Consider the following 57,671-nt stretch of genomic DNA (forward strand, 5'->3'; position numbering starts at 1 on the left):
AATTTGCCTGGCGGCTTTAGCGCGGTGGTCCCACCTGACCCCATGCCGAACTCAGAAGTGAAACGCCGTAGCGCCGATGGTAGTGTGGGGTCTCCCCATGCGAGAGTAGGGAACTGCCAGGCATCAATTAAGTAAAAAGGCCATCCGCAAGGATGGCCTTTTTGCGTTGCGTATTTCATCAGTTCGATAACACGTTAACCAGGGCACTGCCTTCACGGATAAACACCGGAATGGTCTCCAGCGGAGCGTCTACCGTGATGCATTCGCCGCCGTGGTAGCGCTCGCCATTCAGATCGACCCAGTTAGCACCGGCCGGGAGCCAGACGTCGCGCTGGCGTTGCCCGGCATGGATAACCGGCGCGACCAGTAAATCCTCGCCGAACAGGTACTGATCTTCGATTTCCCAGCTCTGTTTTTCCTGAGGATAGTGCCAGAACAGCGGGCGCATCAGCGGATCCCCGTGTTGGTGGGCGTTGTCATACAATGCATCTATATAGGGCCGTAATTTTTCACGCACCGTCAACCAGTGCTGCATGATAGCGAAATTTGCCTCACCGTAGCTCCACAGCTCGTTGGGCGAACCGCTGTTACACTGTGGAATGCCCTCCCGATAGCGTTCCGGTGGCTGAATTTGCGGCTCACGATAACCATGCATGCGCAGTACCGGGCAGAAGACCGCCCACTGGAACCAGCGGATCAGCAGCTCATGGAACGCCGGGTCATTGACGTTGCCACCCTGGAAGCCACCGATGTCGGTGGTCCACCACGGAATACCTGCTAACCCCATATTCAGCCCGGCGGCAATCTGGTTACGCAACGCATGGAATGAGGAGTGTACATCGCCGGACCAGGCCAGCACGCCGTAACGCTGACTGCCAGCCCAGGAACAGCGTACCAGGTTAACGATATCCTGCTCGCCATTTGCCTTCAGACCATCATAAAAACCCTGAGCGAAATCGCGCGGATAACGGTTCCCCACTTCCAGAACCGGACCAGCATGGTAGCGATAATTATCAAAATCGTAGGCGCGGTATTCCGGCTCGGCTTCGTCCAGCCAGAATAATTTGATGCCCAGATCGTAGTAGTTCTCCTTCACCGTTTCCCAGACAAACTGCCGTGCCTGCGGATGCGTGGCATCGAAGAACGTCGTATTGCCCATAAAGTCGAGGTTGACCTGTACGCCGCGTTCGCTACTGACCAACCAGCCTTTAGCCTTCATTTTCGGGTACAGCGGGCTGCGCGCTTCCACCGTCGGCCAGACTGAAACCATCAACTCAATACCCATCGCGCTGAGTTCATCGACCATCGCTTTCGGGTCGGGCCAGTCAATCGGGTCAAAACACCAGGTGCCCTGATTCGGCCAGTGGAAGAAATCTATCACCATTACCGCCAGCGGCAGGTTGCGGCGGCGATACTCGCGGGCCACGTCGAGTACTTCCTGTTGGGTGCGGTAGCGCAATTTACACTGCCATAAACCGCTGATGAACTCAGGGGCGGGTGGTGGCGTACCGGTCGCTTTCGCGTACTGGCGTGTGATGTCGACGATACTGTCGGCGGCGGTTATCCAGTAGTCCATTTCACCGGTGACGCGCGAGCGCCATTCGGTCTGATTTTTGGCAAAGTTCACTTCGCCAATGGCCGGATTATTCCACAGCAGGCCGTAGCCGAGGCTCGACTGCATAAATGGCACGCTGGCTTGCGAGTTGCGCTGGGCGAGTTCCAGCGTGCAGCCTTTGAGATCCAGCCACGGCTGTTGATACTGGCCCATGCCATATAGCCGCTCTTCCGGGCGCGATTCAAAGCGCACGGTCAGCTGGTATTTACCGCCCGCCAGCGGCTTAAATTCACGACCATCAAGCTTCAGGGCGCTGACATATTTATCCTGGCCTTTTTCGCTGGAGCCAATCCCAACGGTAGAACGCTGACGCCACATCTCTTCGAGCAGAAGTTCGCCGCGCTGGTTATAGAATGCCAGCTGGCCCTTCAGATTAAGCGTGGCGGTAAGATTGCCGTTGCGCAGCATCAGGCTTTCTGCCCCGGCAGTAATCTCTGCGTCACACGGCTCGGCGGGAAGCAGCGCCTGTAGCTCGTCAATGAAATCTGGCGCGCAGGTGGCTCTGACGCGAAGACTGTTGCGTCCCCAGGTTTCGATGCGCAGGATTTGGCGTTCAAAGCGCCACTCGATGCTGTTGGAATGCGAAATGAGCTCACTCATGGATAACACGTCCTTTTACAAAATAGGCTGTCTGGCAAGGTTGATGGATTTCATGGTGCTGTCGTCGAGCTTATACCAGCGCAGCGTGGCAAATGCGGCCAGTGAAAGCAGGCCTGGCACTACGGTGAAGAGGGCGATAATGCAATACATGGCGGTGGAGGTTTGCGCAGCCGCGTTCGGGACGTAGCCGCTGAAACCCAGCGTCCAGCCCACAATAGCCCCGCTGATGGCCATCCCCAGTTTGAGCACCGCGAGGAAGGTGGAGAAAATCACGCCGTCCATGCGTTTGCCTTGTTTCCATTCGGCGTAATCCGCCACGTCAGCCATCATTACCCACATCAGCGTTGTTGTGGCCTGGTAAAGCGTGGAGATAACAAACGTCATTGGCACCAGGATGAGGACGGATTTCGGCGCAAAGAACAGCGCAATACTTAGCACGCCCGCCAGCACGGCACAGTAGCCAAACATCTGGACTTTGCTGTAGTTCAGGGTCAGGCGTTTTGCCAGCGCGCTGCCAGCAGCTTTGCCCAAAATATGTGCCCCGAGCATCCACATGAAATAGCTGGCGCTGCCGAGATAATAGGTGACGAAATACATCATCGCACCGAGGCGAATAACCCCAAAGCCAATGTTGGTTAATACCAGAATTGCGACAATGCGCCACTGATCGTTACGTAATAAATCACGTAGTTCAGACAGGTAATTATTATGCGTCGCTGGGGCGTTAATGCGCTCGCGGGTATTGGCGAAACACAGCCAGAACATAATTACCGCCACGCTTGCCATAATTCCCATCGCCCAACGATAGCCGAGGAGTTTATCTTCACCGCCTAAAAATTCGGCTAAAGGCATCATAAAGAAAGTGGATAATGCACCGCCGAGCGTGGCTAAAAAGAAACGATAGGATTGAAGGGAAATACGCGCATCATTATCCGGCGTAATCACGGCACCCATAGAGCAGTAGGGAATATTAATGGCGGTGTACATCAACATCATCAGGGTATAACTCACCGTGGCGAAGACCATTTTCCCGTGCAAATCCAGCGACTCGGGTACGGCATACGTCAGCAGACAACTGGCGCCGAACGGCAGCGCCAGCCACAGCATCCATGGGCGGAATTTACCCCAACGCGTCTTTGTACGGTCAGCAATATATCCCATTGCTGGATCGATAATGGCATCGGCAGTTCGCGCCAGCAGGAACATAGTCCCGACAAATGCGGCCGGAAGCCCCACCACATCGGTATAATAAAAGGTCAGAAAGATAATGACGTTATCCAGCCCAATATGGCTCGCCATATCACCTAATCCATAGCTGATTTTTTCTTTAAGGGTGATCTTCTCGGTCATTGTATTCACCTTGCCAGTGTAAGGTTTATTTTCGAAGATGTTCTGGCATTGATGGTTAACCATGAGATGAAACTTAACAATTACAATATTTGGCTATGGGATTATGGAAAGTCTTTTTCGTGATACCGGTAACAAGAATCTATGTTGAGATTGCATGCCGGTATACATGTTCTGTCTGACTAATATTTTCAGGTCGAATCGTTTCAGTGTTTGAAATATCGGTTTGCACGAATGCGCGGGCATACGATATTTTTCTGGAAAGGTGCGAATGATAAGAATGGCGGAGAGGGGGGGCAGAGAGAAATACCGGAACCCCAAAAGCAAAAAACCAGCCGTTAGGCTGGTTTCTTTAAATAGTGGTGCCCGGACTCGGAATCGAACCAAGGACACGGGGATTTTCAATCCCCTGCTCTACCGACTGAGCTATCCGGGCAACGGGCCGCATTAAACCGCAATCACGCTCGGGCGTCAACCTTATTTCGGGAAAAGCTGTTCAACTGCTTAAGATTGCGGCAACCTGTCGGTTTGCACGTCGATTTTGCACAAATCTTCCAGACACGCCGGTAAGCTCAGGCAATGCTGACAGCGACAAAGGGGGCGGTACAGTGAATGACTGGCTTGAGCTGCGACAGCATGCAGATACGGGGATTGAAACGATCAAGGCGCACTTTGAAGGGCATGCCTACGATCCACACTGGCACGATAGCTATCTGGTGGGCATTACCCTCAGCGGAACCCAGCAGTTCCACTGTCGTCGCGAGCGCCATCAGAGCCATCCGGGCGATGCTTTCCTGCTCGAGCCGGGTGAGATCCACGACGGTGACGCGCCAGTCGCCGGGGGCTTTACCTATCTGACGTTCTATCTCGATGAGCGCTGGCTCACCAATACCTTGCATGGCCTGTATGAGTCCACGCCCGGCAGTTACTCGCTGCATTTCGCCCAGACCCTGACGCGCGAACCGCAGCTGGTGCGTACCATTGGCGAAACCTTTGCCACCCTTCACAATGACGAGATGAAAATCGTGCAGCAAAGCACAATGGATACTCTGCTGGCCCAGTTGACGTCACATTGCCATTGGCGCAAAAGATTACCTTCGCAGCTGCAGAGCGCAGCGGTGGCCCACCGCGCACGTGATTATCTGTATGCTCATCTGGGCGACAATATTGGCCTGTCCGATCTCGCCCGGGAGACGGGCACCGATCGCTTCACGCTCACGCGCTGCTTCAAGCGCGAGTTTCATCTGGCCCCTCACGCCTGGCTTATCCAGCTACGACTGGCCAAAGCGCGGCAACTGCTGGCACGCGGGGAGCAGCCGGTTGATGTGGCGGCAACGCTGGGGTTCGCCGATCAAAGCCATCTCGGGCGCTGGTTCCAGCGAGCGTATCGCATTTCGCCCGCTCATTACCGGCGTTTGTGCACAAACCTTCCAGACGTTTCCAGAAAATAACGGCACTGTCAGGGCTCTGATAATAAGGAGTTACCTGTGAGTCTGATGCCGTTTCTGCTATTTGCTTTCGTTGCTTCTATCACACCGGGGCCAACCAACATCCTCATTCTGACCAACAGCCAGCATTACGGCGTGAGAGCAACCCTGCCTGCGCTGGTGAGTGCTTGTGTTGCGGCCAGCACCATTGTGTTGATTTCAGGGGCCGGGGCGGGGGAATTACTGCAGCAGTATCCACTCGTACGCCAGTTGATGAGTTGGGCAGGTGTGTTGTGGTTAAGCTGGATGAGCTGGCAGTTGTTTCGTGCGCCTGCGGCAAACTTATCCCGCGATGCGCATACCCGCTTTACCGCGCGTGCGGCAGCGCTGTTGCAGGTGATCAATCCCAAGACCTGGATGATGGCGCTGGCCGTCGTCAGTCTGTTTGCACCGGCGGAGGAGCATGCATTACGGGATATCGCCCTGATGGCGCTGTGGTTCCTGCTGATCTCGGTTGCGTGTCTGGTGTGTTGGGCATGGCTGGGGCAGGCGGTGAACAGGCTGTTTCGCACCCCAGCGGCGATGGTGCGTTTTCAGCGCCTGATGGCGCTGTGTCTGTTCACCTCAGCCTGGGCGGGGATGCTGGCTTAAGTGAGCGCGCCGCCTTTGCGGCACTGGGCGAAGTGCAGGATATCCTCTGCCAGCCGATGCGCGGTATCAACATCGGCCTGGCTGCGGTTTACCAGCAGCCGGCTGAGGCAACCCTCCAGCACCAGATCCATTTGCTTCGCGACCATGGCGGGATCGTCCACGTCCAGGGTGGTCAGCAGTTCATGAGTGAAGTCATGAGAGGCGCGCTTTTGCTGGTCGGCGAGCTGGTGAATCGGATGGTCTGGATCCGGGAAAAAGGTGCAGGCGGCAATAAACAGGCAGCCCGGGTAGCGGTGATTACGCACACATTCGGTCAGAGCCTTATAACGCTCCATCAGTTTTTGCTGTGCGGTGAACTCGCTGTTGAGCATCAGCTGCCTGCGCCATATATCGATCTGCTGGCTGAGATAGCGCAGGGCGTCGTACAGCAGCGCCTCTTTATCGGGCCAGAACAGACTGAGCTCCTCCACAGGATAATTCACGCGCTCGGCGACCATCTCCAGTGAGGTGTTGGCTATCCCTTGAATTTCAAGTAACTGCAGGGTGGCTCCCAGAATATCTTCACGTTGCACGGTTTTCTCCTCCGTATGCTTTTGCGCTTTCCCGCCTAAAGTGTCGTTTACGGTTGGCGATCGCGCAAATGCGCGCTGAACGCCGCCGCATCCATAAAGCCCGTTACGCGCTGCGCCGGTTGCTCTACACCCTGCTCGTTAAAAAACAGGATGGTGGGCAAGCCGAGCACCTTGAGCTGGGTAAGTAAGGCTTTGTCCTGGGCATTGTTCGCCGTGACGTTGGCCTGCAACAGTACCGTATTTTTCAGCGCCTGTTGCACCTGCGGATCGCTAAAGGTGTATTTCTCAAACTCTTTACAGGCTACGCACCAGTCGGCGTACAGATCGAGCATCACCGGTTTCCCCCTGGCCTGCGCCAGTGCGCGATTTAACGCTTCGACGCTCTCGACTGGCGTGAAGTTCAGGTGCGCCTGGCTTTGTGCTGCAGATGCGCCAAAGGCCCAGTCCTGCAGGGGACGCACGCTGACCAGCGCGGCGGCCAACAGTAAGATCTGGATTATGCGCATCCACGGCTTGCTGGCGCTTAAGCTACTGATAAATGCCCAGCCGAAGAACGCGACCCCCAGCATCGCCCACAGGCGCAGGCCCCAGACATCACCGATGATGCGTTCCAGCAAGAAGACCGGCAGGGCGAGGATCACAAAGCCAAACGCGGTTTTGACCTGCGCCATCCATGGACCGCTCTTTGGCAACAGCCGGTTGCCGAACACTGTCACCAGGATCAGCGGCAGGCCCATGCCCAGCGCGTAAAGGTAGAGCGTACCGCCGCCGAGCCAGACGTTTCCGCTCTGGGCGATATACAGCAGGATCGCACTGAGTGGCGCGGTGGTGCAGGGCGAGCAGATAAGCCCGGCGATGGCGCCCATCGCAAATACACCGCCAGCCGAGCCGCCCTGCTGGCGATTGCTCATCAGGGCTAAGCGCGTTTGCAGGGACGAGGGCAACTGCAGGCTGAACAGGCCAAACATCGACAGCGCCAGCAGGGTAAAGGCCGCTGACAGTCCGATAAGAACGTACGGATGCTGGAGCGCCGCCTGGAACTGCAGCCCGGCGGCTGCGACAACCAACCCGAGCGCGGTATAGGTAAGCGCCATCCCCTGAACGTAGATAAATGCCAGCAGCAGCGCGCGGGCTGTGGAGAGGCGCTGCTTGCCGCCAAGCACGATGCCGGAGATTAACGGGTACATCGGCAACACGCACGGCGTGAAGGCGATGCCGATCCCAATCAGCAGCGCCCAGAGCGGCGAGAACGGGCGCTCTGATGCGGTGTCGGGCTGTACGGCAGGGAGAGGCGCAGCGGCAGGCTCAGCAGCGGCTGTGACTTCGCTCAACGGGACGACTTTGGTTTCGGGCGGATAACACAGGCCGGCATCGGCGCAGCCCTGGTAAGTGACCGTTAGCGTAGCGCCTTTCGCGGCCTCTTGAAGCGTCACTGGTACCGTTAACTGGCCACGGTAGATTTCACTTTTGCCGTAGAATTCATCTTCGTGCCACTCCCCTTTGGGAAGCAGGAGTTCACCCACTTTGGCTTGCGCGGGCGTGATGCTGATCTGCTTGCGATAGAGGTAGTAACCCTCCTTCACCTGCCAGTTGAGGTTCAGTTCATGTTGGTTTTGCTGAAAATCGAAAACAAAGGCCTGGTCGGCAGGCGTGAAATTCGAGCGGCCGGGTGCGTCAAACAACCCGGCAAAGGCTGATGTGCTACACAGCAGCAGGATTAGCGTAAGGAAGCGTTGAGCCATGAGAGATAGTCGTTATCGCCGTGGAGCACTGGCAGTACCAGCAGTTCCGGGGTCTGGTAGGGATGATGGGATTTGAGACAGTCGAGAAGTGCCTGCTGATTTGCCACGCTGGATTTCAGCAGCATCTGCACCTCGTACTCCTGTTCCAGCTTACCTTCCCAGTAGTAAAGGGAGGTGGCGCCGGGAAGGAGGGTCACGCAGGCGGCGAGCTTTTCTGCCAGCACTTTGGCGGCAAGATCCTGGGCGGTGGCTTCATCGGGGGCGGTACAAAGTACAACAACAGCGTCATGCGTGTTCACAAGTCGACCTCGTCTCAGCGTAAAAAATCACTATATCACGGCGGACTGGCGCTCATTAATGAATCGGGCCGCTGAGCGGCCCGACTTTAACTGTTTTTACAACCAAAAGCGTTTTACAGCAGCACGCCGCCGATGATGAACCCGAGGATCACACATAGAGTGATAGCAATCACGCCAGGGATCAGGAAGGCGTGGTTAAACACGTACTTGCCAATGCGGGTCGAACCGGTGTCGTCCATTTCCACCGCGGCCAGCAGGGTTGGGTAGGTCGGCAGGACGAACAACGCAGAAACAGCCGCAAAAGAGGCAATGGCGGTCAGCGGGGTGACACCCAGCATCAGTGCCGCAGGCATCAGCGCTTTAGTGGTGGCGGCCTGGGAATAAAGCAAGGTCGCTGCAAAGAACAGCACTACCGCCAGCAGCCACGGGTAGTTGTGCAGCAGATCGCCCGCGACGGTCTGGATATCAGTGATGTGCGCTTTCACGAAGGTATCACCCAACCAGGCCACACCCAGCACACACACGCAGGCGCTCATACCGGATTTGAAGGTGCTGGCGTTGAGCACTTCGCTGGTGTCGATTTTACAGGTGATGCTAATCAGCGTAGCGATGGTCAGCATGAACACCACAATCGCTTCATTACGCGGCAGCACCGGATTCTGAATCAAACCAACGGTGTCGCTGATAGCCGTCGCGTAGAACATGACGGCGACGATACCGATCAGGAACAACAGCACCGAGCGTTTCGCATGCGGTTTCAGCTCAAACACCTGGCTACCGCGCAGTTTCACTTCGCCTTTAGCCAGACGTTCCTGATATACCGGATCGTCTTTCAACTCTGCGCCAAGGAAGTTACAGAACACGGCGGTGATCATCACCGCGATCAGCGTGACCGGAATACAGATCGACAGCAGCGTCAGGTAGCTCACGCCCATCGGCTCGAGGATACCGGCAAAGAACACCACGGCCGCAGAGATCGGTGAGGCGGTGATCGCAATCTGCGAGGCGACAACGGCGATAGAGAGTGGACGGGACGGACGAATGCCCTGCTCTTTTGCCACTTCGGTAATCACCGGCAGGGTGGAGAACGCGGTATGGCCTGTACCGGCAAGAATGGTCATAAACCAGGTGACCAAGGGTGCAAGGAAGGTAATGTATTTGGGATGGCGGCGCAGCATACGTTCCGCCAGGCTCACCAGATAGTCCATACCGCCCGCCACCTGCATGGCGGCGATAGCGGCGATAACCGCCATGATGATTTCAATAACGTCAAACGGGATGGCGCCGGGTTTAATTTGAAAAACGAGGGTAAGGATAAGTACGCCGAGACCACCGGCAAAACCGATACCGATTCCCCCGAGCCTTGCGCCTAAGTATATCGCCAACAGCACGACGACGAGTTCTGCTCCAAACATAAGTGCCTACCTTGCTTATTAACAAGTTGATATTGAATTGTTGTGTTTTGGTAACGCCTAAAAAGAAAAAAGGCACGTCACAAGTGACGTGCCTTCATGAATTTAACCTGAACTGTTATTGTTCACTTTCATCCGTATATCTTTTCGCTTTATAGGCCGGGTGCATCAAGTTTTGCGCCGAGAAGATATCATCCAGTTCGGCTTCTGTCAGCAGACCTCGCTCCAGAACCACTTCACGTACACTCTTACCGGTTTCAGCACAGATTTTACCGACGATATCACCGTTATGGTGTCCGATGAATGGGTTGAGATAGGTGACGATTCCGATGGAGTTGTAGACGTAGCTTTCACACACTGCTTTGTTGGCGGTAATGCCGTTGATGCATTTTTCCAGCAGGTTGTAGCAGGCGTTGGTCAGAATGTGAATGGACTCAAACATCGCCTGGCCGATTACCGGCTCCATGACGTTCAGCTGCAGTTGACCGGCTTCAGAGGCCATGGTGACCGTGATGTCGTTGCCGATCACTTTGAAGCACACCTGGTTAACCACTTCAGGTACCACCGGGTTCACCTTGGCAGGCATGATAGAAGAGCCTGCCTGCAGTTCCGGCAGGTTGATTTCGTTCAGGCCGGAGCGTGGTCCGGAAGAGAGCAGGCGCAGGTCATTACAGATTTTAGACAGTTTCACTGCCAGACGTTTCAGCGCGCTGTGTACCATGACGTAAGCGCCGCAGTCGGAGGTCGCTTCGATCAGGTCTTCTGCCGGCACGACGGCCAGGTTGGAGACTTCTGCCAGCTTCTGCACCGCCAACTGCTGATAGCCATCCGGCGTATTCAGACGTGTACCGATCGCCGTTGCCCCCAGGTTCACCTCCAGCAGCAGTTCGGAGGTGCGCATCAGGTTGCGCGTTTCTTCATTCAGCAACACGTTAAACGCGTGGAACTCCTGGCCGAGGGTCATCGGCACGGCGTCCTGCAGCTGGGTACGGCCCATTTTCAGGATATCCTGGAATTCGACGGCTTTATTCTGGAAGCCTTCGCCCAGTTGGTTAATCGCATCAACCAGTTTCACCACGGAAGCGTACACTGCGATACGGAAACCGGTCGGGTAGGCGTCGTTGGTGGACTGGCATTTATTGACGTGATCGTTCGGGTTCAGATACTGGTACTCACCTTTCTGGTGGCCCATCAGCTCCAGACCGATGTTTGCCAGTACCTCGTTGGTATTCATGTTCACCGATGTCCCCGCGCCGCCCTGATAGACGTCAACCGGGAATTGATCCATGCACTTGCCGTTATTCAGTACTTCATCGCAGGCGGCAATGATAGTGTTTGCGACGCTTTTCGGAATAGTTTGCAGCTCTTTGTTAGCCATCGCTGCGGCTTTCTTCACCATCACCATCCCGCGGACAAACTCCGGGATATCACTGATTTTGCTGTTGCTGATGTAGAAGTTTTCAATCGCTCTCAGAGTGTGAACACCATAGTAGGCATCCGCTGGAACTTCCCTGGTACCCAACAAATCTTCTTCGATACGAATGTTGTTTAACATGTGAACCTTCTTTTCAAGCTGCAGAGTGAATGTACTAAACACGCAGTACATCTGTGGTTATGTCTTTTTTCTGACCGACGATTATCCCCTGAATCGACCAGATACCCGGGATCATATGCTGATGATAGCGAAATGCCGTAATCTGGATCACTTATTATCGACCCGATTTCATGATAATTATTAATCTGTGAAATGAATCACCGCTTTAATATTTCCAAAAAAAATATCCGTGCAAACCGATTGAATTTTGGCTAACTGCCTCCATTTCTGACTAATGCGATTCGCAAAATTACACCCGACAGAGGCCACAGGGCGTCTGCCACAGAGGAGAAGCCAGTGCGCTGGATACCGTTAATTGCCGTATTCCTCTATGTTTACATAGAGATTTCTGTTTTTATCCAGGTCGCCCATGTGTTTGGCGTCCTGTTGACGCTGGTGCTGGTGATTTTCACGTCGGTTATTGGCATGTCGCTGGTGCGTAATCAGGGTTTCAAAAACTTCCTGTTAATGCAGCAGAAGATGGCCGCAGGCGAAAGCCCGGCAGCGGAGATGATCAAAAGCGTGTCGCTGATTATTGGCGGTATCCTGCTGATTATTCCAGGCTTTGTTACCGATTTCCTCGGACTTTTGCTGCTGTTGCCACCCGTGCAAAAACTGTTAACCCTGAAACTGATGCCGCATTTACGCTTTAACCGCATGCCGGGTGGTGGGTTTAGCGCCGGAACGGGTGGCGGGGAGACGTTTGACGGGGAGTATCAGCGTAAAGATGAGCAACGCGACCGCTTAGATCATAAAGACGACCGTTGATTACGTGCCCGGCGGCGCTGCGCTTATCAGGCCTACGAAACCGTAGGCCTGATAAGCGCAGCGCCATTCGGGGTTTACACCGCGCTACGCTTCGGCAGAAACAGCCATAGCCCCGCCAGCATTACAATGGCGTACAGACTCTTCCATCCCACCATCGCCAGCAGCAGTAAACAGAGTATCCCGCCGATAATCGCCAGCGTTTTGTACCGGCCTTTCAGCAGGCGACAACCCGCCAGCATACACAGCAGATAAATCATGATGAAGATGCCGTTGGCATACACGATCAGCGCGTCGAGATTGATCTCCAGCCAGTAGATCGCCAGCGTGCTGATCACGCAGCAACCCAGCACCAGATTCAGGGCGTTGAGTGGCAACTGACGTGATGACAGGCGTGCTAAGCGGCTCTCCGGCTTAAATTGAGCCTGGGACCACACCAGTCGGGCAAAGCTCTGAATATAAATATTGAGGCTGGCGAAGCAGGCGAGGTAGCCAATGACGCAGGCGACCCATAGCGCTTTCACCCCAAACAGTTGCACCACAATGCCTGGCAGCGAAGCGGCCGCCGCCCTATCCTCACCGTAAGCGGTAAAATGCAGCACAAGTACTGTACAGGCCCAGTAGACTGTACCTGCCAGCAGCAGGCCGATCATCAGCGCGCGGGGGAAATCCCGCTCCGGCTGTTTGAACTCCGAGGCCAGATGGGCAAAGGCTTCTAAACCGACAAAGCACCAGAACATGACCGAAAGGGCAGCAAAAAGCTGCGAACTATTGATATCAGTTATCGCCGGGAAGGGAATTGCCGCGACCTGAATATCTCCCGCCCACCAGATGGCGGCGATCAGTGCGACGATCAGCACCGCCACCAGGGTTTGCAGGTTGGCGCTGGAACTTGCCCCGCGCGAGGCCACCCACCAGACAATCGCCAGCGTGCCCAGTTCCGCAAACAGCAGCTGCGCATCGTGCCAGCCAAACAGCGCCTGACCGAAGCCGGTGGCAATATGCAGGGCTGCAGGTAAGCCCACGGGAATGACCGAGAGAAATAACCAGCCGGTAACGCGCTCCAGACGTGGACCAAACGCCATCCCGACAAAATGCGCCACGCCGCCCGCGCTGGGGAAATGCCGCCCGAGTATGGCAAAGACGACAGCGACCGGAAAGACCAGCAGAATGAGCACCGGCCAGGCCCAAAGACTGTTGTCTCCCGCAGCCAGTGCCGCCAGCGCCGGTACGGCAAACACCCCCGTACCCAACAGTGAGGTTGAAAGTAAGCCCACGCCCTGCGCTAGCCCCAGTTCCTGTTTCAGTCCACTCATTCCATCGTCCTGCCGCCATCAAAAGAGGGGCGATGGTAACACTTTCGCATATTTTTTTTCGACTGCCCCTTGAAGGGGCAAAATCCGACCCCCATCTCTCAGGGCACTAGCCGGAAAACCGCTTACGGCCCGGCGTCACCCATAACTGATAATGACTTTCTCAAAGGAGAGCTATCAATGAGTATTCGTCCGTTACATGATCGTGTGATCGTCAAACGTAAAGAAGTTGAAACCAAATCTGCTGGTGGCATCGTTCTGACCGGTTCTGCAGCAGCCAAATCAACGCGTGGCGAAATCATCGCTGTCGGTAAAGGCCGCATCCTGGAAAACGGTACTGTGCAGCCGCTGGACGTTAAAGTGGGCGACATCGTGATTTTCAACGATGGCTACGGTGTGAAGTCCGAGAAGATCGACAATGAAGAAGTGTTGATCATGTCCGAAAGCGACATTCTGGCAATTGTTGAAGCGTAATCCGCGAACGACACTGAACATACGAATTTAAGGGAAAGATTAAAATGGCAGCTAAAGACGTAAAATTCGGTAACGACGCTCGTGTGAAAATGCTGCGCGGCGTAAACGTACTGGCAGACGCAGTTAAAGTAACCCTGGGCCCGAAAGGCCGTAACGTGGTTCTGGACAAATCCTTCGGCGCGCCAACCATCACCAAAGATGGCGTATCTGTAGCGCGTGAAATCGAGCTGGAAGACAAGTTCGAAAACATGGGTGCCCAGATGGTGAAAGAAGTTGCCTCTAAAGCGAACGACGCGGCAGGCGACGGCACCACCACTGCAACTGTACTGGCGCAGGCGATCATCGCTGAAGGCCTGAAAGCCGTTGCTGCTGGCATGAACCCAATGGATCTGAAGCGCGGCATCGACAAAGCGGTTATCGCGGCTGTTGAAGAGCTGAAAGCGCTGTCCGTACCGTGCTCTGACTCTAAAGCCATTGCTCAGGTTGGTACCATTTCCGCTAACTCCGACGAAACCGTAGGTAAACTGATCGCAGAAGCGATGGATAAAGTCGGTAAAGAAGGCGTGATCACCGTTGAAGACGGTACTGGCCTGGAAGACGAGCTGGACGTAGTAGAAGGTATGCAGTTCGACCGTGGCTACCTGTCTCCGTACTTCATCAACAAGCCAGAAACTGGCGCAGTTGAGCTGGAAAGCCCGTTCATCCTGCTGGCTGATAAAAAAATCTCCAACATCCGTGAAATGCTGCCAGTTCTGGAAGCCGTTGCGAAAGCAGGCAAGCCACTGGTTATCATCGCTGAAGATGTTGAAGGCGAAGCGCTGGCGACCCTGGTGGTTAACACCATGCGCGGCATCGTGAAAGTGGCTGCGGTTAAAGCACCAGGCTTCGGCGACCGTCGTAAAGCTATGCTGCAGGATATCGCAACCCTGACCGGCGGTACCGTGATCTCTGAAGAGATCGGTATGGAGCTGGAAAAAGCGACTCTGGAAGATATGGGCCAGGCGAAGCGCGTTATCATCAACAAAGACACCACCACCATCATTGATGGCGTGGGTGAAGAAGCGACCATTCAGGGCCGTGTGACTCAGATCCGTAAGCAGATCGAAGAAGCGACCTCTGACTACGACCGTGAAAAACTGCAAGAGCGTGTAGCGAAACTGGCTGGCGGCGTTGCGGTAATCAAAGTTGGTGCGGCTACTGAAGTTGAAATGAAAGAGAAGAAAGCACGCGTTGACGATGCTCTGCACGCGACCCGTGCAGCGGTAGAAGAAGGTGTGGTTGCGGGTGGTGGTGTAGCGCTGATTCGCGTGGCATCTAAACTGAGCGAACTGCGTGGCCAAAACGAAGATCAGAACGTGGGTATCAAAGTTGCGCTGCGCGCAATGGAAGCTCCGCTGCGTCAAATCGTGCTGAACTGCGGCGAAGAGCCGTCTGTTGTCGCGAATAACGTGAAAGCGGGCGACGGTAACTACGGTTACAACGCAGCAACCGAAGAATACGGCAACATGATCGACATGGGTATCCTGGACCCAACTAAAGTGACCCGTTCTGCGTTGCAGTACGCGGCATCTGTAGCGGGCCTGATGATCACCACCGAATGCATGATCACCGACATGCCTAAAGGCGATGCACCTGACTTAGGCGCAGGCGGTATGGGCGGTATGGGTGGCATGGGCGGCATGATGTAATCATGTTGTTCTGCACCTCGCAGAAATGAACAAACCCCCAGGCAGAAATGTCTGGGGGTTTTTCTTTTGGTCATCTTTTTAGTATAAGGTTTACACACGGGCAGTTCCTGCCCAGCTTATTGAAAACGAGGAATAACATGCGCGTAAAAGTCTGTGCAGGGATTGTAGGGGCAGCATTGCTGCTGGCGGGTTGTAGCTCCAGTAATGAGCTGTCTGCTGGTGGGCAAAATGTTCGCTTTGTTGAAGATAAGCCGGGGAGCGAATGTCAGCTGGTTGGAACCGCCACCGGCAAACAAAGCAACTGGCTTTCCGGGCAGCATGGCGAAGAGGGTGGCTCTATGCGCGGTGCTGCGAACGGGTTACGTAACCAGGCGGCAGAGATGGGCGGGAACGTGATTTATGGCGTGAGCAGCCCGACGCAGGGAATGTTGTCGAGCTTTGTACCGACCGCCAGTGAAATGCAGGGCCAGGTTTATAAGTGTCCAAATTAAGCTGACCTCGGGTTATCCCTCTCCAACAGGAGAGGGGAACCCAGGTCAGCGGCAAAATACCGCCTTATCTACATCCATGTAGATTCCCACGTACGCTACTTAGTGAGATGCCCCTGCATCTCCAGGCAGAAACTATGGAGTGCTTTAAGGCAATGATCTTTGGACAGTGTTTTTAAAGGTTCTGATGGAATTATCCGGCTAAAAACCTGATAGGTTTTATATTTTTCATGAATCTCTTTGATTGTTTGGGTTAACATAGCCACGCGTTGGATAATATTTTCTGTTTCAGGTGTGTTTGCCGGCGTATTTGTCTTGATCACAGCGCCAGCAAGAACTTTCTTCCCTTCTTCAGTATCGTAACAGTACAGAACTGCCATATAGTTAGAGAACAGACTTTCTTTCCAGGGTTCATGTTTTACTTCACGATATCGTAAATTTTCATGATTTTCTAAGTCAACATTATAAAGCATCAGGAAATCAAGTACCGCTCCGATCGTTTGCTGGGCTTCTTTATCGTTTGACACTTCAATTGCTTTTATTATTGCCATAATAATAAATTCAACTTGTGAATCATCTATTTCCAGAGTGACAATATGTTGATTATTTAAAACTGTGATAAGGGTGAATCGCTCATCATCGAGTTTAGGGGCCATTGACATGATCAAATTACCCGGATCAGGTTGCATGACTTCTTCCTGAACAATTTCAGGAATATTTTTCGTCAGCGACTCGGCACTCGCCATTAATATTGCTTTGTAATCTTCCCCACGTTCTTGCAGGCGTTGCATGACCTGAGACATACGGTTGCGTAGCAGGATAAGGAAATCAACGAGAGTAGAAATTTGCATAAAAAGAATACGATCGTTATTGTTGCTATCCTTTACTTTTAAGGTCATGACGAACAGGCGTTCACCCTGTTTTATAGGGGCTGTATTAAGGCCTTTGATTTCCATTTTGTCGACTTCCTTTTCAGTTATTAAATGGGCTGGGGTGTATTGCGTAATTCGACAAATCGATAACCCGATCTGCAGATGCTATGGTTGATGGACGATGCGCAACAATCACACGCGTGATGCTTAAATTTGAAATAGCTTTGTTAATATATGATTCATTATTAAGATCAAGATGACTGGTCGCTTCGTCCATAAATAAGATGCTTGGCTTGCGGTATAGTGCACGTGCAATCAAGATACGTTGCTTTTGACCGCCTGAAATACCTAAACCCAGCTCGCCGATGAGTGTTTCATAACCCATTGGCATTTTCATGATTTCGTCATGGATATTGCTGTTACGGGCACATTGCTCAATGAACTCTTGATTAGCATTATCTTCAAAGCAGCTAATATTGTCTGCAATAGAACCGGAAAATAAACGATCTTCCTGCAGCACACACGAGGTACTAAGGCGATAATTATTCAGGCCTATTTTATTAATATCGAGATTGTTAGCTGTCACATCGCCGGTCGTGGGCGACAGGAGCCCGCACATGACCTTGAGTAATGTGGTTTTGCCAACGCCCGATGGGCCAACCAGAGCTACTGACTCTCCAGGGGAAACAACAAGATCCAGCTTTGAGAAAATTGGCTGCGAGAAGGGATCATACTGATAGCTCAGATTCTTAATCTCAAGCTTTACACCCGTATTTTCTTCAAATACACGCCGGGTTGGCATTTCTGCCTCGGGCTCACTGAAGGCAATTTCCGAGAGACGTTCATTGTGTAATGACAACATTCTCACCTGCATGAAGAGATCAATCAGGCTTGAAGCACGCTGAGAAAATTGTCCGCGGTAAGCATTAAATGCCATGAACATACCGAGCGTCATATTGTTATCAATAACCATCAATGCCCCTAGCCATAAAATTACGACTTGATCTATTGAGGAGATGAATGTATTTATGCCGCTAAACATCATGTCGAAACGCGTCTGCTTGATGCCTGCATTACAAGCATCAACATTTATATTAAGCCAGTATTTAGAACGTCGCTCTTTCAAGTTAAGCGCTTTAATCGTCGAAATGCCATACAGTGACTCCATAAAGTGCGAGCTGGAGCGTGCCCCTTTTATGACCTGTTCTTCGGATACCCGGCGATAAAAGCGATAAGTGCTTAAACGCATAATGGCATAACAAGCTGTAAAGCCAACGACCACCCATACCAGCCAGCCCCCATAAAGTGAGAGCATGATGAGCAGACCAATGGTCATGATGGAATCAATCACGCCCGTGACAATGCTATTTGTGAAGGTGGATCGGATGACATCCAACGATGAAAATCGTGACTGAATATCCCCCAGATGCCGCTTTTCAAAAAATGAAAGCGGTAAGCTGGTTAGATGATCAAACAGCGTCGTTTTCCATTGAATATTGGTAAGTGTGTTTAACGTCAACGATGTCCATGCACGCAACATACTGATGAATGTGCGGAATAAAGTAAAAGAAACCAGCCCAATACATATGACAGACAATAAGCTTTGGTCATGCGCCATAATTACATGGTCTGTGACGAGTTGTGTACCGACAGGTAAAAGCAGGCCAATTGCTTCAATAACAACAGAAAGTGCGAATATCTTCAGTAATGTGCTTTTTAAGCCGACGATATTTTTCATCAAATCCAATAAGCGCAAGCGTGATTTAGCTTTTTCTTGCTGGAATGATTGATCGGGCCAAAGCTCTAAGGCAATGCCAGTAAAGTAGTTTGACATCTCCTGCATACCGATAACACGTTTGCCCAGAGCAGGATCGTGTACGATAAAACTCGATTTTTTAACCTTAGTTAAAACGACATAGTGATTCATTCCCCAGTGAATCACACAGGGGAGTTTGAGCTGCCGAATCTCATCAAGATCAAGAGATAGCGCCCGGTTTTTGAGGCCGGCACGTTCTGCTATGTGACTTAAAGAGAGTAACGATACGCCTTGAGATGGGCTCCCGAAGCGTTGCCGGAAATTAAATAAATCAATGCTCAGACCGTAAAACCCAGCAATCATTGTTAAACATGCAATGCCGCACTCTGAAGCCTCTGACTGCAAAACAACAGGGGTTTTATTCCTTAAGGAAAAATTTAGTTTTTCCGTAATAGATTTAAACAGTTCTTTATTCATTGATAGGTCCACTTACGCTCTGGGTTATTTTATACAATGGAGTAAACATCCACATATAAAGTGGGCGCTCTTCAAGGAAAACAATAGCTTGTGCTTTTAATCCATTGGATAATTCAAGTGCTTTTCCATTGTAATTAAAGGTTTTATGTTTAATTTTTACTATTGCTTTATAAAGAGCTAACTCTTGTTGATTAGGCCCTGTTGCAACGTTAGTGTATTCAGCCATCTCCTGTCGAGAAGCGGGTACAGAGGAGATAGAAATAACTTCTCCAGGAAACTGGCCAAACTTGTCGGAAGGGAATGCGTCATAGCGGATATTAACCGTATCGCCAGGTTTGATGTAAGGTATGCTGTTGTTAGGCAGCCAAAGTATCAGGAAATATTCAATGTTCCCTATGGGTTTTATTTGTGCAAGGCTGCTACCTTTATCAACCATTTGACCGACCGTTACGGCGACGGATTCAATCTTGCCTTCTGCAGTCGCTTTGATGACTGCATTGCCGTTCGCATTCGATTCAACAGCTTGATTTTTAAAGTCATTTATTTGGTTTTTTTGACTCGACATCTGATTGTCAAAATCCGCAGCCTTAGTCACAACATCGCTTTTTAATTGTGTGAGTTGAGACTCAAGTTGCATTTTTTGGCTAATGAGGGACTGATAAGTACTTTGTTGCTGAAAATAAAGAGAGTGCTGATAATTATACTGATCTTTTGTGATTAAACCTTGTTTAAGGTAGGTGTCATAACTAGACAGGTTGTCCTTCATTTTTTTTAGACCTGTTCCAGCATTAGCAAGCATGACCTTCGTTTCCTTTAGCGAACTGTCATATTGCTTAACTTGCGTATCGAGGGCTTCGAGAGTTTCTTTTTTATTAATTAATGTCTTACTGATGATCTCTTCAGCATTCGAGATTTTTTCCGATATAACGGCATTCATGGCATCGGTTACATTACCTGTAACAGTATTTCGGGAAACATCCAGCTCGTAGAGGGGAGTGCCTTTACTCACAATATTGCCCGTTTCCACGTGTTTTTTGATCACAAAACCCTGTTGAGGCGCGTAAACGTTAATTGAATGGGGCAGCGTAATCACCTCTCCACGAACGTCAATACGCTGTGTGTAACTACAAAAAGTGAGCGTTGAAATAAGAATGAACAGGAATAATAACGATAATAAACTAATTAACCAAGCGGGCATCCCAGCCAAAAGCAGCGCCTTACCCTTCCAGTGGTTTTTCTTAAAGTCAATCGCTTCCTTGCGATAAAGTTGGTTCGCCATGTATTTTCACTTATAGTTAATTAGAGAATGTTCCTGCTAAGAATAATATGATACAGATTATAGAAGTATGATAAAAACAATAAGAAAACATGCAGTTAAATTTGCATGTTTTCTTAAATAATATTGATGTGTTACTTTTTAAATTTTGTAGCCGCCGCCAGTGCCATTCATGACGCTATCGAGCATGGCTTGCATCTGGGTATTTGACCATTCGGCACCATTATAACCGCCAGCAATGGCTCCCCATACGGCACCCTGAATAGCACCCCAGATAGAACCAACGGCCATAGTGAGAACGCCGACGCCAAGCAGACCGCCACCTTTACTTCCTCCAGTAGTGCCTCCCTGCAGACCGAAAAGTGAAGAGAAAGAAATAGCACCCATTACACCACCTACAATCGTATCAGTTACTTCACCAACTAAACCCATAAAACCAGAGAAATTGCCAGCCAGTATATCCTGGATGCCGGCACCGGAAACGTCATTCATTTCGATTAATGTTAATTCTTTCATTGCAATTTTCCTATGTAAAAGAGATAAACTATGTTTTAAATTCTACTTAAACGATAAACGTTTGATTCTGACCAGAGGATAGAAGAGGCTCTATACTTCATCACCACCGAAACAAATATCAAAATAAATTCGTTTAATTTAGATTTCGCTGAAATTATAAGAGGTAAATTTCTTTTTCCAATACAATTATAAAAGATTCATACTTGAATTGTTAATTAATTGAGTCGTGCTTGATAGTTGGTGAAATGCTCTGAACTCTGGAGGTGCAGAGTTCAGAGTGAAATGAGTACTTAATGACAAATATAATTTATTCTTAAGTGCGCAGAACTATTCCTCTTGTAAGACAATTTCAAAAATGGCATGTACCTCTCCATGTTCTACAGGTGTTGCCAGTTTGTAGTAATCCGCAGTAAGAGATATAACCTCTCGCGGACCAATACTGGCATACTTATAACTGCTATAATCGTAGAATTTAATTGCTGCAGTTCCCATTTTAATTATTACTCCGACGTTTTTTGCACCACCTGCAATAGCGCTAATACTGTTAAGTAAGACACCATTAACAGTCGGAGAGTTATCTGTTATAGGGTTGAACCAGTAGATATACGAGGATCCAACTGATTCATCAGGACAAACAATACTAAGGATGATTTCGCGTTGACTGTCAGTTTTCATCCCCGATGCGCCATTTCTCAATACTTTAGCTTCAATTTTAGGTAGTAATACTGTGCTACCTGTCATAGGCGTGACATCACAAGATGTCTGCTTGAACGTGAATGGACCAAAAGCTAAATTAATCTGCAACAGTAAGTATTCACTTTTCTGAATCTGATTTGCAGGTCCTGCCCGGAATGATACGGTTGCGTTATTTCCTGTTTCGTTGGTATCAATTTTATCTGCGGTTTTGATCAACCAGACGGTTATCTGTTCAACATTGCCACTGCTCAACCCCTGTGCAGGTACACTTCCGAATACAGCAGTTACAGGACGTAAGTTCGTTCCGGTGATGGCATCTGAAATCTGAAATCCTATGCCTGATATACCCGTTTCATACACAATTCCAGCCTGTACACCTCTAACCCCAGGTGCTTCTACAAGCCCTGCGGAGCCAATGATGGCGTAAACATCATTTGCGGAGCAGTTTGAAAATTTTTTCATGCTGGCAACGTTTCCGCCAACCTTTTTTACTGCAAGGACGGTTCCTGTCGGCAGGCTGTCGTCTGAAAGAATTTTAACATTTTTGAAGTTAAAGTTTATTTTTTGATCAGTGCCGGTGTAGCTACATGCTGCTATTGCAGACTGATAGCAAAAAAATAATAAGCCAATTAAGAGAACGATTTTTTTCATGCTGTTCCACTGTCCTTAGTTGCGACAAACTGCTGTCGTTTGAGCAATATTTCCGCCTATAGCTTCCAGCTTATAGGTTGCTTTACAGGATTGATTTGCACTTGCTCCCCACCGGGCGTAAACCTCTCCTGAGTCTTTGAGCCCTGACATATAAACCATGCCATTATCGGCAACAATGCTTGCCTGTGCGGTTGGCTGTGCGGTTGATGTGACCGTGGCACCATATGGTACATAGCTTCCAGAAGCCAACTTCATTATCAAGAAAGCGCGATGGCCAATGTTACCTTCAAAGTTAGCACGCGTAACCGCCCCGCGAGTTGGAACGACTTTTAAAGTCGCATTTGGCAACTCCATATTGTCTGCAAGCGTCGTGCTGTCCAGGGTAATACTTGTTCTACGATAAGGGCTCATATAAGGAACAATAGCGTAGCCACGGTAATCGGTTTCGATTGTCGGATCCGTTTCAAGCCGGACGTTGCTCAACCCAGGTGCTTTAACCAATGCGGCAGTATCAGACATTTCCTGACCTAAGGTCACGCCATCGGCATGCACTAAAATCCCACCACTTGCACCATAGCTTAAGAATTGACTATTTTTGCTGTAGCTATAACTGCCATTAACAGAACCAAGAGAACCGCGATAGTTTGTATAGACACCACCATCAGTACTGTCTCTATTGCTATAACCTTGCTGCACGCTCCAGTCCAGACTGTTGTTTTCAAGGGCGACACCACCCACAGAGACATATTGATCTGTTGAACCCGGATTGCTGTTGTTTAACTGATATGTGACATATGAGTTTGGTAGCCATTCACCAATAGGAATAGAAATATTGAGCGAGAAGAGATGATCATCTTCTTTAGCGCGATCAGAATTATTATTTTTCCAGGTATAACGACTGTAGCTGTACCCCAGGTTGTAGTTAATTCTGTTCCAGCCACCATTATACCCAACGCTAAGCGACTTGTTACGACGCTTGTTATCCCAGTAATCCTCAAACAGACCTGTTATCGACAGATTTCCCAGCCCTTCTCCTAGATTTTGGTTAAGAGTGAGGTTTGTTCTATTACGTACAGAACGAGGTGCGTTTATTCCCGAAGAATTATCATATGTATTAAGCACTTCGGAAAGTGTTCTAAATCCTTCTGTCGAATAGCGATAACCTGCTACCGTAATGTTTGTGCCCGTTTCCAGAATGTTTTTACCGTAGCGCAGGCGCCAGGATTGACCTGATGTTTTATCCTCATCCTTCATTTTGGACCATGCTTGGGTAAGATCAGCTGAGAGCGCGCCGAGCCGGCCAAGGTTATGGCCTATACCAAAAGCAAGTGCTTGATATTTCGATGCAGCCTGGATTCCTGAATACAGTGTAGTGTTGCTGAATGCCCCATGGCTGATGGTCGCCTGAGTGAAAGGAGTCTCGTCTGTGCTTTTATCATAAGGACGATACTTACCAGTTGTAATCTCATATTCAGTCTGACCTTCACGCAGCATCAAGGGCAGTGAAGCGAAGGGTACGATAAAGTTTTGCTGTGTACCGTCGGCCTCTTCAACCGTAACGTACAGGTCACCATTGCCCCCGGTCGCATACATATCGGTGATTTCGAAGGCACCTGGCGCGACAAATGCCTGGTAAATTTGGTAACCATTTTGTTTGACTACCACGCGGGCATTCGTTTTCGCGATACCACGGACGATAGGCGCATAGCCACGAAGGCTGTCTGGCAGCATGTCAATATCTGTAGCAAGTTGTATACCAGTAAAAGGTACGCTATCAAAAATGCTGGACAGAGATGAGCTTTCACCCACTACTAACGTGCTTTTTAAAGGAATAATATTGCGTTGCGCATACAGGTATACTGAGTCCCATTTGCCTTCATCGCCGTTCGCTTTACTCCAGCTTCCTAGATTACGTAAACGCCACGCACCTATATTCAGGCCTGACTGGAGATTAAGACTATAGTTTTCGCTCTCGGTTTGAAAATCTTTACTGGCACTAAACTGATAATTAGCAAGTAAGGCATTGATACCGTCATCAAAATCCTCTACAGGAATATAACCTTGGACAACCGTGCTCAAAGCCGCCTGAGGAATAGACACGAAAAGTTGTTGAGTATTAAAGTTGAAATCAGTTTTAAAATCAGAAATAATGTTTGTATTAGTACAACCTGTGCTATCTTCTTTTAACTCAGGAAAAGCTTCAATACGTAATCCATAACTTTTGAGCTTTTGCAGGCTGAAACAGGGTACCAGTGTTTTTTTATCATGGTCCTTATTTCCCTCAATAAAACGAATAGTTGCTGTTTCCTGATAATCATTATTTAACAAAATTTCTACACGATACTCACCGGGAGATTGGGCATCCTTAGTTGAAAATATTGATAAGTCAGGTAATGATGTCGCTTCATTTTGACCAACAGAACTTATGAACGCAGGGTCAAAAAAATCACGCGCCAATGCTTCATTGCAGATACCGACGATGATAGCAGGCATAAGTACGGCAAACTTTGGGGAAATCACTGTACGAATACATTCCCATTTTTTGAACATTGCAGGCATATATTTACCCTGGTCGGTCTAAATACTAAACCATCAAAGAGATGACGTGTGAGGAGAACCCGATCCACCATGCTCAGTGGCGATTTTCCAGGTAATCTGTTTTCCATCAGTACCTGCAGGAAGACTAATCTCCTTCGTTGAGAACGCTTCAATATGTGCAACGTTTTCTTTTATCTCTTTCCCATTGATAACCACAGATTTAAAATAGATAAAAAAAGGAGTTGGGTTTTTAACTGTTAGTTTATTATTTGTTTTGCGCCATTCCATTTTTTTAGCTTCATCATTCATTTTAAAATTCTGTATCGCCTTTGGTCGATAGATAAGGCGCATTCTGTGGCGCACTGCAAGCTGCAGTTTGTTCTCACCTTCAACGCTACTGTCGGTGGGAGGAATAGACATTATATTTAGGTAATAAATGCTATCTCTATCTGTTGGTGCACTACTAATATGTGCATTAGGGAAAATACGCACCGTATTCTTTTGTTTTGCTTCGAGTCGATAAAGTGGTGGCGTTACCATAAAGTAAGAGTTGCTACCTCCCTCGGGTGCCTCTACCCATGATTTCATCAAAAATGGACCGTCATCCTTATTTTCCATTTGTGCGCTAATTTCACGTGAACCCTCGTTAAAAACATAGCGAGTGGCATCGATAACAACACCACTGTTAGCGATACCGCTGATTGAGAGGGTTAGCAGGGAAACCCACCGACATATCGACTTACGCATAATTCAATCCTTGAATATAATGAAACGGAGCCTGCTTAACGCAGGCTCCGTAAAATATTAGTAAGTGATAGTAAAGGTTGCGACGCCTTTAACATCACCTGCAGTTACGGTTTCTGCAGTTTTAACATATGCTGCTTTATAGGTCAGTAATGCAGGTGCACCAGTGTAAGCAACGGTTTTAACAGTAGAACCGTCAAACTTAACGCGGGTAGAATCGCTGTTAATCAGTGCGATACCAGTGTTGCCTGCAGGATTAGCAGCCTGGTTGCTCAGCACATCAGCCATACCAGAAACGTAATCACCGCTCACATTCACATTCAGGTTACCAGTGAAATCCTTACCATCTTTTTTACAGTCGGCTACTTTATAAGTCACATCTTTTGCAGATGCAGTAGATGGGGTATTAATAGCCATCGTGTTTAACACTGATGCTTTAATATCATCCAGAACAACAGTGCCACCAGTGATAGCGCCGAATGGAGTAACGTTACAAGATTCATCGCTATCAGATACAGTACCGTGAATGACCAGTTGTGCGGTGTTGCTAGCGAAAGCCTGAGCACTCAGTACAGCTGTTGCAGCCACCAGAACAGCGATAATATTTTTTTTCATTTTCTTCATCCATATTAAAAGTAATAACTATTCCTATAGTGAATTGAGTGCATACAAAATCTTATGCGGCTCTATTCTTTTACCTCTTTACAATTTTTATTGCACGACGACAACGGTTTTGGTGTCGCTGATTTACCACGCAATAAATAGATAATGCTGTCGTAATGAGGCGTGAGGTAATCTATTGGCTTTTAGCATTTTGTGCATGTGAATTTTGTTGAATTTAATATCACTGTATTTTTGGGAGGTGTTTGATAGTGTTTTTTGTTGTGCAAAGCTTCTTTTTAGATGTTTGGTGAATGCGTTTTACGGAAATTATTTATTTTGTTTATGCGTTTAAGTGATCAATGCGTTGCATTTTAATTGTTTGTCCGTCGGATGGTTTGCGGTTGTTATGCATAAGGTTTTCGCTATTTTATCATTGTGGCTGAATTTTGAATGATGATTGGCGTAAAAAACCGCTAATCAAATTATCCATTTCTAATGCTGGGGAACCTGAAGGATTTACATGTTTCACTTATTTGTTCAGTTTAACCGTGAGTTCAATGCTCTTTAACCTGCCAGGATGTTTTAAGTATGAATTTATTATAAATTAAGATTTAATTGAAGTGTTTATGTTATCCTGATTCAGTTTTTGAACATCATCAAGGTGCTTCCTTATATATCTTGTCCTATGCTAAGATTCACAATGATATCAATTACTATATCTTATGAAGCGCTGTTTCATGCGTGATTTAGATAAATTGATGTGCTATGCAACTCGGGATAAGTTGCTATGTATAATCCTTTGAACGTACAGGGAAGGCCTTCAAACTATGGTATTTAATTTATTTATAATTAACGATGAAGTTATTTTTGATGCGAATTCTTATGAGCTTAAATCGCTCAAGAATGTTGGGGAGGTCATTATCCTTAATGTTCCAACCTCCCGTTGTTTACACCTTCTAATTGAAAAAAAAGACGAAGTTGTTTCACGGGATAACTTTATGGAGCAAGTCTGGCAGGCTAAAGGCGTAGTTGTATCTCAAAATACGTTCTATCAAAATATTTCTTTGTTAAGAAAATCGTTAAAAAATATAGGGTTAACAGAAGATATCATTGTGACGGTTCGTCGAAAGGGTTTTATTCTGGCGGCTGATACACGCATTCAACCGCTAGAAAATGAAAAGGTCACACTGCGCGACGATTCTTTATGTCATGGGGTTGCCGTGACTTCACAGCTTATAGTAACAGACTCTCCCCACGCCAGTTCCTCTGAAACAGCCAAGACGCCTTTAGGTAATCAAACAAAGTTACCAAAATGGCTGATACTGCTTCTCATTATTTTCACTGTTCTTGAGATTACATCATTCATTATCAATTGGTTAGGCGGGTAAGGTTTACATTTCTCGTGCTGGAATATCTTGAGGACTAAGGCGTGGCTTGCCTGGCTCTGCTGAAAGCAGGCAAGTTTGTTTAATACTGTTTCAACCCCAAATCCAGCGGCGTCTTACTCGGCTCTCCACCAATCTCACGCGCCAGCTTCGGCACCATATAACCGGAAACGAGCGTCAGTAATTCACGCATGATCGCGCGAGCTTCCTCATCGTGGACCATAAAATGGGCCGCCCCCTGAACTTTATCCAGAACATGAATGTAGTAAGGCATCACCCCCGCATCAAACAGGGCATTGCTCAGGTCAGCTAACGTCGCGGCATTATCATTCACGCCACGTAACAAAACGCTTTGGTTGAGCAGGGTCACGCCTGCCCGACGCAGTCGGAACATTGCCTCCCGGAAGATGTCGTCTATTTCGTTGGCATGATTAATATGATTCACCAGCAGAATTTGCAGTGAAGATCGCGCCAGCCGCGAAATAAGCTCTTCAGTAATACGCGCCGGAATCACAATCGGCAAACGGCTATGAATACGCAACCGCTTAATATGCGGGATCGTTTCCAGTTGGGTGATCAGCCAGTCCAGTTCATGATCTTTCGCCATCAGCGGATCGCCGCCTGAGAAGATAATCTCATCCAGCTCTGGATGGGCGGCAATATAGTCGAGCGCTGCCTGCCAGTTACGCTTGTTTCCCTGATTATCGGCATAGGGGAAGTGACGACGGAAGCAATAACGGCAATTTACCGCACAACCACCCTTTACCAGCAGCAGCGCGCGGTTGCGGTACTTGTGCAGTAAACCGGGCACCACACTGTTCTGTTCTTCAAGGGGATCGGTGCTAAATCCGGGCGCAGTGACAAACTCATCCTGTGAGGTAAGTACCTGTTTCAGTAGCGGATCGTCAGGGTTGCCTTTCTCCATGCGTGCAACAAATGCGCGCGGCACACGCAGGGCAAACAGGCGTTTAGCGTCACGGCCCGTGAGGAGTTTTTCATCAGCGTCGAGATTTAACAGACGCAGCAGTTCATCAGGACTGGTGATTACATCGGCAAGTTGCAATAACCAATCTTCTCTGGATGGGGTGTTTAGGGTTACAATATGCGCCATTTTGTGGCTAAGCTACCAGTTAACAATTTCAGAGGGCCTTATGGCGACTTACTATAGCAACGATTTTCGTGCCGGTCTTAAAATCATGATGGATGGCGAACCGTACGCGGTTGAAGCCAGTGAATTCGTGAAACCAGGTAAAGGCCAGGCTTTTGCACGCGTTAAGCTGCGCCGCCTGCTGACCGGTACCCGTGTTGAGAAAACCTTCAAATCCACCGATTCCGCTGAAGGCGCAGACGTTGTCGACATGAACCTGACTTACCTCTACAACGACGGTGAGTTCTACCATTTCATGAACAACTCTACTTTCGAGCAGCTTTCAGCTGATGAGAAAGCGGTTGGTGAAAGCGCTAAATGGCTGCTGGATCAGGCCGAGTGCATCGTGACCCTGTGGAACGGTCAGCCTATCACCGTAACCCCACCTAACTTCGTTGAGCTGGAAATCGTTGAAACCGATCCAGGTCTGAAGGGTGATACCGCAGGTACTGGCGGTAAGCCAGCTAAGCTCTCTACCGGCGCAGTAGTTAAAGTTCCGCTGTTCGTTCAGACCGGCGAAGTCATCAAAGTGGATACCCGCTCTGGTGAATACGTTTCTCGCGTGAAGTAACCCACCGCAGAATAGAAGGCGCGGCGGTGAGCTGCGCCTTTGCAATACCCTTTCTCAAGGGTCCCGCCATCCTTTCCTGTTTTCCTAAAAATGCTTTCTTTTCCGTCACTAGCCGGGATCCTGGCTATGCTTATGTGGCTATACACCTATAAATTTGGCTAAAAAGGAAGAACCTATGTTTAAGAAAACAATTGCAGCGATCTTTTCTGTCATCGTCCTTTCTTCAGTGCTGACGGCTTGTAATACCACCCGTGGCGTTGGCGAGGATATCTCCGACGGCGGAAGCGCGATCTCCGGCGCGGCGACCAAAGCGCAGAATTAGTAGCAACGATGGGCGGTACGGGACTGAATCAGTCGCCGTACCCTCAGTTTACTGATTCAGACCGAGTCAGAAACGGCGAGTAACGCGTATCCATATGCAGCTTCATGCGGATATTGCGCTTGTAGGTATAGACCGTTTTTCCGTGAATACTCAGTTTACTGGCAATCAGCTGATTGCTGGCTCCTTCCATCCACAGTGATAACACTTTCTCTTCCTGACGTGTCAATAATGGTGCCACGCTGTGTGCGGGTTCGCAGGTTGCCTGGAATATTAATGCCTCATTTATCACCTGCGCGAGTTCTTCCAGTGGCGCGTTTTTAAACAACGAAGCCCAGATGGGGAATTTATCCCTTAGCGCTGATAGCTCGGGCATTTCAGCAGAGTGCAGTGAGATAAAAGGCACGTTTTCACTGGCGCTGACCAGAGAGGTGATCTGTGCAATATGCTGCATTTCTGACTTAAAACCCTGCAAATCGGCGATCACCAGTGCGGGTTTCCATTGCAGGATATGTTCCCTGGCAAGGTAGAGATTATTGAGGCCTGTCACCCGTAAAGAGCATGGGAACAGCCCAGAGTGATTGAGCCATGCTTCTAAACCCATCCGGGTGTAATAACATCGATCAATCAAAAGAATTTTGAACATATTGTTTTCACAGTCGACAAAGGGTGAGCATTTCCTGCTTTCAGGAAGCATCCCATAATAAGGAAGTCGGATGAGTTATAAATGCCTGAACTTCGCTGCTATCTGCACCTATTTCTTGCTTTAAATCGGCCAAATTTGACTTAAAAGAAACTCGTTGAAAAAACACTTCATGCTATCCACAATGTGAAGTCACCCGCCTTACAGGACGACCCGTAAGCGCTTCTCTCATCGGGGACGGCCCCAGACTGTTGTTTACGTTAGGAGCTACTATGTCCTGGATTATTCTTTTGATCGCCGGTTTACTCGAAGTGGTGTGGGCCATCGGCCTTAAATACACCCACGGATTTACCCGTTTGACCCCAAGCATCATCACCGTTTCGGCAATGATCGTCAGTATTGTGCTGCTCTCCTGGGCAATGCGGACGCTGCCGGTGGGCACCGCTTATGCGGTATGGACGGGGATTGGTGCGGTCGGTGCGGCCATCACTGGCATGTTATTGCTGGGTGAGTCGGCGAGCCTGGCGCGCATTGCCAGCCTCGCCCTGATTGTCGCCGGGATTATCGGGCTAAAGCTCAGCACCCCTTAGTGGGGCTGCTCAACCCAGATGAACTTGCTGATATCAAACCCCTGACGGGTCGCGGTATTCAATAGCTGTTGTTTGACGTCATCGGAAATGGTCGGTGTGCGGGAGAGGATCCACAGATAGTCACGATCCGGCCCGCACACCAGCGCGTGTCGATAGTTGCTGTCCAGTGCGATCACGTTATACCCGCCATAGAACGGGCCAAAGAAAGAGACTTTTAAGGCTGCGACATTCGGGCTGCCCGTAAAGTACGCTTTCCCTGTGACTTTTTGCCACATTCTACGCTCCGGGTTATAGCCCCGGTTGATGACCTGAATCCCCCCGTCGCTCATTGGGCTATAGTTTGCCGTCACCTTCTGTAATCCGCGCTCAAAGCGATGGTCAAAGCGTGCGATTTCATACCAGCTTCCAAGGAATTTCTGGGCTTCAAATGGGGTGACGACAGTTACGCCAGGAGGGGGCGTCGGAGAGCTACAGGCAACAACCAGAAACGCAGCGGCAACGGCGGCGATAACAGGCAAGATGCGCATAGGAATTTCCTTACAAGATTTTTGTTAAGTGTAGAACCTGTCAGGAATTTTGCTCTCCCGCCGATGGGCAGGAGAGCGGGGGGATATTACATAAAGACAACCGCTACCAGCGTGACAACGCTCAGAATGGCAGCCAGACCGTAGAACACCCATTTACCGTTAGGAACGTGGATTTTCAGGTCATGCATCGCGTGATGCATACGGTGCAGCCCACACCACAGCGGCAGTACAATCATCAGGAAGATAAATGCCCGGCCGATAATGCTGTGGGCGAAAGCCAGTACCCGCTCATAGCTCAGCGCATCGTCAGGATACAGACCCAGCGGGAGCATAATGCCGACCAGCAGAATAATGACGGGTGCGATGATGGCGCACCACATGCCGCCTGCGCCAAAGAGCCCCCAGAAAACCGGTTCGTCAGAACGTTTTGGATTTGGATTAATCACAGTGGTCTCCTTACCAGAACAAGGCTACGCCAAGAATGACCACGGTTACGACCGCAGTTACCGCCCAGAGTCCTTTAATAATCGGCTCTGGCCCCAGTTTTTCGCCTTTCACGATAATATTTGCCGCTTTTGGTGCCAGCTCAAACCACGTCTTCGTGTGCAGCAGCGCTGCCGCCAGTACGATGATATTCAGGAGCACCACCACCGGATTTTGCAGAAACCCGACGAAACTGGTCCAGGTTTCCGGGCCGTGTTTGAGTGCAAACAGACCATACATTAGTTCGATACTGAACCATACCGCCGGTACCGCCGTGCCTTCACGCAGCATATAGAAGCGATAAAACGGCAGATTTTTCCACCAGGTGGATGGCATCGGCCGGACATAGGCTTTGCGTTTAGTCGTCATCATGCACTCCTTAGCGTGGTTTCAGGGTGGCAATAAGAAAGTCTTTCGAACTTTCTACTTTACCCTGTTGGATCGCGGCGGCCGGATCGACGTGCTTTGGACACACTTCTGAACAGTAGCCGACGAAGGTACAGGTCCAGACGCCGTTCTGGCCGTTAAGCTGTGCCATACGCTCTTTCTTACCGCGATCGCGACTGTCTTCGTTATAACGATGCGCCAGGGTAATCGCCGCAGGTCCGATAAATTCCGGATTCAGACCAAACTGCGGGCAGGCGGAATAGCACAGACCACAGTTGATGCAGCCGGAGAACTGGTGATACTTGGCCATCTGCGCCGGAGTCTGCGTGTTTGGCCCCTGATCTGGCGTGCGCGGGTTACCAATAATGTACGGCTTAATGGCTTCCAGGCTTTCGATGAAGTGGGTCATGTCGACCACCAGATCGCGCTCAATCGGGAAATTGGCCAGGGCTTCGATCTTCATCCCTTTCGGGTACTCGCGCAGGAAGGTTTTGCAGGCCAGCTTAGGCACTTTGTTGACCATCATGCCGCAGGAACCGCAAATTGCCATTCGGCAAGACCAGCGGTAGCTCAGGTCCGGCGCCAGATTGTCTTTGATATAGCCCAGCGCATCCAGCAGGGAGGTTTGCTCATCATAAGGCACGTCATAGAACATGCTGTGCGGTGCGCTATCGACTTCCGGGTTGTAGCGCACCACTTCCACTTTCAGGTTTTGCATCTCAGCCATGGGTCGTCTCCTTCTTCTCGGCGGCTTCCGCTTCTGCACCATAAACGCGTTTAGCCGGTGCCAGCGTGGTGATTTTCACGTCGCTATAGTCCAGGCGAGTGGCACCATCCGCGTCGCGATACGCGAGGGTATGCTTGAGGAAGTTGACATCATCGCGCTCCGTGCAGCCTTCATCCAGACGCTGATGCGCGCCGCGCGACTCTTTGCGCGCCAGGGCGGAGTGCGCCATACATTCGGCCACGTTCAAACCATGGCCCAGCTCAATGGTGTAAAGCAGGTCGGTATTGAACACGCTGGAGGTGTCGGTTATGCGTACGCGTTTGAACCGCTCCTGCAGCTCGGCCAGCTTATCGACGGTTTTCTGCATCAGCTCCGGCGTACGGTAAATCCCGCAACCTTCTTCCATGGAAAGCCCCATCTCGTCGCGGATCGCCGACCACTTCTCATTGCCTTCCTGATTGACCAGCTTTTTCAGGCGCTGTTCAACGTCGGCAACCTGCGCATCCAGCGCGGCACTGTTGGCTGTACCGGCGGTCGCGGCGCGTGCTATGGCTTGTTCACCTGCCAGACGACCAAACACCACCAGCTCAGCCAGCGAGTTTGAGCCCAGGCGGTTCGCGCCATGCAGGCCGACGGAAGAGCATTCACCCACCGCAAATAGCCCTTTAATGCGGGTTTCACACTGCTGATCGGTTTCGATCCCGCCCATGGTGTAGTGTGCGGTTGGACGCACAGGGATCGGTTCTTTTACCGGATCCACGCCGACATAGGCTTTGGACAGTTCGCAGATAAACGGCAGGCGTTCCAGCAGTTTCTTTTCACCCAGATGACGCAGGTCGAGATAGACCACATCGCCGCGTGGGGTAGGGACGGTATTGCCTTTACGCCACTCATGCCAGAAGGCCTGAGACACTTTGTCGCGCGGGCCAAGTTCCATGTATTTATTTTTCGGCTCACCCAGCGGCGTTTCCGGACCCATGCCGTAATCCTGCAGATAGCGATAGCCATCTTTATTGACCAGAATACCGCCTTCACCACGGCAGCCTTCGGTCATCAGGATCCCGGAACCCGGCAGACCGGTCGGGTGATACTGGACAAACTCCATGTCGCGCAGCGGAATACCGTGCTGCAACGCCATACCCATACCGTCGCCGGTGACGATACCGCCGTTGGTGTTATAGCGGTACACGCGTCCGGCACCGCCCGTGGCCATCACCACCGCGTTAGCGCGGATCTGGATCAGCGTGCCTTCCATCATATTCATCGCGACCAGACCGCGTGCCTGGCCATCATCCACCAGGATATCCAGTACGAAGTGCTCGTCGAAGCGTTGGATTTGCGGGAACTGCAGAGAGGTCTGGAACAGAGTATGGAGCATGTGGAAGCCGGTTTTATCGGCTGCAAACCAGGTGCGCTCAATCTTCATGCCGCCGAAACGACGCACGTTCACGCTGCCGTCTTCACGGCGGCTCCACGGGCAACCCCACTGCTCCAGCTGGGTCATTTCCGTCGGGCAATGATGGACGAAATAATCAACGACATCCTGTTCGCATAGCCAGTCACCGCCGGCGACGGTGTCGTGAAAGTGGTAATCAAAGCTGTCATGATCCTGCGCAACGGCAGCGGACCCCCCTTCAGCGGCAACCGTATGGCTGCGCATTGGATAGACTTTTGAAATCAGGGCGATTTTAGCGTTTGGATTAGCCTGAGCTGCAGCAATTGCTGCGCGTAATCCCGCTCCGCCAGCGCCAATTATGGCAAGATCGGCTTGAAAGGTTTGCACGACATTCCTCCAGATTTTTGATATTTCGCATCGCAACTCTCCAAAGGACGTTCACAGCCCGGGAGGCCAAATGCGAAAGCGGTTCCACTGCTCCTTTATGGGTAACGCAGTATAGCCGCAGGAAGCTTAGGGAAATTTGACGTGTTCGATTTTTTTGCGGTTATTTGGTGGGGATTATCATCACAATTGATGAATTGCCTTGTGAAATTATCAGAGGTTATAAAAGCCTCCAAATTACCTGCGCAAAATTTGTCTCTGTCGGGGGTTACGCGTAGACTTCGTCCCCTTGTCTGAAATCGGAGAAATTCACATGAGCGAAACGGCCACCTGGCAGCCGAGCGCATCCATCCCCAATCTGTTAAAACGCGCAGCAATTATGGCGGAAATTCGCCGCTTTTTTGCCGATCGCGGTGTGCTGGAGGTGGAAACGCCCTGCATGAGTCAGGCGACGGTAACAGACATTCATCTGTTCCCGTTTGAAACCCGTTTTGTCGGCCCTGGTCACTCCCAGGGGATGAATCTCTACCTGATGACCAGCCCGGAATACCACATGAAGCGCCTGCTGGCCGCGGGCTGTGGCCCGGTTTACCAGCTGTGCCGAAGCTTTCGCAATGAAGAGATGGGTCGCCACCATAACCCGGAATTCACCATGCTGGAGTGGTATCGCCCGCACTATGATATGTACCGCCTGATGAATGAGGTGGACGATCTGCTGCAGCAGGTACTCGAGTGCCAGGGAGCCGAAACGCTCTCATACCAGCAGGTTTTCCAGCGTCATCTGGAAATTGATCCACTCTCTGCGGACAAAACCCAGCTGCGCGAAGCGGCGGCAAAGCTGGATCTCAGCAATATTGCCGACACCGAAGAAGATCGCGATACCTTGCTGCAGCTGCTGTTTGCGATGGGCGTCGAGCCGCAGATTGGCAAAGACCGCCCGACCTTTGTCTACCACTTCCCGGCAAGCCAGGCATCGCTGGCACAGATCAGCACGGAAGACCATCGTGTGGCAGAGCGCTTCGAGGTTTACTTTAAGGGTATTGAACTGGCGAATGGGTTCCACGAGCTGACCGATGCCCGCGAACAGCAGCAGCGTTTTGAGCAGGATAACCGCAAGCGCGCTGCCCGCGGCCTGCCGCAGCAACCCATTGACCACAATCTGCTGGCGGCGTTAAAAGCCGGCCTGCCAGATTGTTCCGGCGTGGCGCTGGGGGTTGACCGTCTGGTGATGCTGGCGCTGGGTGCTGAACAGCTGGGCGATGTGATCGCGTTTACCGTCGATCGCGCCTGATGTGATTGTGCACCCTCTCCCGGTGGGAGAGGGTTTGGGTGAGGGCACCAGAGTGCACCTCACCTGACTTATAAACTTCCTGCCGGGCGTTTCTTCGCCGCTGACGTCAGCGTTCTTCCCGTCTTACGCCCATCCAGAGTTTCCAGACGCATCTGGAAAGGAGGGAATGGCAGATCGATACCGTGTTCACGGAAGCCCGCCAGGATCAGCTGGTGGATTTCATGGCGCAACGGCATGCGATGGCCCATTTCGGCCGCATAAATACGCAGTTCGAAAATCTGGATCCCCTGCTGGAGATCAACCAGGAACACTTCCGGTTCTGGGATGTTGATCACCAGCGAGCAACGCTCGGCCGCCGTGTACAGGATTTGTGTCACTTCCTCGCTGTTGGCATCAGACGGCGCGGGCACCGTTAACACCACACGCGTGACGGAGTCCGACAGCGACCAGTTAATAAACTGCTCGGTAATAAACGCCTTGTTGGGGACGATGATCTCTTTACGGTCCCAGTCGCTGATGGTGGTCGCTCGGGTGTTAATTTTGGTGACGCTCCCGGTCAGATCGCGGATCGTCACGGTATCGCCAATACGAATCGGTTTTTCAAACAGGATGATCAGGCCAGAGATAAAGTTGGCGAAAATCTCCTGCAGACCAAAACCGAGTCCGACACCGAGAGCAGCAACCAGCCACTGTAATTTCGACCACTCAATACCAATCATCGAGAAGCCCACTAGCCCGCCAAGCAGCAGCAGCAGGTATTTGGTAATCGTGGTAATGGCGTACCCGGTACCTGGCGTTAAGTCCAGATGCTGCAATACCGCCAGCTCCAGCAGCGCCGGGAAGTTACGGATCAGCTGAGTGGTGATGATGAACACCAGAATTGCAATCAGCACCGCCCCGAGCGTGATCGGCTCCAGGCTCTCTACACCCTGCACGGTCGAGGTCACGTCCCAGAGGGTGATATTTTCCAGGAAACCAAACGCCGAATGAATTTCAGACCACAGCACAATCACCGACAGCAGGGCGATCAGCATCAGAATTGAGCGAACCAGGCGCAGAGACTGGGTACTGATGGCATCCAGATCCAGCTCGGTATCATCAACATCCACCATGCCTTCGGTGCTGAGTGAATGCGGAGGCTCTTCCTCACCGCGCGCACGCTGCGCGAGAATTTCTGCCCGGCGGTTTTTCGCCCGATCGAAGGCCAGCCGACGACGCTGAATCAGCATCCAGCGCCGGATAACGTGGTACACCACCAGCAGCAGGAACCAGATCGCTACCGAGGTTTCGAGTCGTGCCAGCAGTGCCTGGGCGGTAGCCAGATACCCAACTGCCGCCGCCAGAATCGCCGCCAGCGGGGCACTCAGCAGTAGATTCCACAGCATATGGTTGACCATGTTATCGCCGCTGCCCTCTTTATCGAGGTACAGCGGGATCCCGGCTTTTTTCAGGCTCAGGGTCACTACCGCCAGCGCACCGCAAATCAACATAAAGCACAGGCGACCGAGCGAGCCGGAAAACTCCCGATCGTTCAGGTTATCAAACATGATCAGCGCCATGATCAGCGGCACGATAAGCCCGATGCTCATCAGGTAGTAGCGCATCGCCCGCGCCACGCGGTTACGCGGCCAGCCGAAGTGGGCCACAAACAGGCCGTTCGGTCGGGCAAAGGTGGCGCAGATCATCACCACCCACAGCAGCGGCACGGTGGCTGTCACACCCGCGCCAATAGCGACCGCCAGCGGATAAGGCCAGGCTTCACGCAGCCCGTAGCCCAGCGTCATCCACAGTACCGGCAGCGGCGAGGCCACCAGAATGGACCAGAACACCGTGCGCAGCGTGAGCCAGAAATGGTCCTGGGTCACTTTGCCCACCCGGGCGCTCGAGCGGTCGAGGAAGCGGGTGAAATGCCTGCGCGAGTAGATGCTAAACCCAACCAGGATCAGTGCCCCCAGCAGCGGAAAAATGGTCTCTTTGTTGGTGAGCATCATCACGCTGGCCTTGCCTAACTGGCTGAAGGTATCCAGCGAAATCAAGCGGCGCAGATCCTGCACAATATCAATCGGCCAGGAGAAAGAAACCGGGCGCACGTCAGAGGTCCAGAACAGATAGCGGTGAGTGGCCTCATTGACCTCTTTTAAGGCGTCTTCCAACTGGCTGTTGGAGACTTTCAGTTTGGTCAGTTCGAGCAGTAAGGTATCGCCACCCTGCAACAGCGAATTGAGCAATTCACGCTGGGTACGCAGTTGGGCTTCCAGAATGCGGTTTTGCTCAGCGGTCAGCGCTTTACCGTCCGGCTGGTGGATCTGACGCAGTTGCGGCTGCTTGTTCAGCAGATCTTCAAAGCGCAGACGTTGCACGCGCAGCTGCGCCATTTCGGTATCGAGCTGCTGCGGCTTTGGCATCTCGGGCAGGCGTGCCACCTGGGCGCGCAAGGCTTCGCCAAGCAGATTGGACGATCCCAGCCACTGTGACTGCTCGCGCAGGGTATTCAGCGCCTGGCGGACCTGCAGAGTTTGATTGGTGGCCTGTCGCTGCTGAGACGCCACCAGATCCATGCGCTGTGCCTGCTGGTTGAGCGCGGCAGAGAGTTCACGGTTGATCTTGAACTGGTCGACGATACCGGCAGGTAAGTTCTCGCTGTTTTCAGCCAGCAGTTCGGTGCTTTCCAGCGCCTTTTCGGCTTCGCGCTGGCGCTGGCTGTTGAGTTGATTGCGCAGGGCCTGCAAATACGCATCCAGCTGCTCGCCCTGTTTCTTCGCCAGCTCAGAGCGCATGCGCGCCAGCTCCTGGCGATTGTTGGCCGACAGTTGCGCCAGCTCCAGCTCATCGACCAGCGCTTTCAGCCTGGCGGATTCTGCCTGCATACCGAGATTTTGCGCCTGGTTGAGCGAGGTATTGCCGGTTTGTGCTCCGGCGCGGCGCTCAACGTCATTCAACTGGCGGCGAGCATCGGTTTGCTGTTGGGGAAGCTGGTTCAGTGAGTCGGCGATTTCGCGGGCACGCTCCTGTTCCTGCTGGGCCTGGCGGGTTTTTTCCAGCAGTTGGCTGCTGACCTGCAGGATCTCCTGATTGAGCGTGTCAGAGTTCATGCCCGCAGGCACCTGACGCGGTTCTTCACGCAGATCGTTGAGCTGCGCGCGCAGGGTTTGCGAAAGTTTGGGGAAATTATCGATGACCTGCTGATACTGCGTAGCACGCTCGAGGGAGCCTTTACGCTCCTCAAGGGCGTTCAACGCAGCCTGGAGCACCTCTACGGTTTCGGGCTGGGCGGGTTTTGCCGCCTTTGCCTGCTCCAGTTCTTGCGAGATTTGTTTTGCGTTGGGGGCGGTCGCTGCGTACGCCCCCGTACTGAGGCACCAGGCCATCAGTAAAGTGATAATCAGGCGCACGTCAGTAACCCTTTTAGTTAGCCTTGGTCTTTTTTGTCGTCAACCAGCGGACTGGCGTCGAGTTCGGCGGCAATCTCTTCTGCCGGCAGCGGGGCGGGCTCTGCATCCACGTTTACGAACGGTTCCGTCGATACCGCCAGCGGTTGGCCAAGTTTGGTCACCGACAGGCTTTCAAGTTGCTCAACCAGCTGCACTTTACCCGGCGCAAACAGGTTGATAACGGTCGAACCCAGCTTGAAGCGGCCCATTTCCTGACCTTTCAGCAGGGCGACAGATCCGTCGCTCTCGCCCGCAGGCCAGGTCCAGCGTTTGATCACGCCTTCGCGCGGCGGAGTAATGGTGCCTGCCCAAACCGTTTCAATGCTGCCCACGATGGTTGCACCGACCAGAATCTGCGCCATCGGGCCAAACTCGGTATCAAACAGACAGATCACGCGCTCGTTACGTGCGAACAGGTTCGGGACGTTCTGCGCAGTCAGGTGGTTTACCGAGAACAGATCGCCCGGCACGTAGATCATTTCGCGCAGAATGCCGTTGCACGGCATGTGCACGCGGTGGTAGTCGCGCGGTGACAGGTAGGTGGTGGCAAACGAGCCGTTGCGGAACAGGTCTGCCATCAGGTAGTTACCTGCCAGCAGGGCTTCCAGGCTGTAGTTATGACCCTTGGCCTGCAAAATTTTGTCGTCTTCGATGTTACCCAACTGGCTGATGACGCCATCGGCAGGCATAACCAGCACGTTCGGGTCGGTATCCAGCGGGCGCACTTCATCGCGCAGTGGACGGACGAAGAAATCATTGAAAGTGCGGTAGCTGGCGGTATCCGGCTTCTGCGCTTCTTTCATGTCGACCTTGTAGTACTTCACGAACAGGTCGATAACCAACTTTGTCAGCCAGCCTGCTCGTTTGCTCGCGCCCCAGCCCGCCAGGCGAGTGAGCCACAGTTTTGGCAGAATGTATTGAAGCGAAAGTTTAAATGAGTTTAACAAGGTAGCCTCCAGGCCATTGTTTTGTCGTTCCTGATCCGGCGTTGAGCAGCCGGAATCTGAAAAAGGGGACGATTTTAGCGACGCTTAGCTTAGTTGTCAGTTGTCAGAATCAGAAAAGTTTTTACGCGTCTTTACGTCTTCCATGCTTTCGAGAATGCGGTGATAGTTCTCAAAGCGGGTATCCGCAATTTCACCCTTCTGAACCGCTTCGCGAATGGCGCAGCCTGGGTCGTTATCATGTTTACAGTCGCGGTATTTGCAAGCGCCTAAATACTCATGGAATTCGACAAATCCGTTAAAGATTTGTTCCGGCTCCAGGTGCCAAAGACCAAATTCGCGCACGCCGGGGGAGTCGATCACATCGCCGCCGTGGGGGAAATGGTACAAACGAGAGGCGGTAGTGGTGTGCTGACCCAGACCGGAGTTATCAGAAACTTCGTTGGTCAGGATTTCTTGCTGAAGCCCAAGGAGATTATTCAGCAGGCTGGATTTACCTACGCCGGATTGTCCTGCAAAGATGCTGATACGGTCGGTGAGCGCCTCTTCGAGCGGCTGCAGGCCATCTTTCTTATGGCTGGATACCATTAATACGCGATAACCAATCTTGCGATAGATATCCATTTGCTCGTTCACAAAGGCCATGCCGTCATCATCCAGCAGGTCGATTTTGTTGAGGACAATCAGCGGCTCGACGTCCAGTGTTTCGCAGGCGACAAGATAACGGTCGATAATATTGAGCGAAAGTTCCGGTAAAATCGCGGAAACGATGATGATCTGGTTGATATTGGCGGCGATTGGCTTGACGCCATCATAGAAGTCCGGGCGTGTCAGAACGGAAGTGCGTTCGTGGACGGCTTCAACGATCCCTTTGACTTTTACGCCTTCGGCGGCGGCTTTACCCGGACGCCATACGACGCGGTCGCCGGTCACCAGCGAGCGGATAGTGCGGCGAATATTGCAGCGGTGAACACCACCATCCGCGGCCTCCACGTCGGCATGCATACCGAAACGGCTAATCACGACGCCCTCAGTGGCTTCGCCAAACAGGTTGTCGTCGTAATCGGGTTTCTCCCTGGTGGTTTTAAGACGGCGCTCGTGGTTAGCGTTAACGCGGCGCTGTTGACCTTTGGAGAGTTTATTTTTACTCAATCGGGCTGGCTCCTGGTCGCCCATATCGGGCAAAACCTCTATGATACACACTAATTAATACTAGTTAACCTGCCACGGCCGGTTAAGCGAGAAGGGTGGAAAATAACATGAGCACAGATGAAAACAACCTGATTTGGATCGATCTGGAGATGACCGGACTGGATCCCGAGCGCGATCGCATTATTGAGATCGCCACGCTGGTCACCGACGCCAACCTGAACATCCTGGCAGAAGGGCCGACGATTGCCGTTCACCAGTCTGACGAGCAGCTGGGGCTGATGGATGAATGGAACGTGCGAACCCATACCGGCAGCGGGCTGGTGGAGCGCGTCAAAGTCAGTACTCAGGGCGATCGTGAAGCCGAACTCGCCACGCTGGAATTCCTGAAAAAATGGGTACCGCAGGGCAAATCGCCTATCTGTGGTAACAGCATCGGCCAGGATCGTCGTTTCCTGTTTAAGTACATGCCCGAGCTGGAGTCGTACTTCCACTATCGCTATCTCGACGTAAGCACCCTGAAAGAGTTGGCGCGCCGCTGGAAGCCAGAGATGCTGGACGGCCTCAAAAAGCAGGGCACGCACCAGGCCATGGATGATATTCGTGAGTCGGTGGCGGAACTGGCTTACTACCGTGAACACTTTATCAAGTTATAAGAAAAGTGCCCGGCAGCATGCTGTCTGCCGGAGTATTGGGTTGAAATCGGTGTAAAAATGCACGATGTGATCAATATTCAAGCGATTGAGTTAAATTTCTAAAAAATCGCTTTCGGGGGGGTTGCAGCAGGTCGAATATCTCGTATAATGCGCCTCCCGTAACGACAGAGAATTACACGTTACGACAGCACAGATTTTTGCGGGAATAGCTCAGTTGGTAGAGCACGACCTTGCCAAGGTCGGGGTCGCGAGTTCGAGTCTCGTTTCCCGCTCCAAATTTGAATATGCTAAGCAGTAAGACCACCCAAGCGGGAATAGCTCAGTTGGTAGAGCACGACCTTGCCAAGGTCGGGGTCGCGAGTTCGAGTCTCGTTTCCCGCTCCAAAATTTGAAAGGTATCGCAAGATACGCACCACCCAAGCGGGAATAGCTCAGTTGGTAGAGCACGACCTTGCCAAGGTCGGGGTCGCGAGTTCGAGTCTCGTTTCCCGCTCCAAATTTTTTCTCCCCCAAACAGATATCCACAGCGGAAAGCCTCGCTGGGGACGAATTATTTCATTTCTGACAAACTCTTTTTAACAGACTTATCCACAGACTTGCATCTGCCCTTGCTATGTTTAAAAACTTCGCACGATCAATAGTATCCGCGCAAATCACTGAAAAATAACAAGTAAATTTGATTTAAAATTGTTAAGTGGATCACTTGACCTTCCGCCCAGGCGTGATGTCTCCTGCCTCTGTAATTTTATTCACAGCCTGTGGACATATCATGCGTCCCGTGGAAGGCCTTTTTCGATGACGCGCACCAGCCTGTTTTTCTGAGGTAATTGTACGTCCACCGCGCAGGCGTTTCGTTTCTCCATCTGCTGCGCAATCGCCCATTCTATATGTTCATCAAGAAGTGGGTGCTCACCTCGGCGACTTTCCAGCGCCTGCAAATTGACTTCATCCCAGGGCGCATTTCCCAGCGCAACGGCAATATTACGCAGCCAGCGCAGGTGCCCAATGCGCCGAATCGCCGATCCCTCTGTCACTTTCAGGAACCAGGCTTCACTCCAGGCAAACAGTTCGGTCAGCGGCGGGGCGTGTAATGCTTTGCGCGGGCTGAAGTCATCTTCTTCTGTGAGCTGGGAATAGCGGTTCCACGGGCAAATCAGCTGGCAATCATCACAGCCATAAATGCGGTTACCGATGAGCGGGCGAAATTCTTCCGGGATCGCCCCTTCCAGTTCGATGGTGAGGTACGAGATACAGCGGCGGGCATCGACGGTGTAGGGTTCAACAATCGCCCCGGTGGGGCAGATCGTCATGCAGGCCACACAGCGTCCACAGCCATCTTCAACCGGGCCATCCACCGGCAGTGGGATATCAATCAGCAGTTCGCCGAGGAAAAAGAACGAGCCCGCGTCGCGGCTGAGGATAAGTGAGTGCTTACCTGTCCAGCCAAGCCCTGCTTTTGCTGCCAACGGGCGCTCAAGAATAGGCGCGGAATCGACAAAGGGTCTAAAATTCAGCGTGGCGCAGTGTTGCTGAATCATCTCCCCCAGTTTTTTGAGTCGGTTACGCAGCAGTTTGTGATAATCACGGCCCAGCGCATAGCGGCTGACGTAGCCCAGAGACGGGTTTTTCAGCGTGCTGGCAAACGCCGCGCCGGCGGGGAGGTAGTTCATGCGTACGCTGATGACGCGTAAAGTGCCCGGCAGCAGTTCATGCGGGCGGGCGCGCATCATACCGTGACGCGCCATCCACTCCATTTCGCCGTGATATTGATTATCCAGCCAGGCCTGGAGTTTCGGCTCGCTGGCAGTGAGGTCGGTATCGGTGATACCCACGTGCTGAAAGCCTAGCTCGGCGCCCCATTGCTTAATGTTTTGCGCTAACTGATTGAGATCGAGGGGCTGTGACATGACGGACCATACGGTGAAGAAAAACCCCGCAAGTATACCACATTCCATCTGGCCTGCAGAGGCGCTGCGTCGCGCAGAAAAAGCGGCAGCGGATAGCCTCGGGCTCACCCTTTACGAACTGATGCTGCGTGCCGGCGATGCGGCATTCTCGGTAGCCCGTGCGGCTTATCCGCAGGCGCGCCACTGGTTAATCCTCTGCGGGCATGGCAATAACGGCGGGGATGGCTATGTCGTCGCCAGAAGGGCAGTTGCGGCGGGGATCAACGTGACGCTGCTGGCGCTGGAGAGTGACAAGCCGCTGCCCGAAGAGGCCGCTAAGGCGCGCGATGCCTGGCTCGAGGCGGCGGGAACAATTCATGCCGCCGATATCCCCTGGCCCGAGGGGATAGACCTGATCGTCGACGGCCTGCTCGGCACCGGGCTGCACAGCACCCCGCGCGAGACGGTCAGCAACCTCATTACGCACGCTAACCACCATGCTGCACCGATTGTGGCGCTGGATATTCCGTCCGGACTGATGGCTCAAACGGGCACTACGCCGGGAGCGGTGATTATCGCTGACCATACGGTGACGTTTATCGGCCTAAAACCCGGCCTGCTCACGGGTAAAGCGCGCGATGTGGTTGGCAGACTGCACCACCACGCGCTGGGGCTGGAAGGCTGGTTAGCCGGGCAGACAACGGCGATGGCGCGGTTTGATGCGTCGCTGCTGGCGCAGTGGTTCCGGCCACGTCGCCCTACGTCGCACAAAGGCGATCACGGCAGGCTGGTGATTATCGGTGGCGACCACGGCACCGCAGGCGCCATCCGCATGACCGGCGAAGCAGCGCTGCGGGCGGGGGCGGGACTGGTGCGGGTCCTGACGCGCAGTGAAAATATAACCCCAATCGTCACCGCCAGGCCTGAACTGATGGTACACGCGCTCACGCCGCAGGCGCTGGAAGACAGTCTGGAATGGGCGGATGTGGTGGTGATTGGACCGGGGTTGGGTCAGTCGCCGTGGGGCAAGCAAGCCTTGCAGAAAGTCGAACAGTTTCGCAAACCCATGCTGTGGGATGCCGACGCGCTGAACCTTCTGGCAATCAATCCGGATAAACGTCACAATCGCATCCTGACGCCGCACCCCGGCGAGGCCGCGCGGTTGCTTAACTGCAGCGTTGCAGAAATTGAGAGCGATCGCTTACATTCTGCTCAACGTCTGGTAAAACGTTACGGTGGTGTTGCGGTTTTGAAAGGGGCGGGCACGGTCGTCGCCAGTGAAAACGGCATGCTTGGCATCGTGGATGCGGGCAATGCGGGTATGGCGAGCGGCGGAATGGGTGATGTGCTTTCCGGTATTATCGGCGCATTGCTCGGCCAGAAGCTGGCCCTTTATGATGCCGCCTGCGCAGGATGTGTGGCGCATGGCGCGGCAGCCGACCACCTTGCCGCCCGCTTAGGTACGCGCGGGATGCTGGCAACCGATCTTTTTGACACGCTGCGGCGTGTCGTTAACCCGGAAGTGATTGACCTTAAAAATGATTAATCGAGTGATTCCTCTACCCGACGAACAGGCAACGTTAGATCTCGGCCAGCGCATGGCGCAAGCCTGCGAGGGCGCGACCGTCATTTATCTATATGGCGATCTTGGTGCGGGTAAAACCACCTTTAGCCGCGGCTTTTTGCAGGCGCTGGGTCATCAGGGAAACGTGAAAAGCCCAACCTATACGCTGGTTGAGCCCTATACCCTCGATAACCTGATGGTGTACCACTTCGATCTTTACCGCCTGGCGGATCCTGAGGAGCTGGAGTTTATGGGGATCCGCGATTATTTTGCCAACGATGCCATTTGCCTGGTTGAGTGGCCGCAACAGGGGACAGGCGTACTGCCTGAACCGGATGTTGAAATTCATCTGGAGTATCAGGCGCAAGGGCGTGAGGCCCGCGTCACTGCTGTCTCCTCATCAGGACATTCCATACTGGCGCGTTTGGCCGGTTAAGCTAAGAGACAACGGGATGATTAATCACGTTAAAAGTTGGTTGATAGCGGCAACGGTGCTGTTTTGCTCGCAGGCCGGGGCGGCAAGTTTGTCCGATATTCAGGTCTCCAACGGGGACAATCAGGCTCGCATCACCTTTAGCTTTATGGGCGATCCGGAATACGCGTTCTCACAGGACGATAAGCGCAGCGTGGCGCTGGATATCAAACAGACCGGCGTCATCAAGGGACTGCCGCTGCAGTTCAGCGGTAATAACCTGGTGCGCAGCATTCGCTCCGGCACGCCAAAAGACGGTCAGTCCCTGCGTCTGGTGGTCGACCTGACGCAAAACGGTAAAACCCGGGCGGTGAAGCAACAAAACGGCGCTAACTATATGGTTGTCTTTACCATTAATGCCGATGCCCCACCGCCGCCGCCTCCACCACCGGTGGTGGCAAAGCGGATAGAGGCACCGATTGTGACGCCACGTCCAAGCGAGCCGGCCCGTAACCCGTTTAAAACCGGCAGCGACCGAATTACCACCGTCACCAGCAGCAACACGGTGACGCGTCCGGCGGTTCAGGCGCGCGCGGCGAACGGCGAAAAAGTGATCATAGCCATCGACGCCGGACATGGTGGCGACGATCCTGGTGCGATCGGCCCGGGCGGCACGCGTGAGAAAAACGTGACCATCGCGATTGCCCGCAAGCTGCGGACATTGCTGAATGACGATCCGATGTTTAAAGGCGTCCTGACCCGCGACGGCGACTATTTCCTGTCCGTGATGGGCCGCTCTGACGTGGCACGCCAGCAGAATGCCAATTTCCTGGTCTCGGTACATGCTGATGCGGCTCCAAACCGTAACGCGACAGGGGCATCCGTATGGGTGCTTTCCAACCGTCGCGCCAACAGCGAAATGGCAAACTGGCTTGAGGAACATGAAAAGCAGTCCGAGCTGTTGGGTGGTGCGGGTGATGTACTGGCGAACAGTCAGTCCGACCCCTACCTGAGCCAGGCGGTACTGGATTTACAGTTCGGTCATTCTCAGCGCGTCGGGTATGATGTGGCGACTAACGTATTGAATCAGCTGCAAAGCGTAGGTTCCCTGCACAAGCGTCGCCCGGAACATGCCAGCCTTGGCGTACTGCGTTCGCCGGATATCCCGTCCATTCTGGTGGAAACGGGCTTTATCAGTAACAACGGTGAAGAGCGACTGTTGGGCAGCGACAGATATCAACAGCAGCTTGCCGAAGCGATCTACAAGGGTCTGCGTCAGTATTTTGATGCCCATCCGCTCCAGTCGGCACCGCAGGGTGGCGCGGGGCAGACCGCCAGCGCAGCGTTACCTGGCGAGACAACCTCGACCAACTAAGGAGATCACATGCCGATTCAGGTTCTGCCGCCGCAGCTTGCGAACCAAATCGCCGCCGGCGAAGTGGTAGAACGTCCTGCGTCGGTGGTGAAAGAGCTGGTGGAAAACAGTCTCGATGCGGGCGCCACCCGGATCGAGATTGATATTGAACGCGGCGGCGCGAAGCTTATCCGCATTCGTGACAACGGCTGCGGCATCAAAAAAGATGAACTGGCGCTGGCGCTGGCGCGTCACGCCACCAGTAAGATTGCCTCTCTTGACGATCTGGAAGCCATTATCAGCCTCGGATTTCGCGGCGAAGCGCTGGCCAGTATCAGTTCCGTCTCGCGCTTAACGCTCACCTCCCGTACCGCTGAACAGCCGGAAGCGTGGCAGGCTTACGCCGAAGGCCGGGACATGGACGTGACGGTCAAACCGGCTGCGCATCCGGTAGGCACCACCCTCGAAGTGCTGGATCTGTTTTACAACACGCCCGCGCGACGCAAGTTTATGCGCACCGAAAAAACCGAATTCGGACATATCGACGAGATTATTCGCCGCATCGCGCTGGCGCGCTTCGATGTCGCTATCAACCTGAGTCATAACGGTAAGGTAATGCGCCAGTACCGCGCTGTGGCGCAGGATGGGCAGAAAGAGCGTCGGCTGGGCGCCATCTGCGGTACTCCTTTTCTCGAGCAGGCGCTGGCGATTGAGTGGCAGCATGGCGATCTGGCCCTGCGCGGCTGGGTGGCCGATCCGAAAGTCAGCAGTGCTGCTTTTGCTGAGATTCAGTATTGCTACGTGAACGGGCGCATGATGCGCGATCGTCTGATCAATCATGCGATCCGTCAGGCCTGTGAAGACAAGCTGGGCGTCGGACAGCAGCCCGCCTTTGTGCTCTATCTGGAGATCGACCCGCATCAGGTTGATGTCAACGTGCATCCGGCCAAACATGAAGTGCGTTTTCATCAGTCGCGGCTGGTGCATGACTTCATCTACCAGGGCGTGCTGAGCGTACTGCAGCAGCAGGATGACCCCGCGTTGCCGTTGAGTGAAGAGAAAAGTCTGCCGCGTCCGATCCCGGAGAATCGCGTTGCCGCTGGGCGCAACCAGTTTGCGGAGCCGGCTGCCGCGCGTGAACCTTCTGCTCCGCGCTACGCGAGCGGTAGCGGTACCCCCCGGCCTGCGGGCGCTAACTATCCACATGCGCAGCCGGGCTATCAAAAGCAGCAGGGCGTGGCGTATCGCAAACTGCTGGATACTCCGACAACCGGGCATCGCGCGGAGGATGTCACTCCGGCAACGGAAACGCTGGCCGGTCATAGCCAAAGTTTTGGTCGAGTGTTGACGATAGTGGCACCGGATACAGCGCTGCTGGAGCGTGACGGCAGGCTGACACTGCTGTCTCTGCCGGTGGCTGAGCGCTGGTTAAAGCAGGCGCTCCTGACACCCGGCAGTAATCAGGCCTGTGCGCAGCCGCTGCTGATCCCGGTGCGGATAAAAATTACGCCGGAAGAAACGCAGATTTTACAGCGTAATCAGGCTTCACTTGCTGAAATGGGCATCGAAGTTGTGGTTGAGGCCCAGCACGTCACGCTTCGTGCGGTGCCTTTACCCTTACGCCAACAAAATTTACAAAACTTGATTCCTGAACTGATAGGCTACCTGGCGCAGCAAACGACGTTTGATGCCGCCGATACCGCGCAGTGGATCGCCCGCCATCTGGCCAGCGATCATCCTTCGTGGAACATGGCGCAGGCCATCACCGTGTTGGCAGAGGTCGAACGCCTTTGCCCGCAGCTGGTGAAAGCGCCGCCGGGTGGTTTATTACAACTTGTCGATTTACAAACGGCTAAGAACGCCCTGAAAAATGAGTGACATAAGCAATACCAGCCTGCCAAAGGCGATTTTTTTGATGGGGCCAACGGCCTCGGGTAAGACTGCATTAGCCGTTGAGCTACGTAAAGTTTTGCCAGTAGAGTTGATTAGCGTTGATTCCGCCCTTATTTATCAGGGGATGGATATCGGTACGGCAAAGCCAGACGCAGAAGAATTACGCGCGGCACCGCACCGGCTGTTGGATATTCTCGATCCGGCGCAGGCGTATTCGGCGGCAGATTTCCGCCGCGATGCGCTGGCGCAGATGTCAGAGATCACAGCCGCAGGCCGCATACCTCTTCTGGTTGGCGGAACAATGCTGTATTTCAAGGCGTTACTTGAAGGGTTATCGCCATTGCCCTCGGCGGACCCGGCGGTAAGAGCAAAGATTGAGCAACAGGCGGCAGAGCAGGGATGGGGCGCGCTGCATCAGCAACTGGCCGACGTCGATCCGGTTGCAGCAGCCCGGATTCATCCAAATGATCCGCAAAGGCTTTCCCGGGCACTGGAAGTTTTTTTCATTTCGGGTAAAACTTTAACGGAACTGACGCAAACGTCAGGAGAGGCTCTGCCGTATCAGGTGCATCAGTTCGCCATCGCCCCGGCGAGCCGTGAACTGCTCCATCAGCGAATTGAGCAGCGTTTTCATCAGATGTTGGCTTCAGGTTTTGAAGCAGAAGTGCGGGCGCTTTTTGCTCGCGGAGATTTGCATACGGATATGCCTTCCATTCGTTGTGTGGGTTATCGCCAGATGTGGTCTTACATTGACGGCGAGATTTCATATGATGAAATGGTTTATCGAGGTATTTGCGCCACGAGACAGTTGGCGAAGCGCCAGATAACCTGGTTGCGCGGTTGGGACGGAATTCATTGGTTAGACAGTGAAAAGCCACAGCAAGCGTTCAACGAAGTTTTACAGGTTGTGGGTGATATCGCAGACTGAATGTGTACAATTAAGCCGTATCGTGCGCAATTTTTCAGAATCGCAAGGTTCTAAGTACAAAACAAGCATATAAGGAAAAGATAGAATGGCTAAGGGGCAATCTTTACAAGATCCGTTCTTGAACGCACTGCGTCGTGAACGTGTTCCAGTTTCTATTTATTTGGTGAATGGTATTAAGCTGCAAGGTCAGATTGAGTCTTTCGATCAGTTCGTGATTCTGTTGAAAAACACGGTCAGCCAGATGGTCTACAAGCACGCGATCTCTACTGTTGTTCCGTCTCGCCCAGTATCCCATCACAGCAATAACGCTGGCGGCGGCACCGGTAGTAACTACCATCATGGCAGCAACGCGCAGGGTTCTTCTGCTCCTGCGCAGGACAGCGAAGAAACCGAATAAGGTTACGGGCTGTTTATCCACACGGGGAGCCAGGTTTCCTGCGTTCCCCGCTGATTTATTTTGAGGATTATACGCTTGTTTGACCGCTATGATGCCGGTGAACACGCGGTGCTGGTACACATCTATTTTACGCAAGACAAAAATATGGAAGACCTCCAGGAGTTTGAAGCTCTGGTCTCTTCCGCTGGCGTCGAAGCATTGCAGGTGATTACTGGTAGCCGTAAAGCACCGCACCCGAAGTATTTTGTTGGTGAAGGTAAAGCAGTAGAAATTGCGGAAGCCGTAAAAGCAACCGGTGCGTCAGTCGTGCTGTTTGATCATGCGCTCTCTCCTGCTCAGGAACGTAACCTTGAAGCCCTTTGCGAATGTCGTGTTATCGATCGCACGGGTTTGATATTAGATATTTTTGCTCAACGTGCCCGTACCCACGAGGGGAAACTGCAGGTTGAGCTGGCGCAGTTGCGCCATCTGGCGACGCGTCTGGTGCGCGGCTGGACTCACCTTGAAAGACAGAAAGGCGGGATTGGTTTGCGCGGTCCGGGTGAAACCCAGCTCGAAACCGACCGTCGTTTACTGCGTGGCCGTATAACTCAGATCCTCTCGCGGCTTGAAAAAGTTGAGAAACAGCGTGAGCAAGGACGTCGTTCCCGACAAAAAGCGGACATCCCAACGGTGTCGCTTGTCGGTTATACCAACGCCGGTAAATCCACCCTGTTTAACCAGATAACTGAGGCCCAGGTTTTTGCCGCAGACCAGCTGTTTGCGACCCTGGACCCGACACTGCGCCGCATTAACGTTGCGGACGTAGGCGAAACCGTGCTGGCGGATACCGTAGGGTTTATCCGTCATCTGCCGCACGATCTGGTGGCTGCATTTAAAGCCACCTTGCAGGAAACGCGTCAGGCGACGTTGCTGTTACACATTATTGATGCCGCCGACGTACGCGTGCAGGAAAATATCGACGCAGTGAATATCGTGCTGGAAGAGATAGACGCGCACGAGATCCCAACGCTGCTGGTGATGAACAAGATCGATATGCTGGATAACTTTGAGCCACGTATCGACAGGGATGAAGAGAACATACCGATTCGGGTCTGGCTTTCTGCCCAGACCGGTATCGGTGTACCACTGCTTTTCCAGGCTTTAACAGAACGACTTGCTGGTGAAGTGGCGCAGCACACACTGCGTCTACCGCCTCAGGAAGGCCGACTGCGCAGCCGATTTTATCAGCTTCAGGCGATAGAAAAAGAGTGGATGGAGGATGACGGCAGCGTGGGGTTGCAAGTCCGTATGCCAATCGTTGACTGGCGTCGCCTCTGTAAACAAGAACCTGCGCTGGTCGACTACATCGTCTGACCGGAAAGGAGAGCCTGAAGGTTTTTGCCCTTTGGGATACCCGAACGCGCTATGGATGCTCCGGCATGCCTGCGAAGGACGGTATATCACCGCATAACAAATATGGAGCACATACATGGCGTGGAATCAGCCCGGTAATAATAACGGACAAGACCGCGACCCGTGGGGGAGCAGCAATAATCAAGGCGGCAACTCCGGGGGAAATGGCAACAAAGGTGGTCGCGAGCAGGGGCCACCCGATCTGGATGATATCTTCCGCAAGCTAAGTAAAAAGCTGGGCGGACTTGGCGGTGGTAGAGGCACAGGCGGCAGTTCTGGCCAGGGGCCGCGTCCTCATATTGGTGGTCGCGTGGTGGGCATTGTGGCCGCCGCAGCGGTGATCATCTGGGCTGCAAGCGGGTTTTACACCATCAAAGAAGCAGAACGCGGTGTGGTAACCCGTTTTGGCAAATTCAGCCATCTGGTTGAGCCGGGCCTGAACTGGAAACCGACCTTCGTTGATAACGTGCAGGCCGTTAACGTTGAATCGGTGCGTGAACTGGCGGCGTCCGGCGTGATGCTGACGTCCGATGAGAACGTCGTCCGCGTTGAGATGAACGTGCAGTACCGTGTTACCGATCCGCAGCACTATCTGTTTAGCGTGACCAGCGCGGATGACAGTCTGCGTCAGGCGACCGACAGCGCGCTGCGCGGCGTGATCGGCAAATACACGATGGATCGTATTCTGACCGAAGGCCGTACCGTTATTCGTAGCGATACCCAGCGTGAGCTGGAAGAGACCATTCGCCCGTACAATATGGGTATCACCCTGCTGGACGTCAACTTCCAGGCTGCTCGTCCGCCGGAAGAGGTGAAAGCGGCGTTTGATGATGCGATTGCTGCCCGTGAAAACGAACAGCAGTACATCCGTGAAGCGGAAGCCTACATCAACGAAGTGCAGCCGCGTGCAAACGGTCAGGCACAGCGTATTCTTGAAGAAGCGCGCGCCTATAAGACCCAGACCATCCTCGAAGCTCAGGGTGAAGTGGCACGCTTTGCGAAGCTGCTTCCTGAATATAAAGCCGCACCGGAAATTACCCGTGAGCGTCTGTATATCGAGACCATGGAGAAAGTGCTGAGCCACACCCGTAAGGTGCTGGTGAATGACAGCAAAAATGGCAACCTGATGGTTCTGCCGCTGGATCAGATGCTGAAAGGCGGAAATTCGAGTGGAGCGAAGGGCGATAACAGCGGAGCAAACAATCTGTTGCGTTTGCCGCCAGCGTCGACCGGTAACGCCAGCAGCAGTTCCAGCTCTTCTTCAAACGATGGTGACATCATGGACCAACGCCGCGCCAACGCGCAGCGTAACGACAACCAGCGTCAGGGGGAATAACGATGCGTAAGTCAGTTATAGCGATTATCATCATCGTGCTGGTCGTGCTTTATACCTCTATTTTTGTTGTCAAAGAGGGCGAGCGCGGCATTACCCTGCGTTTTGGTAAAGTTTTGCGTGATAGCGAAAACAAGCCGCTGGTGTACGCACCGGGCCTGCACTTCAAAATCCCAATGATCGAATCGGTAAAAACGCTCGATGCCCGTATCCAGACCATGGATAACCAGGCCGACCGCTTCGTGACCAAAGAGAAGAAAGACCTGATCGTTGATTCTTACATCAAATGGCGTATCAGTGATTTCAGCCGCTACTATCTTGCTACCGGTGGCGGTGATGTTTCTCAGGCAGAAGTCCTGCTGAAACGTAAGTTCTCTGACCGTCTGCGTTCTGAAATTGGTCGCCTGGATGTCAAAGACATCGTAACCGACTCCCGCGGTCGCCTGACCCTGGAAGTTCGCGATGCGCTGAACTCCGGTTCTGCTGGCACGGAAGATGAAGTCTCTACACCAGCCGCTGATGATGCAATTGCTAAAGCCGCTGAGCGTGTTCAGACTGAAACCAACGGCAAAGTTCCGGTGATCAACCCGAACAGTATGGCGGCCTTAGGTATTGAAGTGGTTGATGTGCGTATCAAGCAGATTAACCTGCCAACCGAAGTGTCCGAAGCGATCTACAACCGTATGCGCGCCGAGCGTGAAGCGGTAGCCCGTCGCCATCGTTCACAGGGTCAGGAAGAAGCTGAGAAACTGCGCGCGACGGCGGACTATGAAGTCACCAAAACGCTGGCAGAATCTGAGCGTGAGGGTCGTATCCAGCGTGGTGAAGGCGATGCAGAAGCGGCGAAGCTCTTCGCTGACGCATTCAGCCAGGATCCTGATTTCTACGCCTTTATTCGTAGCCTGCGTGCGTACGAAAATAGCTTCCAGAGCAATCAGGATGTGATGGTCTTGAGCCCGGATAGCGACTTCTTCCGCTACATGAAATCACCGGCCGTTACGCGTTAATACGCGGTCTGGAATCAATAATGGCACCTCACTGAGGTGCCATTTTTTTTAAACATGAATGGCTGACTTAGTTGCCCAGCAGTTTATTAATAAAACCACCAAACATCGGTATGCTTGCCAATGAGCCTTCAATCGTAAAACCAATTACGGTGCCAATCATATTACCCACCTGAGAACCCAGGTTTGGCGCGATAGATTCAAGATTGATGGTACCGATTATCGGTAAATCAATCGTCAGCAAATTGCTGCTCAGAGTCCAGGCTGACGCGCCCATAGAACTGCCCAGAGAGGCCAAACCATCCTGCAGCCAACCCGCACCGTTTACGGATTCCATTTCAAATGCAGTTAATTCTTTCATGCTAATCATCCTAATTATGAGAAAAAATGCCTCTTCTGAGACACGGTGGAATACTGACAATTTTTATTGAAACCAGCAATGGAGGGGGGTGATGATTTTTTGTTCATCACCCGGAATCATATATATCGGCTTAGATGAAGTTGACGGCATGAGTATGAATTTTGCCTTGTGTTCAATCTTGCCACGCACTCAGGAGGTACCTGTTGTGATGGTTATCGCTTCGTCACACAAGATGTTGAGGTAATCGTTAAACTACGCATGAACGCGGCAAATTCGCCGAGATTTGTATACAAAAAAAGCTGAACATCATCAAAACCGATGGTAGAATCCATTTTTAAGCAACCGGTGGTTTTGAAAATGGGTAACAACGTCGTCGTGCTGGGCACCCAATGGGGTGACGAAGGTAAAGGGAAGATCGTCGATCTTCTGACTGAACGTGCTAAATTTGTTGTACGCTATCAGGGTGGTCATAACGCAGGCCATACTCTCGTAATCAACGGTGAAAAAACCGTCCTCCATCTGATTCCATCAGGCATTCTTCGTGACAATGTGACCAGCATCATCGGTAACGGTGTTGTGCTGTCACCTGCTGCGCTGATGAAAGAGATGAAAGGCCTGGAAGACCGTGGGATCCCGGTTCGTGAACGTCTGCTGCTCTCCGAAGCCTGCCCGCTGATCCTCGACTATCACGTCGCACTGGATCTGGCGCGTGAAAAAGCGCGCGGCGCGAAAGCGATCGGCACCACCGGTCGTGGCATTGGCCCGGCTTACGAAGATAAAGTTGCCCGTCGCGGTCTGCGCGTTGGCGACCTGTTCGACAAAGCTACCTTTGCTGAAAAACTGAAAGAAGTGATGGAATATCACAACTTCCAGCTGGTCAATTACTACAAAACTGACGCCGTGGATTACCAGAAAGTCCTGGACGACGTGATGGCGATTGCCGACATTCTGACCGGTATGGTTGTGGATGTGTCCGATCTGCTGGATCAGGCGCGCAAGCGTGGCGATTTCGTCATGTTTGAAGGTGCGCAGGGTACGCTGCTGGATATCGACCACGGTACCTATCCGTACGTCACCTCCTCTAACACCACCGCAGGTGGCGTGGCAACCGGCTCTGGCCTGGGCCCACGTTATGTGGATTACGTTCTGGGTATCATCAAAGCTTACTCCACTCGTGTGGGTGCGGGTCCGTTCCCGACTGAGCTGTTTGATGAAACCGGCGAGTTCCTGTGCAAGCAAGGTAACGAATTTGGCGCGACCACCGGTCGTCGTCGTCGTACCGGCTGGCTGGATGCGGTTGCAGTGCGTCGTGCAGTGCAGATCAACTCCCTTTCTGGCTTCTGCCTGACCAAGCTCGACGTGCTGGACGGCCTGAAAGAAGTGAAAATCTGCGTGGCTTACCGCATGCCTGATGGCCGCGAAGTCACCACCACGCCGCTGGCGGCTGATGACTGGCAGGGTATTGAGCCAATCTATGAAACCATGCCGGGCTGGTCTGAAACGACTTTCGGTGTGAAAGAGCACAGCGGTCTGCCGCAGGCAGCACTGGACTACATCAAGCGTATTGAAGAACTGACCGGCGTGCCAATTGATATTATCTCTACCGGCCCGGACCGTACTGAAACGATGATTCTGCGCGACCCGTTCGACGCATAATGATGGTTTTGCCCGGCGGCGCTTCGCCTGCCGGGTCAACAAACGCATTACAGGCCGGATATGCCACGCACATTCGGCTTTTTACCTCCTCATTTCATCCCTTCAGTTCAAATAAATTCGCCGTTAACTATCTGGCTGGTTTATCATCAGTAGTGAATATCTCCGCGGATATGCCGCGTTTTACCCTTTTCCTGAGGTTGATGTGCAGTTAACAAGTTTCACCGATTACGGATTACGAGCGTTGATTTACATGGCGTCGTTACCCGATGGACGAATGACCAGTATCTCTGAGGTGACAGAGGTGTACGGTGTTTCCCGTAATCATATGGTCAAAATAATCAACCAACTTAGCCGTGCCGGATACGTGACAGCCATCCGCGGGAAAAACGGCGGTATTCGCCTCGGTAAACCGGCGCAGAGTATTCGCGTTGGGGATGTGGTACGCGATCTGGAACCGTTGACGCTGGTGAATTGCAGCAGCGACTTCTGCCACATTACCCCCGCCTGTCGTCTGAAGCAGGCACTTTCTAAGGCCGTGCTCGGTTTTCTCAAGGAACTGGATAACTACACGCTGGCCGATTTGGTTGAAGAGAATCAACCGCTTTATAAATTATTGCTGGTGGAATGAAGCAAATTTCCACTGGAGCTGACAACGGAGGAACCGCTATGTCACAAGATCCTTTCCTGGAACGCGAAGCCGAAAAATACGCAAACCCTATCCCAAGCCGTGAGTTCATCCTCGATCACTTATCAAAACGTGAAAAACCCGCCAATCGTGATGAACTCGCCGTTGAACTGAATATTGAAGGCGAAGAGCAAATCGAAGGCCTTCGCCGTCGCCTGCGCGCGATGGAGCGCGACGGACAGTTAGTCTTTACCCGCCGCCAGTGCTACGCGCTGCCAGAACGTCTCGATCTGCTGAAAGGCATGGTTATCGGCCACCGTGATGGCTTCGGTTTCCTGCGCGTCGAAGGCCGCAAAGACGACCTGTATCTCTCGTCTGAACAGATGAAGATGTGCATTCACGGTGACCAGATCCTGGCCCAGCCGCTGGGTGCCGATCGTAAAGGCCGTCGTGAGGCGCGTGTTGTGCGCGTGCTGGTGCCAAAAACCAGCCAGATTGTCGGCCGCTACTTCACCGATGCCGGTGTTGGCTTTGTGGTGCCGGACGATAGCCGACTGAGCTTTGACATCCTGATCCCACCGGAAGAGGTGATGGGCGCGCGGATGGGCTTTGTCGTCGTCGTTGAGCTCAGCCAGCGTCCAACCCGCCGCACCAAAGCGGTCGGGAAAATCGTCGAAGTACTGGGCGATAATATGGGTACCAGTATGGCCGTTGATA

The 57,671-nt window shown here is 52.2% G+C and carries 52 protein-coding genes, 4 tRNA genes and 1 rRNA gene (1 of these 57 running past the window's edge); 28 read left to right on the forward strand and 29 right to left on the reverse strand.

The window, feature by feature from the left end:
• Nucleotides 1-6: 6 nt before the first annotated feature.
• Nucleotides 7-122: ribosomal RNA gene (rrf, locus tag M8013_RS11020) — 5S ribosomal RNA — on the forward strand.
• 56 nt (nt 123-178) lie between these two features.
• Here rrf and M8013_RS11025 read toward each other — a convergent pair.
• The 3 genes from M8013_RS11025 to M8013_RS11035 form a co-directional block, all read right to left on the reverse strand.
• On the reverse strand, nt 179-2,215 hold the full coding sequence (locus M8013_RS11025) for a glycoside hydrolase family 31 protein (RefSeq protein ID WP_271267851.1): 2,037 nt from the start codon (nt 2,213-2,215) through the stop codon (nt 179-181).
• A gap of 15 nt (nt 2,216-2,230) precedes the next feature.
• Complete coding sequence (locus M8013_RS11030; protein WP_271267852.1) at nt 2,231-3,565, reverse strand: glycoside-pentoside-hexuronide (GPH):cation symporter; 1,335 nt, start codon at nt 3,563-3,565, stop codon at nt 2,231-2,233.
• A gap of 357 nt (nt 3,566-3,922) precedes the next feature.
• A tRNA-Phe gene (locus tag M8013_RS11035) sits at nt 3,923-3,998 on the reverse strand.
• Between the two features lie 172 nt (nt 3,999-4,170).
• Between M8013_RS11035 and M8013_RS11040 the strand changes: the two genes are divergently transcribed.
• Together M8013_RS11040 and M8013_RS11045 are read left to right on the forward strand one after the other, a co-directional pair.
• On the forward strand, nt 4,171-5,013 hold the full coding sequence (locus M8013_RS11040) for an AraC family transcriptional regulator (RefSeq protein ID WP_271267853.1): 843 nt from the start codon (nt 4,171-4,173) through the stop codon (nt 5,011-5,013).
• Between the two features lie 36 nt (nt 5,014-5,049).
• On the forward strand, nt 5,050-5,640 hold the full coding sequence (locus M8013_RS11045) for a LysE family translocator (RefSeq protein WP_271267854.1): 591 nt from the start codon (nt 5,050-5,052) through the stop codon (nt 5,638-5,640).
• Here M8013_RS11045 and M8013_RS11050 read toward each other — a convergent pair.
• The 5 genes from M8013_RS11050 to aspA form a co-directional block, all read right to left on the reverse strand.
• Nucleotides 5,637-6,212, reverse strand: a complete 576-nt coding sequence (locus M8013_RS11050) for a transcriptional regulator (protein WP_271267855.1) — start codon at nt 6,210-6,212, stop codon at nt 5,637-5,639. The genes M8013_RS11045 and M8013_RS11050 overlap by 4 nt on opposite strands.
• A 47-nt stretch (nt 6,213-6,259) precedes the next feature.
• On the reverse strand, nt 6,260-7,954 hold the full coding sequence (locus M8013_RS11055; protein WP_271267856.1) for a protein-disulfide reductase DsbD: 1,695 nt from the start codon (nt 7,952-7,954) through the stop codon (nt 6,260-6,262).
• Nucleotides 7,930-8,253 carry a divalent cation tolerance protein CutA gene (cutA, locus tag M8013_RS11060; RefSeq protein WP_271267857.1) on the reverse strand — a complete coding sequence of 108 codons (324 nt, stop codon included), beginning with the start codon at nt 8,251-8,253 and terminating at the stop codon, nt 7,930-7,932. Before cutA ends, M8013_RS11055 begins: the two co-directional genes overlap by 25 nt.
• A 113-nt stretch (nt 8,254-8,366) precedes the next feature.
• Complete coding sequence (locus M8013_RS11065; RefSeq protein ID WP_271267858.1) at nt 8,367-9,668, reverse strand: anaerobic C4-dicarboxylate transporter; 1,302 nt, start codon at nt 9,666-9,668, stop codon at nt 8,367-8,369.
• A gap of 115 nt (nt 9,669-9,783) precedes the next feature.
• Nucleotides 9,784-11,220 carry an aspartate ammonia-lyase gene (gene aspA, locus M8013_RS11070; protein WP_271267859.1) on the reverse strand — a complete coding sequence of 479 codons (1,437 nt, stop codon included), beginning with the start codon at nt 11,218-11,220 and terminating at the stop codon, nt 9,784-9,786.
• A gap of 336 nt (nt 11,221-11,556) precedes the next feature.
• Between aspA and M8013_RS11075 the strand changes: the two genes are divergently transcribed.
• The gene (locus M8013_RS11075) at nt 11,557-12,027 is read left to right on the forward strand and encodes an FxsA family protein (protein WP_271267860.1); all 471 of its coding nucleotides are present in this window, start codon (nt 11,557-11,559) and stop codon (nt 12,025-12,027) included.
• A 74-nt stretch (nt 12,028-12,101) separates the two neighbouring features.
• Here the strand turns inward: M8013_RS11075 and yjeH are convergent, their stop codons facing one another.
• Nucleotides 12,102-13,340: an L-methionine/branched-chain amino acid transporter gene (gene yjeH, locus M8013_RS11080; protein WP_271267861.1), complete on the reverse strand. Its 1,239-nt coding sequence runs from the start codon at nt 13,338-13,340 to the stop codon at nt 12,102-12,104.
• Nucleotides 13,341-13,517: 177 nt separating this feature from the next.
• Between yjeH and M8013_RS11085 the strand changes: the two genes are divergently transcribed.
• From M8013_RS11085 to M8013_RS11095, 3 genes are all read left to right on the forward strand, one after another.
• Entirely contained in the window at nt 13,518-13,811 is a 294-nt protein-coding gene (locus M8013_RS11085; protein ID WP_003855929.1) for a co-chaperone GroES, read from the forward strand.
• Nucleotides 13,812-13,855: 44 nt separating this feature from the next.
• Nucleotides 13,856-15,499 (forward strand): chaperonin GroEL, encoded by a 1,644-nt coding sequence (groL, locus tag M8013_RS11090; protein WP_271267862.1) that lies wholly within the window; start codon nt 13,856-13,858, stop codon nt 15,497-15,499.
• Between the two features lie 137 nt (nt 15,500-15,636).
• Complete coding sequence (locus M8013_RS11095; protein WP_271267863.1) at nt 15,637-15,990, forward strand: DUF4156 domain-containing protein; 354 nt, start codon at nt 15,637-15,639, stop codon at nt 15,988-15,990.
• A 95-nt stretch (nt 15,991-16,085) separates the two neighbouring features.
• Here the strand turns inward: M8013_RS11095 and yjeJ are convergent, their stop codons facing one another.
• From yjeJ to M8013_RS11135, 8 genes are all read right to left on the reverse strand, one after another.
• Entirely contained in the window at nt 16,086-16,943 is an 858-nt protein-coding gene (gene yjeJ / locus M8013_RS11100) for a YjeJ family protein (protein WP_271267864.1), read from the reverse strand.
• Between the two features lie 16 nt (nt 16,944-16,959).
• The gene (locus M8013_RS11105) at nt 16,960-19,092 is read right to left on the reverse strand and encodes a peptidase domain-containing ABC transporter (RefSeq protein WP_271267865.1); all 2,133 of its coding nucleotides are present in this window, start codon (nt 19,090-19,092) and stop codon (nt 16,960-16,962) included.
• Entirely contained in the window at nt 19,085-20,371 is a 1,287-nt protein-coding gene (locus tag M8013_RS11110) for an HlyD family secretion protein (RefSeq protein WP_271267866.1), read from the reverse strand. The genes M8013_RS11105 and M8013_RS11110 overlap by 8 nt, the downstream gene beginning before the upstream one ends.
• 138 nt (nt 20,372-20,509) lie before the next feature.
• On the reverse strand, nt 20,510-20,884 hold the full coding sequence (locus M8013_RS11115) for a hypothetical protein (protein ID WP_271267867.1): 375 nt from the start codon (nt 20,882-20,884) through the stop codon (nt 20,510-20,512).
• A 327-nt stretch (nt 20,885-21,211) separates the two neighbouring features.
• Complete coding sequence (locus M8013_RS11120) at nt 21,212-22,231, reverse strand: fimbrial protein (protein WP_271267868.1); 1,020 nt, start codon at nt 22,229-22,231, stop codon at nt 21,212-21,214.
• 15 nt (nt 22,232-22,246) lie between these two features.
• The gene (locus M8013_RS11125; protein WP_271268096.1) at nt 22,247-24,781 is read right to left on the reverse strand and encodes a fimbria/pilus outer membrane usher protein; all 2,535 of its coding nucleotides are present in this window, start codon (nt 24,779-24,781) and stop codon (nt 22,247-22,249) included.
• 42 nt (nt 24,782-24,823) lie between these two features.
• Nucleotides 24,824-25,516: a fimbrial biogenesis chaperone gene (locus M8013_RS11130; protein ID WP_271267869.1), complete on the reverse strand. Its 693-nt coding sequence runs from the start codon at nt 25,514-25,516 to the stop codon at nt 24,824-24,826.
• 57 nt (nt 25,517-25,573) lie between these two features.
• Nucleotides 25,574-26,128, reverse strand: a complete 555-nt coding sequence (locus tag M8013_RS11135; protein ID WP_271267870.1) for a fimbrial protein — start codon at nt 26,126-26,128, stop codon at nt 25,574-25,576.
• Between the two features lie 815 nt (nt 26,129-26,943).
• Between M8013_RS11135 and M8013_RS11140 the strand changes: the two genes are divergently transcribed.
• Nucleotides 26,944-27,504 (forward strand): winged helix-turn-helix domain-containing protein, encoded by a 561-nt coding sequence (locus M8013_RS11140; RefSeq protein ID WP_271267871.1) that lies wholly within the window; start codon nt 26,944-26,946, stop codon nt 27,502-27,504.
• Between the two features lie 79 nt (nt 27,505-27,583).
• Here M8013_RS11140 and epmB read toward each other — a convergent pair whose 3' ends face one another.
• Nucleotides 27,584-28,612 carry an EF-P beta-lysylation protein EpmB gene (gene epmB / locus M8013_RS11145; RefSeq protein ID WP_271267872.1) on the reverse strand — a complete coding sequence of 343 codons (1,029 nt, stop codon included), beginning with the start codon at nt 28,610-28,612 and terminating at the stop codon, nt 27,584-27,586.
• 40 nt (nt 28,613-28,652) lie between these two features.
• Between epmB and efp the strand changes: the two genes are divergently transcribed.
• Together efp and ecnB are read left to right on the forward strand one after the other, a co-directional pair.
• Complete coding sequence (gene efp, locus M8013_RS11150) at nt 28,653-29,219, forward strand: elongation factor P (protein ID WP_271267873.1); 567 nt, start codon at nt 28,653-28,655, stop codon at nt 29,217-29,219.
• Nucleotides 29,220-29,394: 175 nt separating this feature from the next.
• The gene (ecnB, locus tag M8013_RS11155; RefSeq protein ID WP_271267874.1) at nt 29,395-29,541 is read left to right on the forward strand and encodes a lipoprotein toxin entericidin B; all 147 of its coding nucleotides are present in this window, start codon (nt 29,395-29,397) and stop codon (nt 29,539-29,541) included.
• Nucleotides 29,542-29,584: 43 nt separating this feature from the next.
• Here the strand turns inward: ecnB and M8013_RS11160 are convergent, their stop codons facing one another.
• Entirely contained in the window at nt 29,585-30,184 is a 600-nt protein-coding gene (locus tag M8013_RS11160; protein WP_271267875.1) for a helix-turn-helix transcriptional regulator, read from the reverse strand.
• A gap of 269 nt (nt 30,185-30,453) precedes the next feature.
• On the opposite strand from M8013_RS11160, the gene sugE reads away from it, so the two are divergent.
• Entirely contained in the window at nt 30,454-30,771 is a 318-nt protein-coding gene (gene sugE / locus M8013_RS11165; protein ID WP_271267876.1) for a quaternary ammonium compound efflux SMR transporter SugE, read from the forward strand.
• Here sugE and blc read toward each other — a convergent pair.
• The 5 genes from blc to frdA form a co-directional block, all read right to left on the reverse strand.
• Entirely contained in the window at nt 30,768-31,298 is a 531-nt protein-coding gene (gene blc / locus M8013_RS11170) for an outer membrane lipoprotein Blc (RefSeq protein ID WP_271267877.1), read from the reverse strand. The genes sugE and blc overlap by 4 nt on opposite strands.
• 86 nt (nt 31,299-31,384) lie before the next feature.
• Nucleotides 31,385-31,744, reverse strand: coding sequence for a fumarate reductase subunit FrdD (gene frdD / locus M8013_RS11175; protein WP_271267878.1), 360 nt, complete (start codon nt 31,742-31,744; stop codon nt 31,385-31,387).
• A gap of 10 nt (nt 31,745-31,754) precedes the next feature.
• Nucleotides 31,755-32,150, reverse strand: coding sequence for a fumarate reductase subunit FrdC (frdC, locus tag M8013_RS11180; protein WP_271268097.1), 396 nt, complete (start codon nt 32,148-32,150; stop codon nt 31,755-31,757).
• A 10-nt stretch (nt 32,151-32,160) separates the two neighbouring features.
• On the reverse strand, nt 32,161-32,895 hold the full coding sequence (locus M8013_RS11185) for a succinate dehydrogenase/fumarate reductase iron-sulfur subunit (RefSeq protein ID WP_271267879.1): 735 nt from the start codon (nt 32,893-32,895) through the stop codon (nt 32,161-32,163).
• Nucleotides 32,888-34,678, reverse strand: a complete 1,791-nt coding sequence (gene frdA / locus M8013_RS11190) for a fumarate reductase (quinol) flavoprotein subunit (protein WP_271267880.1) — start codon at nt 34,676-34,678, stop codon at nt 32,888-32,890. The genes M8013_RS11185 and frdA overlap by 8 nt, the downstream gene beginning before the upstream one ends.
• 310 nt (nt 34,679-34,988) lie before the next feature.
• Here frdA and epmA point away from each other — a divergent pair, with 310 nt between their 5' ends.
• Complete coding sequence (gene epmA / locus M8013_RS11195) at nt 34,989-35,966, forward strand: elongation factor P--(R)-beta-lysine ligase (protein ID WP_271267881.1); 978 nt, start codon at nt 34,989-34,991, stop codon at nt 35,964-35,966.
• A 68-nt stretch (nt 35,967-36,034) separates the two neighbouring features.
• Here the strand turns inward: epmA and mscM are convergent, their stop codons facing one another.
• From mscM to rsgA, 3 genes are all read right to left on the reverse strand, one after another.
• Entirely contained in the window at nt 36,035-39,358 is a 3,324-nt protein-coding gene (mscM, locus tag M8013_RS11200) for a miniconductance mechanosensitive channel MscM (RefSeq protein WP_271267882.1), read from the reverse strand.
• Between the two features lie 17 nt (nt 39,359-39,375).
• Nucleotides 39,376-40,344 (reverse strand): archaetidylserine decarboxylase, encoded by a 969-nt coding sequence (asd, locus tag M8013_RS11205; protein WP_271267883.1) that lies wholly within the window; start codon nt 40,342-40,344, stop codon nt 39,376-39,378.
• 96 nt (nt 40,345-40,440) lie between these two features.
• On the reverse strand, nt 40,441-41,493 hold the full coding sequence (rsgA, locus tag M8013_RS11210; RefSeq protein ID WP_271267884.1) for a small ribosomal subunit biogenesis GTPase RsgA: 1,053 nt from the start codon (nt 41,491-41,493) through the stop codon (nt 40,441-40,443).
• 107 nt (nt 41,494-41,600) lie between these two features.
• Here rsgA and orn point away from each other — a divergent pair, with 107 nt between their 5' ends.
• The 4 genes from orn to M8013_RS11230 all read left to right on the forward strand — a co-directional run bounded on the left by orn (nt 41,601) and on the right by M8013_RS11230 (nt 42,642).
• Entirely contained in the window at nt 41,601-42,146 is a 546-nt protein-coding gene (gene orn, locus M8013_RS11215) for an oligoribonuclease (protein WP_271267885.1), read from the forward strand.
• Between the two features lie 199 nt (nt 42,147-42,345).
• Nucleotides 42,346-42,421, forward strand: a tRNA-Gly gene (locus tag M8013_RS11220).
• A 33-nt stretch (nt 42,422-42,454) separates the two neighbouring features.
• Nucleotides 42,455-42,530 (forward strand) — tRNA-Gly (locus tag M8013_RS11225).
• Nucleotides 42,531-42,566: 36 nt separating this feature from the next.
• A tRNA-Gly gene (locus M8013_RS11230) sits at nt 42,567-42,642 on the forward strand.
• Between the two features lie 271 nt (nt 42,643-42,913).
• On the opposite strand, the gene queG is transcribed toward M8013_RS11230, so the two are convergent.
• Complete coding sequence (queG, locus tag M8013_RS11235; RefSeq protein ID WP_271267886.1) at nt 42,914-44,053, reverse strand: tRNA epoxyqueuosine(34) reductase QueG; 1,140 nt, start codon at nt 44,051-44,053, stop codon at nt 42,914-42,916.
• Between queG and nnr the strand changes: the two genes are divergently transcribed.
• The 9 genes from nnr (at nt 44,052) to hflC (ending at nt 54,315) form a co-directional block, all read left to right on the forward strand.
• The gene (gene nnr, locus M8013_RS11240) at nt 44,052-45,578 is read left to right on the forward strand and encodes a bifunctional ADP-dependent NAD(P)H-hydrate dehydratase/NAD(P)H-hydrate epimerase (RefSeq protein ID WP_271267887.1); all 1,527 of its coding nucleotides are present in this window, start codon (nt 44,052-44,054) and stop codon (nt 45,576-45,578) included. The two genes, queG and nnr, sit on opposite strands and share 2 nt — an antisense overlap.
• Nucleotides 45,571-46,032 (forward strand): tRNA (adenosine(37)-N6)-threonylcarbamoyltransferase complex ATPase subunit type 1 TsaE, encoded by a 462-nt coding sequence (gene tsaE, locus M8013_RS11245; RefSeq protein ID WP_271267888.1) that lies wholly within the window; start codon nt 45,571-45,573, stop codon nt 46,030-46,032. The genes nnr and tsaE overlap by 8 nt, the downstream gene beginning before the upstream one ends.
• 16 nt (nt 46,033-46,048) lie before the next feature.
• Nucleotides 46,049-47,383, forward strand: coding sequence for an N-acetylmuramoyl-L-alanine amidase AmiB (gene amiB, locus M8013_RS11250; RefSeq protein WP_271267889.1), 1,335 nt, complete (start codon nt 46,049-46,051; stop codon nt 47,381-47,383).
• Between the two features lie 9 nt (nt 47,384-47,392).
• Nucleotides 47,393-49,240, forward strand: coding sequence for a DNA mismatch repair endonuclease MutL (gene mutL, locus M8013_RS11255; protein ID WP_271267890.1), 1,848 nt, complete (start codon nt 47,393-47,395; stop codon nt 49,238-49,240).
• Entirely contained in the window at nt 49,233-50,183 is a 951-nt protein-coding gene (gene miaA / locus M8013_RS11260; protein ID WP_271267891.1) for a tRNA (adenosine(37)-N6)-dimethylallyltransferase MiaA, read from the forward strand. Before mutL ends, miaA begins: the two co-directional genes overlap by 8 nt.
• An 85-nt stretch (nt 50,184-50,268) precedes the next feature.
• A complete protein-coding gene (hfq, locus tag M8013_RS11265) occupies nt 50,269-50,580 on the forward strand; it encodes an RNA chaperone Hfq (RefSeq protein WP_006810391.1) in 312 nt (103 codons plus the stop codon).
• A gap of 75 nt (nt 50,581-50,655) precedes the next feature.
• Nucleotides 50,656-51,936: a ribosome rescue GTPase HflX gene (gene hflX, locus M8013_RS11270; RefSeq protein WP_271267892.1), complete on the forward strand. Its 1,281-nt coding sequence runs from the start codon at nt 50,656-50,658 to the stop codon at nt 51,934-51,936.
• 115 nt (nt 51,937-52,051) lie between these two features.
• The gene (gene hflK, locus M8013_RS11275; RefSeq protein WP_271267893.1) at nt 52,052-53,311 is read left to right on the forward strand and encodes an FtsH protease activity modulator HflK; all 1,260 of its coding nucleotides are present in this window, start codon (nt 52,052-52,054) and stop codon (nt 53,309-53,311) included.
• 2 nt (nt 53,312-53,313) lie between these two features.
• Entirely contained in the window at nt 53,314-54,315 is a 1,002-nt protein-coding gene (hflC, locus tag M8013_RS11280) for a protease modulator HflC (RefSeq protein WP_271267894.1), read from the forward strand.
• A gap of 67 nt (nt 54,316-54,382) precedes the next feature.
• Here hflC and M8013_RS11285 read toward each other — a convergent pair whose 3' ends face one another.
• Complete coding sequence (locus M8013_RS11285; protein ID WP_271267895.1) at nt 54,383-54,673, reverse strand: hypothetical protein; 291 nt, start codon at nt 54,671-54,673, stop codon at nt 54,383-54,385.
• 357 nt (nt 54,674-55,030) lie between these two features.
• Here M8013_RS11285 and purA point away from each other — a divergent pair, with 357 nt between their 5' ends.
• The 3 genes from purA to rnr all read left to right on the forward strand — a co-directional run.
• On the forward strand, nt 55,031-56,329 hold the full coding sequence (gene purA / locus M8013_RS11290) for an adenylosuccinate synthase (RefSeq protein ID WP_271267896.1): 1,299 nt from the start codon (nt 55,031-55,033) through the stop codon (nt 56,327-56,329).
• A 202-nt stretch (nt 56,330-56,531) separates the two neighbouring features.
• A complete protein-coding gene (nsrR, locus tag M8013_RS11295; protein WP_271267897.1) occupies nt 56,532-56,957 on the forward strand; it encodes a nitric oxide-sensing transcriptional repressor NsrR in 426 nt (141 codons plus the stop codon).
• Between the two features lie 38 nt (nt 56,958-56,995).
• On the forward strand, nt 56,996-57,671 hold the 5' portion of the coding sequence (gene rnr, locus M8013_RS11300; RefSeq protein WP_271267898.1) for a ribonuclease R. The gene runs 1,790 nt beyond the window's last position; 676 of the gene's 2,466 nt are visible here — the first part of the coding sequence; it begins with the start codon at nt 56,996-56,998; its stop codon lies off the right edge, out of view.

Source organism: Silvania confinis (assembly GCF_025564085.1).
Taxonomy (GTDB): Bacteria; Pseudomonadota; Gammaproteobacteria; order Enterobacterales; family Enterobacteriaceae; genus Enterobacter; species Enterobacter confinis.

Bases quoted from the DNA above. Each gene is read 5' to 3' on its own strand.
- M8013_RS11055 (WP_271267856.1), bottom strand. From the start codon at position 7,954: ATGGCTCAACGCTTCCTTACGCTAATCCTGCTGCTGTGTAGCACATCA.
- miaA (WP_271267891.1), top strand. From the start codon at position 49,233: ATGAGTGACATAAGCAATACCAGCCTGCCAAAGGCGATTTTTTTGATG.
- M8013_RS11125 (WP_271268096.1), bottom strand. From the start codon at position 24,781: ATGTTCAAAAAATGGGAATGTATTCGTACAGTGATTTCCCCAAAGTTT.
- M8013_RS11105 (WP_271267865.1), bottom strand. From the start codon at position 19,092: ATGAATAAAGAACTGTTTAAATCTATTACGGAAAAACTAAATTTTTCC.
- M8013_RS11135 (WP_271267870.1), bottom strand. From the start codon at position 26,128: ATGAAAAAAAATATTATCGCTGTTCTGGTGGCTGCAACAGCTGTACTG.
- M8013_RS11095 (WP_271267863.1), top strand. From the start codon at position 15,637: ATGCGCGTAAAAGTCTGTGCAGGGATTGTAGGGGCAGCATTGCTGCTG.
- groL (WP_271267862.1), top strand. From the start codon at position 13,856: ATGGCAGCTAAAGACGTAAAATTCGGTAACGACGCTCGTGTGAAAATG.
- M8013_RS11065 (WP_271267858.1), bottom strand. From the start codon at position 9,668: ATGTTTGGAGCAGAACTCGTCGTCGTGCTGTTGGCGATATACTTAGGC.
- hfq (WP_006810391.1), top strand. From the start codon at position 50,269: ATGGCTAAGGGGCAATCTTTACAAGATCCGTTCTTGAACGCACTGCGT.
- orn (WP_271267885.1), top strand. From the start codon at position 41,601: ATGAGCACAGATGAAAACAACCTGATTTGGATCGATCTGGAGATGACC.
- M8013_RS11130 (WP_271267869.1), bottom strand. From the start codon at position 25,516: ATGCGTAAGTCGATATGTCGGTGGGTTTCCCTGCTAACCCTCTCAATC.
- hflC (WP_271267894.1), top strand. From the start codon at position 53,314: ATGCGTAAGTCAGTTATAGCGATTATCATCATCGTGCTGGTCGTGCTT.
- purA (WP_271267896.1), top strand. From the start codon at position 55,031: ATGGGTAACAACGTCGTCGTGCTGGGCACCCAATGGGGTGACGAAGGT.
- M8013_RS11120 (WP_271267868.1), bottom strand. From the start codon at position 22,231: ATGAAAAAAATCGTTCTCTTAATTGGCTTATTATTTTTTTGCTATCAG.
- blc (WP_271267877.1), bottom strand. From the start codon at position 31,298: ATGCGCATCTTGCCTGTTATCGCCGCCGTTGCCGCTGCGTTTCTGGTT.
- mutL (WP_271267890.1), top strand. From the start codon at position 47,393: ATGCCGATTCAGGTTCTGCCGCCGCAGCTTGCGAACCAAATCGCCGCC.
- M8013_RS11285 (WP_271267895.1), bottom strand. From the start codon at position 54,673: ATGAAAGAATTAACTGCATTTGAAATGGAATCCGTAAACGGTGCGGGT.
- M8013_RS11185 (WP_271267879.1), bottom strand. From the start codon at position 32,895: ATGGCTGAGATGCAAAACCTGAAAGTGGAAGTGGTGCGCTACAACCCG.
- M8013_RS11110 (WP_271267866.1), bottom strand. From the start codon at position 20,371: ATGGCGAACCAACTTTATCGCAAGGAAGCGATTGACTTTAAGAAAAAC.
- M8013_RS11030 (WP_271267852.1), bottom strand. From the start codon at position 3,565: ATGACCGAGAAGATCACCCTTAAAGAAAAAATCAGCTATGGATTAGGT.
- queG (WP_271267886.1), bottom strand. From the start codon at position 44,053: ATGTCACAGCCCCTCGATCTCAATCAGTTAGCGCAAAACATTAAGCAA.
- yjeJ (WP_271267864.1), bottom strand. From the start codon at position 16,943: ATGGAAATCAAAGGCCTTAATACAGCCCCTATAAAACAGGGTGAACGC.
- M8013_RS11115 (WP_271267867.1), bottom strand. From the start codon at position 20,884: ATGAAAGAATTAACATTAATCGAAATGAATGACGTTTCCGGTGCCGGC.
- amiB (WP_271267889.1), top strand. From the start codon at position 46,049: ATGATTAATCACGTTAAAAGTTGGTTGATAGCGGCAACGGTGCTGTTT.
- epmA (WP_271267881.1), top strand. From the start codon at position 34,989: ATGAGCGAAACGGCCACCTGGCAGCCGAGCGCATCCATCCCCAATCTG.
- M8013_RS11160 (WP_271267875.1), bottom strand. From the start codon at position 30,184: ATGTTCAAAATTCTTTTGATTGATCGATGTTATTACACCCGGATGGGT.
- M8013_RS11140 (WP_271267871.1), top strand. From the start codon at position 26,944: ATGGTATTTAATTTATTTATAATTAACGATGAAGTTATTTTTGATGCG.
- epmB (WP_271267872.1), bottom strand. From the start codon at position 28,612: ATGGCGCATATTGTAACCCTAAACACCCCATCCAGAGAAGATTGGTTA.
- M8013_RS11085 (WP_003855929.1), top strand. From the start codon at position 13,518: ATGAGTATTCGTCCGTTACATGATCGTGTGATCGTCAAACGTAAAGAA.
- tsaE (WP_271267888.1), top strand. From the start codon at position 45,571: ATGATTAATCGAGTGATTCCTCTACCCGACGAACAGGCAACGTTAGAT.
- efp (WP_271267873.1), top strand. From the start codon at position 28,653: ATGGCGACTTACTATAGCAACGATTTTCGTGCCGGTCTTAAAATCATG.
- ecnB (WP_271267874.1), top strand. From the start codon at position 29,395: ATGTTTAAGAAAACAATTGCAGCGATCTTTTCTGTCATCGTCCTTTCT.
- sugE (WP_271267876.1), top strand. From the start codon at position 30,454: ATGTCCTGGATTATTCTTTTGATCGCCGGTTTACTCGAAGTGGTGTGG.
- hflK (WP_271267893.1), top strand. From the start codon at position 52,052: ATGGCGTGGAATCAGCCCGGTAATAATAACGGACAAGACCGCGACCCG.
- frdC (WP_271268097.1), bottom strand. From the start codon at position 32,150: ATGACGACTAAACGCAAAGCCTATGTCCGGCCGATGCCATCCACCTGG.
- aspA (WP_271267859.1), bottom strand. From the start codon at position 11,220: ATGTTAAACAACATTCGTATCGAAGAAGATTTGTTGGGTACCAGGGAA.
- M8013_RS11025 (WP_271267851.1), bottom strand. From the start codon at position 2,215: ATGAGTGAGCTCATTTCGCATTCCAACAGCATCGAGTGGCGCTTTGAA.
- yjeH (WP_271267861.1), bottom strand. From the start codon at position 13,340: ATGAGTGGACTGAAACAGGAACTGGGGCTAGCGCAGGGCGTGGGCTTA.
- nnr (WP_271267887.1), top strand. From the start codon at position 44,052: ATGACGGACCATACGGTGAAGAAAAACCCCGCAAGTATACCACATTCC.